Origin of the sequence: Microbacterium sp. AR7-10 (genome assembly GCF_001878835.1) — a bacterium.
GTDB lineage: Bacteria > Actinomycetota > Actinomycetes > Actinomycetales > Microbacteriaceae > Microbacterium > Microbacterium commune.
Genome location: NZ_MJIR01000029.1, coordinates 1 through 45225 on the forward strand (window position 1 = coordinate 1; position 45225 = coordinate 45225).

A 45225-nucleotide genomic window follows, 5' to 3' on the forward strand; every position below is an offset into this window, starting at 1 on the left:
CGTGCGCGCCTGCGTCGACGCCGTCACCGGGCGCGACCGCGAGATCCCCGCACGCGAGCTGCACCGGCTGCGCACCGGCGAGGGTGGCGATGACTCGTACGTCGTGCGCGCCGACGGCTCGAAGTGCTGGCGCTCGTCGATCGAGCAGAACACCCCCGGCGCCCGCCGACTGCACTACTGGGAGCTGCCCGGCGGAGTGATCGAGCTCAGCCGCGTCGTGCACCACGACGACACGAAACCATGAGGAGCCCATGACCGATCCGCACACCGTGCTGCTGCACGTCTCCAGCCGACCCGAAGACGTCGCCCGCTCGATCGGCACCGCGCGCACGCTGCACCGGAGCCGTCCCGATCACCGAATCCGCATCATCGTGAACGGTCCGGCCATCACAGGGGTGACCGCGGATGCCACGCCACTCGACCTCTCGCACCTGCCCGCGACCGCGGTGATCGAGGCGTGCGAGGTGGGCATGCGGGCCCACGACATCGTCGCAGAGCAGCTGCAGCCGGGCGTCACCACGGTTGCGTCGGCCGTGGTCGCGCTGGTCGACGCGCAGTTCGCCGGCGCCGCCTGCGTGCGGATCTGAGCTCAGCCGCGTCGAGCACCACGACGGCAATGACGCCCCCCTGCCTCAACCGGGCTACCTGCTGACCACCGGTCGCCGCATTCGACGATCACCGGTCAAGGTCGACCAGCGGGCGTTCGTCAGCCGTCGGCGAGCTCTCTCCGGGTAGGCGGGTTCGCGCCCACCCGCGTGCAGGTGATGGCCGCAGCTCGGGCGGCGAAGCCGAGGAGCGCGCTCACCTGGTCGGCGGTCAGCTCGGCAGGCAACCGCTCCCCCAGCATCCCGCACGAGTCGCACCACGCGAGCATCGCGGACATGAAGGAGTCGCCGGCACCCACCGTATCGATCACGCTCACGCTCGGCGCCTGCAGGGCGACTTTCACGCCCCTGGCGTACCCGATCGGTCCGCGCCCGCCGCGCGTCACGACGACCAGCCGCGCTCCGGCAGACATCCAGCGCGCCGCCACGGCATCGGCATCCCACCCGGGGTATAGCCACGCGATGTCCTCGTCGCTCGCCTTCACCAGATCGGATGCCGCGACGAACGCCTCGACCCGCGCGCGGCTCTGCTCGTGCGGGATCCCGATGTCGGGGCGGCAGTTCGGATCGAAGCTGACCGTGCCCGACCCGCGCACGGTCTCGGCGGCCGCGAGTACGCCCGCCCATTCCTCATCGCTCGCCGCGGTGAGCGACCCGACATGCAGGTGCGCGAGGTCGTGCTCCGCCAGCGCGGCGACGGGCGCACTCACCCGGTTCGGCACCCGGAAGACGTACTCCGCGCTGCCATCGGGAGCCAAGGTGGCGATCGCATGGTTGCTTCGACCCTCAAGGTTCCCCCGGTTGATCAGCGTCACGCCCTCGCGCTCGATATGCGAGCGCAGGAGAGCGCCGTACTCGTCGTCGCCGACCGCCGTCACGAGGATCGCATCGAGCCCGAGGCGCGCGGCCCCGATCGCGACGTTCATCGGCGAACCGCCCGGTCGCGCGGTGCGCGCGCCCGATGGTTCGACGATCACGTCGACGAGCGATTCGCCGATCACGCCGAGGCGGCCGGCGGTCACCGCCACGGCTCGACGACGGCCTTCAACGCACCGGGCAGACGACCGGCCATCAGCGCGTCCTGCACCTCGTCCAGACCGAATCGGTGCGTCACGAGCACGTCGAGATCCACGCGCCCGCTGGCGACCAGGTCGATCGCGGTCGGCCAGGTGTTCGCATAGCGGAACACGCCGGTGAGCCAGAGCTCGCGATTCTGCAGCAGGTTGACGGGCAGCATCAGATCGTCCGCCCCCAGCCCGACGAGCACGACGCGACCACCGGGCTTCACCGCGGGGATGCCCGCGCGGATGGCCGGCTCGGCACCGGACGCGTCGATGAACGCGTCGAAGTGCGCCTCCGCCGGCCGCGCGCTCGCGTGCTGCACTCTCGTGGCGCCATGCGCGAGGGCGAAGGCCAGGCGCTCCTCCGAGACGTCGCTCATGACGATCTCGGTGGCGCCGAAGGCCCGCGCGACCTGAGCGGTGATGACGCCGATCGGGCCCGCCCCGGCGATGATCACCCGCGAACCGGCCGTGACCCCCGCCTTGCGGCAGGCCCACACGCCCACCGAGAGCGGCTCCATGAGGGCCGCCGCGTCGTCGGACACCGATTCGGGCACGGGGTGCGCGAAGTCGGCCTGGATCGTCACGTACTCGCTGAACGCGCCGTCCACCGGCGGCGTCGCGAAGAACCGCATCTCGGGGCACAGGTTGTATGCGCCGCTCTTGCACTGCTCGCACCGCCGGCAGGGGCGCTGCGGCTCGATCGACACGCGGGATCCGATGCGGGCGGCATCCACTTCTCCGCCGACGGCGACGATCACGCCGGAGGCTTCGTGGCCGAGCACCAGCGGCTGATCGACGACGAACGGGCCGATCCGACCGTGGGTGAAGTAGTGCGTGTCAGAACCGCACACCCCGACGGATGCCACACGCACGAGCACCTCGTCGGCGGCCGGCGCCGGAACCGCGCGTTCGCTCAGCCTGAGCGAATCCTGCGCCAGCAGCTCTGAGGTGCGCATCCGCTCGGGGATCACGTCTCGCGCGTCCATCAGCGCACGTCCTTCGACCAGGTGGCGGTGTGCATCGAGCTCTCCGCCCGCCAGCGCGCGATCGCCTTCTCGAGGCGTGCGCGGGTGGCCGCATGAGCAGGGTCGGCCCACAGGCTGACCTCCTCGCGCGGGTCATCCTGCAGGTCGAAGAGCTGACCCTCGTCGTGATCGACGAATTCGACGAGCTTGTACCGGGCGTCGCGCACCATCGTCATCAGCGCGGTCTCGGTGAGGATGAAGTCGCGTGCGTGCTCGCTGAACACGTACTCGCGCCCCTCCCACGGCTCGCCCTTCAGGGCGGGCACGAGCGAGTCGGCCTCCATCCACACCGGCGGCGTGACGCCGGCGAGTTCGAGGATCGTGGGCGCGAAGTCCATCAGCGAGATGAGACCCTCGTGCACCTGGCCGGCGCGGATGTAGGGCGGGCCCCAGATGATGCCCGGCACGTGCACCGAGCCCTCGTACATGTTCCACTTCTGCGAGTGGCCGTGGTCTCCGAGCGCGTCGCCGTGGTCGGAGGTGAACACGATGACGGTGTTGTCGAGCACGCCGCGCTCATCGAGGGCGGTGATCAGATCGCCGATCTTCTCGTCGATCATCGCGACATTGGCGAAGTAGTGCCGTCGCTGACGCTGCAGCTGCTCGAGAGTGGGATTCTCGAGCATGACGATCGCGTCGTGATCATTGGCCTGGTGGTGCTTGCGCAGCTCTTTGAGGGGAGTGGGCTGGCTGTCCAGGTCCTCCTGCGAACGGGGCACGTCGGGCATGTCCTTCTCGCGGAACGGATCGAGGTGCCGCGGGGTCGGGTCGTAGGGCGGGTGCGGCCCAGGAAACCCGATCTGCAGGAAGAACGGCTCATCGTGATTCGGGTAGGTGCGCAGCCAGTGCTCGGCCAGCCCACCGACGAAGTTGTCGGCGTGCATGTCTTCGGGCAGCTCCCACTCGAACGCGCCGAGGCGCTCGGCGTAGTCCGGCAAGTCGCGGTAGGTGACGCGGCTCGGCTTCTGCAGCCCGCGGATCCAGAACGCCTTGTCCCAGTTGTCGAGGAAGTAGGGCAGGTTCGGGTGCGCCCTGTCCTTGTTCTCGATGACGTGACGCTCTTTGAAGCCGACCGGCGCCTCATAGGGATAGGTGTGCATCTTGCCGATGCTCGTGGTGCGGTAGCCGGCCTCGGCGAGCAGCTCGACCCAGGAGTGCTTCCACGGGTCGTCGTTTCGGAGCACGCCCGAGCTGTGCGGGTACAGGCCGGTGAAGAGGCTGGCACGGCTCGGCGCGCACGAGGGGCTTGCCACGTACGTGTTCGTGAACGCGGCGCCCTCGGTGACGAGGCGGTCGAGGTGCGGGGTGACGGCGTGATCGTGGCCGAGGGCCGCGATCGAGTCGAACCGCTGCTGATCGGTCATGATCAGCACGATGTTGGGACGGGTCATGCGTTCTCCTCCAGAGCGGATGCCGTCTCGGGCGCGCTCGTGGCACGCCGGCGACCGGCATCCTTCAGATCGATCCGGCTGGTCTCACCGGCCAGCACGACGCACACCACGCTGACGACGCACATGACCACGAGGTAGATCACGGCCGGCCAGTAGGTGCCGAACGCCAGGCTGAGAGCCAGGGCGATCGCCGGGGTGGGAGCGCCGCCGAGCAGTGCGGAGCCCTGGTAGACGACGCCCAGGCCCGTGTAGCGCATGCGGGTGCCGAATAGCTCGGCGAAGAAGGCGCCCTGGATGGCGAACATGCTGCCGGTGCCGATGGCGTGCAGAAGGATGATCATCAGCCAGGTGAGCACGACGTTGTCGATCTGCAGCACCGGGAAGTAGAACAGCCCGCCGATACCGCAGATGATGATGCCGGCGATGTAGACGGGGCGGCGGCCGATGCGGTCGGACAGTGCGCCGATGAACGGCAGGATGCACATCTGCACGGCGGCCGAGATGATGAAGCCGGTCAGCATGTGGCTGCTGTCGAGGCCCATGTAGTTCGTGGCGTACGAGATCGCGAAGACGTTGATGATGTTGTACGTGACGGCGTCGGTCATGCGCGCGCCGATGCCGATGAGAAGGCCACGCCAGTTCTCGCGGATGAGCGCGAAGAACGGGATCTTTCGGGTCTCCTCGGAGTCGTCGGTGAACGACTTGGTCTCGGGCAGGTGACGGCGGATGTAGAACGCGAACAGGGTCAGCACGCCCGAGAGCAGGAACGGGATGCGCCATCCCCAGTCGAAGAGCGCCTCGGTGGGAAGCAGCTGCACGAGGCTGAACACTCCGGTCGACACCAGCAGACCGGCCGGCGTGCCCATCTGGTGGAAGCTGCCCATCAGCCCGCGCTTGCCGATCGGGGCGTTCTCGAGAGCGGCCAGCGAACCGCCGCCGAACTCACCCCCGATGCCGACGCCCTGCACCAGACGCAGGAAGATCAGCAGGATGGCTGCCGTGACGCCGATCTGCTCGGCGCTCGGGATCAGCCCGATGCCGAACGTTCCGATGCCGATGAGCAGCACGGTCAGCAGCAGCATCGGCTTGCGGCCGACCTTGTCGCCGAAGTGCCCGAACAGGATCGCACCGATCGGGCGGGTGAGGAACCCGACGGCGAAGGCTGCGAACGACTGGATCAGAGCCAGCTCCGGCGTCGTCTCCGGGAAGAAGACGGCAGGGAAGATCAGTGCGGATGCCGTGCCGTAGAGATAGAAGTCGTACCACTCGATGAAGGCGCCGGCGAAGGCGGCGGTGGTGGCGCGACGAGCGGTCTTGCCCTCATCCCGAGCGGCGACTGTGCCACGGGTGGGTGCGGTCATGAAGTCCTCCAGGGGTTCTCACTTTTGAGCGTACCTGTGCTCACGAATGAGCGTCAGCGTGGTCAGCGTAGGAGCATCTTTCACCTATTTCAATTCTGAGCGGTAGTATTGCGCTCATATGAGCGGGCATGGCTATCTGCCGGGCCGACGGAGGGGGATCGTGACAGCACAGGCGAACGTTCCGGATTTCGATGACGAGTTGATGCTGCGCGTCGCGCGCGCCTACTATCTCGACGATCGCTCCAAGGTGCAGATCGCAGCGGAGACCGGGCTGTCCCGCTGGCAGGTGGCGCGGCTGATCGCGTCTGCCCGAGCGCGCGGGTTCGTGCGAATCGAGGTGGGAGATCCCAGCGAGGAGAACGACGAGCTGGGTCGCCGCTTGGCCGCTCGGCTACGACTCAAGTCAGCGACAGTGATCTCACGCAGCGACGACTCGACGCACATGCCGACCATCGATGGGATCGGGCGAGCGCTGGCGTCGCTGCTGTCAGAGGAGATCCAGGCCGGACAAACCATCGGACTCACGTGGAGCCGAGCCATCGAGGCCATGACCCACCACCTCACCCGCCTCGCTCCGTGTGACGTGGTGCAGATCGCCGGCGCGCTCACCCTGCCAGGTGATCGCCTGGGTTCGGTGGAGGTGATCCGTCAGGTCGCTCGCATCGCCGAGGGCACCGCCCATCCCATGTACGCGCCGTTGTTCGTCGGTGATCTGGACGCGGCGGCCGCTCTGCGACAGCAGCCCGAGATCGCGGAGTGCCTCGCTCGAGTCTCGAACCTCGACGTCGCCGTGCTCTCCATCGGCACCTGGGAGGAGACCGGGTCTGCCCTGTATCCGATCGTCCCGCGGAAGATGGCGAATGCCGCGCGGCAGGCGGGCGCTGTGGGCGAAGTCTCCGGACGCCTGTTCGACGCGGACGGGCGACCGGTAAGCCACGACATCGACGACAGGGTTATCGGCGCCACCATCGACTCACTGCGCGACGTGCCGCACATCATCGCCACCTCTTATGGTGGGCACCGGGCCGCGGCGACGATCGCCGCCGCCAAATCCGGGCTGATCGATGTGCTCATCGCCGACGAGCTGCTCGCCCGCGCGATCCTCGCCGACTGACATTCCTCCACCGCCCGACTGGCGGGTATCCTGTGCTCGTGCGCGAGAAGCGCACAGATGTCGCACCCCTTCCCTACGCTGACCTCATGACCCGGTACCGCCTGCGCGTCGCCCTGGTCGGCAGCGAACCCGAGATCTGGCGCGAGTTCGACGTCGACGGGCGGATGCCCCTTCGCATGCTGCACATCGCCCTGCAGACGATCATGGGCTGGCGCGAATCGCACCTGCACGCGTTCAGCGACACCGATCCCGACCGGCCGTCCCCGAAAGGGCGGCGCTGGGAGTCGCCCGACTTCGCGAGCGACAACGGCGCCCTGTCGGAAGACGCGGCCACCGTCGATCAGGTTCTCTCGAACCTCGACACCCTCTGGTACGAGTACGACTTCGGCGACGGGTGGGTGCACCGCCTCGACGTCGTCGACCGCCAGCCGGATGCCCCGCTGCTCGCACCGGTGGTGCTGCTCGACGGCGCGAACCGCGGCCCGTTCGAAGACGCGGGCGGTATCCACGGCTACGCGGAGAAGCTCGCCACGCTGGCCGATCCGCAGTATCCGGAGCACCGCGAGATCACCGACTGGCTGCGCGCGACCGTCGGCCCGTGGGCCCCGCGCTCGCCCGGCGCGTTCGACCTGGTCGGCGTGCAGAGCGAGCTGAATCTGATGTTCAACCCGCAGGGCTCTGGCCTCTCGCCGTACGACATGTCGGGTCTGGTGAAGAGCGACGAGATGCGCCGCCCGGGCGACGTCACCGACGAGTCGCCGATCGTCGAACTGGCGGCGCAGCTGCCGCCGCCGATCCGCTCCGAGCTGCGCCAGCACCTGCACCTCACCGGGGTGCTCGAGCCACTCGAGCTCGACGACGAGACCGCAGCGCGCATCGTGCGCCCCTTCGCCTGGCTGATGGATACCGTCGGCGCCGACGGCCTCGCGCTCACCGCCGCGGGATGGATGCCACCAGCCACCGTCCTCGCCGGGATGACCGAGCTGGGCCTGCTCGACGACTGGATCGGTGCGGGCAACCGCGAAGACCTCACGCCGCCGATCGCCGAGCTGCGGGACGCCGCCCAGCGCCTGGGGCTGATGCGGGTGCAGAAGGGGCGCCTGCTGCTCAGCGCCGCGGCGAAGAAGGCGCTCGGCGACGCTCGTGCCCAGCTGCAGCTGATCGCCCGTGGCCTGTACCGCAAGCTCAGCGATGCCGAGTCCGATGCTGCCACCCTGCTGTTGCTCGCCGTCGCCGACGGCACACCGCCCGGCGAGCGCTGGCACGCCATCGCGTTCGGGCTCGAGGTGTGCGGCTGGCAGTCATCCACCCGCCGCGCGTTCACCGAGCGCGACATCGCGCACGTCACCTTCCACCCGCAACGGGTGCTCGATCTGATCGGCGACTCGCTGCGCCGGCATCCGGCGAGCGCCGACGACGATCTGCGACTGTTCGCGCGCGCGGCGCTGCGGTGAGAGCCTCGAAGCGCGATCAGGAGCGAACGGAGCGAATCTCAGGACCTACCTGGTGTGTCACGCGACGCCGTTCGGGCGACTGCATGTTCGCTCGACAGCTGGTGACGCCGGGAGGCCGGCGTCACCGATCGGCACCATATCGGCCGGTCCTTCCCGTCACACAGACGCCGACTCCCCGTCGAACGGCAAACGGATCGCCTTGACCTCGAGGAACTCCTCGAAGCCATACATCCCGAACTCGCGCCCGATGCCGGACTGCTTGTAGCCCCCGAATGGGGCCAGCAAGTCCATCCCTCCACCGTTGACGGTCACCATGCCGGCTTCGAGGCGTCCCGCGATGCGGACCGCCTCGTCGAGATCGCCGCCATACACCGCTGCGTGAAGGCCATATTCCGTATCGTTGGCGATCTCGATCGCCTCATCCACGTCGTTGTAGGTCTGAATCGACAGCACGGGGCCGAAGATCTCTTCGCGCCCGATAGTCATCTCGGTCGTGACCCTGGAGAACACTGTCGGCTGCACGTAGTACCCCATGGCGTTCTCCGCAGGGACGTCTACGTCCGCGACGCCGCCCGTCACCAGTTGCGCCCCCTCGCTGATCCCCTTCTCGATGTATGCGCGCACCCGCTCCTGCTGCGCATGCGAGGCGAGCGGTCCAACCTCCACGGACGGATCCGTGGAGGGACCGACCTTCACCTCGCTCATTATCGCGCCGGCAATGCGCTCGACCTCGGGAAGAACGGATTCCGAAACGATCATCCGAGTGAGGCCGTCGCAGCGCTGGCCGTTGTTGAGGAGGAGGTCCTGCACACCGAATCGGACGGCCTCTTCGAGCGGCGCATCCGGAAGGATGACCAGCGGGCTTTTGCCGCCGAGCTCGAGCGCGACCTTAGCGACTTTCTGTGCGGCAAGCTCACCGATGCGTCGGCCGGCTCGCGTCGAGCCGGTGAAAGTCAGCATCCGCACATCCGGGTGCTCGACGATCGCTTCTCCGACGACGGGGCCGTTCCCGAAGACGATGTTGATCACGCCTGCCGGCAGGCCAGCCGCTTCGATCGCCTCCGCAAACACGGCCGCGGTAAGCGGCGCGACCTCGCTCGGCTTGACAACGACCGTGTTGCCAGCCGCGATCGCGAAGGCGGCCTTGACCGTTACCAGATGCAGCGGAAAGTTCCAGGCCGTGATCGCGCCGATCACCCCGAACGGTTCACGGGCGACGTGGTTCTCACCCGCTCGCTCAATGAACGAATACGACTCGAGAATGTCGGCGGCAGTGTTGAAGCTCATGACCGGCGTCATCGACTGGGATCCGTAGGAGATCTCCTGGTTGGCTCCGACCTCGCGCATGATCAGCTCGGCAAGCTCGTCATGGCGGGCGTCGATCTCCTTCGCGACGGTGCGAAGGTGTGAAGCGCGCTCCGCTGGTGACAGCGCCCACCATGCCGGCTGCGCACGCCGCGCCGATTCAACGGCCGCATCGACATCGTGGCGACCGCTGAGCGGAGCAGAACCGATCACCTCCCCGGTGTTCGAATCGAAGACGTCGGCGGTTTCGGAGGTCGTGGGAGATGTCCACGAACCGTGGATGAAGTTCTGGGTCACGTCGCGGCGGGTGAATAGACTCATTTTTGGCCTCTTCCTTCATAGGAGGTGGTGGAGATCGTGGATGCAGGAACGAACTCCGGTGGATCGAATGCGGTCAGGGTCGGCAGTTCGCCGTCGTAGCGCTCGACGTCGACGAGGCACGTGTGTGCGGAGGGGCCTTGAGCAAGCCTGGAAGTTCCGACGTCGAGGGTGAGCACATTCGGGTTGCCGTGCTTGTCAAGTGGCTGCGGCGCAGCCGCATCCACCGGGTCGTACCACGCGCCTGTCGGGAGGGCGACGACACGGGGCTGCATCGAATCATCGATCGACGCCGACGCCAGTGTGGCTCCCCGATCGTTGAACAAGCGCACGATATCCCCGTCTGAGATGTCCCGCTGGGCGGCGTCGTGAGGGTGGATGCGCATGACGGCGCGTCCGGCGCGTTTGTGGCTGCTGCTTTCGGAGCCGTGATCGAACTGACTGTGGAGCTTGCCGTCGGGCTGGGGCGACACGAGGTGCAGCGGAAAGCGCTCTGCTAGAGGCGAGCCGAGCCATTCCACAGGTTCCATCCACCTCGCCCATCCCGGGCAGTCGTCATACCCAAAGCCGGCCACTGTCGCGGAGTAGAGCTCGAGACGCCCGGATGGCGTCTTCAACGGATGGGCAACCGGGTCGGCACGAAGCTCGCTGAAGGCGGACGGAACGCGGCGTGGCATGTCCAGCGCGACGCTGCCCCGCTCACGGAACTCCCCGAGGGTCGGCAGATCGAATCCCATCCCTGCGGCCTTCTCCCGTGACCGCGACCAAAGCTCAGCCACCCAAGCGTCGGCATGCCTGCCCTCGGTGAACTCGGCGCCGCATCCGAGCCGCTCTGCGACAGCGGCGAAGATCTCGTAGTCGGTCACGATCCCCTGTGGGGCTTCCGCGACGCGATCCATCCAACCCAGCCAGCGGTCGCCCATGCCGATGGCGAAGTCAGTGCGCTCCAGCGACGTTGCGACGGGCATGACGATGTCGGCGTGCTTAGCGTGAGCGTTCCAGAAAGGTTCGTGCACGATGATCGTGTCGGGGCGTGCCCAAGCCTGTCGCATCCGATTGAGATCCTGGTGGTGATGGAACGGATTCCCGCCGATCCAATACACCAGGCGGATATCGGGATAGATCGAGCGCTTGCCGTCGTAGTCGAACGATGCGCCGGGGTTGAGGAGCAGATCGCTGATGCGAGCGACAGGGATGTATGTCGAGACGGGATTGCGCCCCTGAGGGAGCGCGGCTGCCGGCGAAAGCCGGTCATTGACATGCGCATTGTGCATGGAGGAGTAGCCGCTGCCGAAACCGCCACCCGGCTTCCCCATCGAACCGCTCATGGCTGCCAAAGTGATCGCAGCCCAGTATGCCTGCTCGCCATGATGCTGGCGCTGCAGCGACCAGGTGACGGTGACCAGAGTGCGGCGGCTGCAGATTCGCTCGGCGAGTTCGAGAATCCGCGTGACGGGCACACCGGTGATCTCGCTGGCCCACGCCGCGTCCTTCACCACGCCGTCGTCCTCACCGCGCAGTTCACGCTGAACGACGTCCCATCCGACGCAGCACCGCTCCAAGAAGTCCACGTCGGCCTTGCCGCGTTGAAGTATCGTATGGGCAAGCGCGAGCATGAGTGCGACGTCTGTGTTCGGGCGCACAGCGATCCAGTCCGCGTTCAGCTCCGCATCGGTGTCGGAGCGAACAGGCGTCACGATGGTGAACCGCACGCCGGCACGTGCAGCCTCGATCTGACTGAGCACGTTTACATGCGAGCCGACTCCACCGGGATTGATCTGCGCGCTGCGCCGAGGTAACCCGCCGAAGGCGATGAGTTCTTCCGTGTGCTCAGCGATCTCCGACCACGCGGGAACGCTGCGCAGAAACCACTCGCGGTCGCCGACGAGGTGCGGGAGCACGACCTCGTCAGCGGCGTGCGAATAGGTGTTGAACGACCGTGTGTACCCGCCGGCGGCGTTGAGGAACCGATGCACCTGCGACTGCGCGTGGTGGAAGCGACCGGCGCTGCCCCATCCGTACGATCCGCCGAATATCGCTTCGTTGCCGTGGTCGCGCCGCACCCTGTCGATCTCGTCGGCGATGAGCGCAACGGCGTCCTCGTGCGATACCTCGACAAACGGCTCGGTGCCGCGCCCGTGCCGTCGTCCCTCCAACCACCCGCGGCGAACCGCCGGGCGGGTGACGCGAGATCGGTGCTGGAGCGAGCCGCGATAGTTCTGACCGATCGGCGACGGGTCGAGATCTTCCGGTACTGGGCGCACGTGGGTCACCTCGTCATCGGTCGACGAGACGATGTAGCTTCCCCAGTGGCTGGCGGTGCGTCCGGTGCGGGTGCTCACAACGTTCCGTTCTCCATCACGCCGTCTATACGGCGCGGCAGATTCAGCGGATTCGCCTCCTGCAGCGCCTGCGGCAGCAACGCGTCAGGGAAGGACTGGAAAGCGAGCGGTCGAAGGAAGCGGCGGATCGCCGCCGCACCCACAGAGGTGTGCAAGCTGCTCGACGAGGCCGGGTACGGCCCGCCATGCTGCTGCGCCCAGTTGACGGCGACACCGGTGGAGACGTCGCCGAAGATCACTCGTCCGGCGCCCCCGTCGGCCACCGCCACCATCGACTCGACGAAGGCGGATTCAGTCTCGTCTGCGAATACGGAGATCGTCAGAGAAGCCGGCAGGGCGCGCATCGCCACGGCCAGGGCATCGGTCGACGAGTAGCGCACGACGAGCGCCGCTGGTCCGAAGCACTCCTCGGTCAGCGTGGGGTCATCGAGCAGATCTTCGATCCGCACGGTGTTCAACGCGGCGGAGGCGAACGAGCCCACCCCGCTTCGCGGCTCCACGAGCGTGGTCACACCGTCGGCGGCCGCGACCGCCTGCACGCGATTGACGAATGTGTCGCGGATCCCGGAGCTGAGCAAAAAGACCCCCTCCGGCTCGGCCAATCCCTCGGAGAGATGCGACAGAACAACGTCGCCCTGATGACCGTCCGGAATGAAAACGAGGCCGGGTTTTGTGCAGAACTGGCCGCCTCCCAGCAGCACCGAGCTCGCGATCCGCTCCGCCAGCGCCGCGGCGCCTCGACGCGCGGCACCGGGAGAGACGACGAGCGGGTTCAGCGAGCCCATCTCGGCGTATACCGGGATCGGCCTGTCGCGCCCGGCTGCGACGTCCATCAGCAGCCGGCCCGCGCCTTCACTGCCGGTGAATCCGACCGCCTGCACTAGCGGGTTTGCGACGATCGCGGTGCCCGCCTCACGTCCGAACACGACAGAGACGGCATCAGGGGCGACACCCGCGTCGGAGCAGCTCGCGCGCAGGATCGCGACGACCGCCGCGTCGAGCGCAGGATGCGCACCGTGAGCCTTGACGATCACGGCGCAGCCCGCAGCAAGCGCAGACGCGGTGTCTCCGCCCGCGGCGGAGAAGGCGAAGGGGAAGTTCGATGCTCCGAACACCGCGACCGGACCGAGCCCGACCAGCATTCTTCGCAGATCGGGAGCGCCGTCGGCAGCGTGATCGATCGTCACTTCCGCGAACGCACCGTCACGAAGCACGGCGGCGAACAGCCGCAGCTGGTTCGTGGTGCGAGTGAGCTCGCCGTCGAGACGGATGTACCCGAGCGCCGACTCACGGTCAGCGAGCTGGACGAGGCGGGCACGCTCCCCGCCGAGGCTGTCCGCCAGCGCATCGAGCAGCGCGGCCCGCTCAGTCGGTGTTAGAGCCTGGAGCTCCCGGGACGCCTCAGCAGCGCGCGCCGAGATGCGCTCAGTCTCATCGATGCTGGTCGTCTCGGCGACGGTTTCGACGACTGCTCCTGTGCGAGGGTCGACCGATGTCACACTGCCCATGCCGGCAACTCCTTTTTCATGTGCTCGAGGATCTTCACGGCGCACCGCAATGCGACCGCGCCGATCGTGCTGGTCGGGTTGACAGCTCCGCCCGTCGGCAGAGAGGAGCCGTCGCAGATGTAAAGGCCCGGCGCGTCCCACGCGCGGTGCTCGCCATCGGTGACCGAGGTTGCCGGGTCGTCCCCCATGCGCGCTGTTCCCATCAGGTGCCAGGCCGGTGGCATGTATTCTCCGGACGAACCGAAGAAGCGGTTCACCTTGACCTCGTGCGCTCCGGCCGCTTTAGCGATCTCGACAGCCTTGTCACACGCGTACTCGAGCAGACGAGCGTCGTTGTCGTCGAGCCGGTAGTGCACGAACGGCGCTGCAACCCCATCCGAGTCGACGAGCTCGGCGTCGAGGGTGACACGGTTGGTGCTGATCGGGAGATCCTCGGTTTGTACGAGAATCGCGAATCCGCGATTGAGGTGTGTCCGCATCCACTCGTGATGCCCGCTACCCCATGGCGCGACGTTGCCTGAGTGCGAGCCATTGGCCTGGTAGCCCGGCCCATTCATTCCCGATGACAGCAACGTGAAACCGTTGACGAAACCCCGTTTCGGGTCGGTCTCGGCGAATTCGGCTGTATACGCGGCCGCGCAAATCACGCCCTTGTGCGGATCGAGGATTTCGGAAGTCCACGCCTCGACGATCGCAAGACCGTGGAACATCAGGTTCCGACCCACCTGATCGGAGCTGTTCGCGAGACCCTGCGGGTGAGACTCGGATGCTGACGCCAGCAGCAGCCGTGGTGTCCCGATGCCGTTGCCGCAGACCACTGTACGCTCGGCGGGCTGAAAGAACCGTTTGCCGGTGTTCGCATCGACGAAAACGGCGCCAGTCACGCGACCGTCGACATCACTTTCGATGCGCACCACGCGCGCGCCCGTCCGCAATTGCGCACCGGCGGCGAGAGCCCGTGGCCAGTACGTGTTGTGCGATCCTGCCAACGCGTCGATGGAGCATCCGCTCTGGCAGTCGCCGCAATAGTTGCATGCAGCGCGTCCTCGATACTCCCTCGAGTTGACGGCCATCGGAAACGGCCACCAGTGCCAACCGAGCGTCTCGCACGCCTTGCCGAACGCCGAGCCGCGCTTCCCGATCGGCAACGGGGGGTTCGGGTACGGGTCGTGGGCAGGAAACGCTGGATCCCCGTCGAGGCCGGAAACGCCCATGGAGCGATCGTTCTCGGCGTAGAACGGTGAGAGATCATCGTAGGAGTACGGCCAATCCTCGCTTCGTCCGTGTTCCTTCCCCTTCACGAAATCGGTCGGGCGGAAGCGCGGCCATGCCGCAGTGTAGATCGCCGTGGAACCACCGACTTCGTTGAACATCAGTGGCTGCACGGCATCCGTGCCGATGGGGTAATCCTCGCCCCATGCCCGCACGTTGGGGGACGTGCTCCACCGGAACTGGCGTTCGAGCTCGTAGTACCGGTCGGCGTGGGGGCGTGACCCGCCGGGGACCCAACGGCCCTGCTCCAGGCAAAGCACGTCGACGCCGGCCTCGGCCAAGGTACAGGTGATCGCCCCGCCGGCCATACCCGCACCGATGACGAGCACGGCAACGGGAGGCAGTTCGATCCGCGCCGCCTCACTCATGATGCCCTCCTCAGAACAGTGCCGACGCGGTTGGCGGGAATCCACACCAGTCGCCTGGTATCGACGCCGGCGACGTCCTTCGTCGTCAGCGGGTCCATCCGGTAGCCCCGCGGCTGCGGCGCCTCGTTGATGTCGTAGCCGAGCCCACGCAGCACGCTCACCACGCGCGGTTGCGCGTAATAGCCGAAGTACACGCAGCGACGCAAGATCTCGAACAGCTCAGGCTCGGATTCGGCGAACTGCGACATACGCGCGACCCGCTCGGCGTCAGTGGTAGAGCTGTGCCATCCCGCTGATTCCAGGGCCGTGACGGCGGCGCGCAGCGCGTTCGTCTCCTGCTCTCGCAGACGCGCGATCAGGTCGGCTCCGAGCTTGAGTTCTGAGGGGGCGGGCCACTCTTCCGTGCCGGGAATCAGAACATCGGCGAGCGCATCGAGCGCAACTGCCAGGTCATCAGTTCTCACCGGCCGGCTCCAGGATCTCGTACGGGCTTTCAGTCGGCCAGGTGGGGAGCAGCGGCACGAGCATGATGCCACCGACGACGGCGAGACGCATGGTGGTCTCGCCGGTGTTGAAGACGCGGTGATCGACGTTGACCCGGTTAAGCACGGCGTCGCCGGTGTTGAGCGGGAAGGTGTCACCCTCTTGCTCGACGTAGCCTGTGCCCTCGATGACGTAATAGACCTCTTCGCAGTTGTGGCGGTGAAGGGGGGAATGGTGTCCGGGGTCGATCTCGACGATCCCGAGACAGAGCGTTGCCGCATCGAAGCCCATCTCGGGATAGATCAGCTTCTTGTCACGCACGCCGGTGCGGCCCACCTCCATGGGTGCGCCCGACCCGAAATCGGCGGGGCTGATCACGATCCGCTCACCCGCGCGGTTGTGGACAGCGGTGGTGGTTGCGTCAGTCATGAGTTCTCCTTGTTCGATGTTTCCTGTTGTGAGTAGGTGATGATCCAGTCGACGGCCGCATCAAGGTGGTCGCGCATGGCCGCTGTCGCGGCCGGCTCGTCGCCGCTGCGAACGGCCTCGAGGATGCGCCGATGGTCGTCGATAGCGCGCTGTCGCTGGCCGGGGACTGCCAGCGAGAGACGACGCTCGACACCGCCCATGTCCTGCAGCTGATCGATGAGCTGCGTGATCGCCGGGTTCTCGATGCAGTAGCCGAGCAGCCGGTGGAACTCAGCATCGGCCGCAACGACTTGGGCCTGCTGGCGCCTTCCGTCGCGGTCCATCTCGAGCAGGGTCGCTTCCAGTGCCAAGAGATGGCCCTCCTCGCGGCGCAGGGCTGCGAGGCCCGCGATGCCTGGTTCGACGGCTCGGCGCAGCTCGAACAGCTCGAGGATGTGCAGGTCGCTCGCTATCCATGAGGAGATGGGCTCGTCCGCCACCGGTTCCGGCAGACGCGCGTACGTCCCCGAGCCCGGCCGGGTCTCGACGTATCCCGTGGACTGAAGCACTCGCAGCGACTCTCTCAAAGAGATGCGGCTGATCCCGAGCTGCTGGCACAGGTCGCGTTCGGCGGGAAGGCGTGCGCCGACGGGGATCTCCCCGCTCTCAATCAGATCGCGGATCTGCTCAACGGCCGCCGTCCACAGCGGCTTCGGCGACAGGGGCTGGTATGGACTCTTGTCGTTGCTCATAGCACCCGATGCTCCTCAATGATGTGCGGCTGCGGGGCCGGGGCCAGGCCTGCTCCCGCGTAGGGTCGAGCGACGCCGTGCTCGATCCGCAACGGTTCAGACAGCAGCTCGCTGCGGATCGGCCACGGGCTGACGTCGCGGAGAATCGGACGAGGGTTGCCGACGACGGCGCACATCGTCGCCATCGCCGCGAATCCGATGTCGGAGGCGTAGTGGTGTGTGCTGTAGCCCTGGTTGTTGGCGCGCGCCGCGCGCGCCCCAGCGATCGCCGCGCCCAGCCCGCCGACGCGCGCGAGGTCGGGCATCAGAACCTCCACCAGACGACTTTCGGCCAGAGCCACAAGCTCAGATTCGCTGTAGCAGTTCTCTCCGGCCGCAAGCGGCATCTCGGCAAGGTCGCGGAGCGCGCGAAGGCCCTCACGGTCGTCGCGAGAGAGGGGCTCTTCGAGCCATCCCAGCCCGAACGGATTCAGCCGCGGTATCATCTCCGACGCCTGAAGCCGCGTCCAGCCCATGTTCACGTCGACGTACAGCCGATCACCCGCGACGGCGGACACGGCGTCGATCAGCGCGACGTCAGCTTCCGGATCGAACCCGGCTCGAATCTTGACGGCTGCGTAGCCACCTTCCAGCAGACCGGTCGCCGTATCGGCAACCTCGGCGGGCGAACCGCCGAACCCGACCGCATAGAGCGGGATGTCAGTGTCCGCCCCTCCGAGGATCTCCCACACCGGCCGGCCTTGGACGCGGCCCCACGCATCCCACAGCGCCATCTCAATCGCGCCGATCGCGGCGCTGATTCCTGTCGCGGACCAGAGAAGCCGAAGGCGGTTGGTGCTGCGGATCAACTCAGAGGCGATCCGAGCGATGTCATCCGTGCTCTCGAGCCTGCTGCCGACGGCCAGCGGCGCGATCCCGCGCACCGTGGCGGCCCGCTCCTCGAGAGACCACAGCGGGAAAGTGACACTCGTCTCGCCCCAACCTTCGGTTCCATCCGAGAGCACGACCCGCACAAGTCCGACGTTGCGCTCCTCGGCCGTGCCCCATGAGAAAACCGCCGGCGACGGCAGCGGCGTGCGCAATCCGACGAATTCGATGTTCTGAATCTTCATTTCTCGTATCCCCCCCCCTTACTTGATTGCCCCGCTGGTGAGGCCACCGACGAGGTAGCGCTGCATGAAAACAGCGGCGATGTACACCGGAATGATGGCCGCCATGGATGCGGCCGCCATCTGGCCGAACTGCACGCCGCGGTCTCCCTGGAACAGTGAGATTGCAACCGGGAGGGTCTGCGCATCGTTCTTCTGCAGCACGGTGAGCGCGAACAGCAGCTCGTTGTAGTTCAGGATCAGAATGATGATCCCGGTGGCGATGAGCCCGGGCATGAGAAGCGGAACGACCACGCTGAACATGGTGCGCATCGGGCCAGCGCCGTCAATCTGCGCCGCTTCTTCGAGCTCGGCCGGGATCCGCTCCACGAACGGTTCGAGGAGTGCCGCGGCGACGGCGACGTTGACCAGGCCATAGATGAGGGCCAACCCGTACGGGCTGTTGATCAGTCCCATCCCCCGAAGCAGGAAGAACAGCGGCACGACCGCAACTACCGGAGGTGCCACGAAGCTCGCCAAGACGTAGAGGGGCAAGAAGCCGCCGCCGGTGCGGAACCGAGCCATCGCGAAGGCAACAAATGTGGCGATGGCCAGGGACAGTGCGCAGCCCAGCACGGCGGCGATGACGGAGTTGAGCACGTACAGCAAGATCGGCATCCGATCCCACATAGCGGACCAGTTCCGCAAAGTGAGCTCGGTTGGGAAGACCTGACCCGTCGCAATCTGCGCCTGCGGCGTGAAGGACAGAGTAAACAGGTAGACGATGGGCACGAGAGTGCCCAACAGCACCATGACCCATAGCGCGCCCCGCCCTGCCTTGGCATACAACTTACGGGAGCCACGACCCGCCTCTCGGCGCCGGGGCAGGTTGCCGCGAGCTGTAGTGATGAGGGCGGTCGTCGGGGTGTCAGTCGTGCGGCGAGCGATCGACCGCAGCGTGCTGCTGCTCATTGTTCCCACCTCGTCCGTTTGCGAATGATCGTCACGGGAATCGTGACAATGGTTACGACGATCACAAACAGCAGCGTCTGAGCCGCGGCGTAGCCGACATTGAACTCGCGCAGCGCTGTTCGGAAGATCAAGAATCCGGAAAGCATCGACGAATCGGCGGGTCCACCCGAGGTGAGGACGTAGACGAGATCGAAGATCTTGAAGGAGATGATCAGTTTGATCAAGAGCACAGACATCAACGCCGGCGTGATCATCGGGAACGTGATGTGACAGAAGCCGCGCCACGGTCCTGCTCCATCGATCTGCGCTGCCTCGTAGACGGATTCAGGTAGAGCCAGCAGACCCGCGTAGATAATCAGCGCCACGAACGGGGTCCACTGCCATGAATCCGCGATAGCCACCATCACGATCGCCCAGAACGGCGAACCGAGCAGTGAGATGGGCTCCTGAACAATCCCCAGCTGCAGCAGAACGGAGTTGAGGAGACCTCCATTGGGCGCGAGCACCAGCTTCCAGACCACCGCAGCCATGACCGGAGGCGTGAGCAGCGGAAGCAGGATCAGCGTACGGATCACGTTCTGCCCTCGGGTGAGCTGTCGCATCAGCAATGCGACGCCCAGCCCGAGTGCCACCTGGAACAGCGCGGTGACAATCGCGAACATGGTCGTGCGGATCAGGCCGCCGGTGAACGTGTCGTCCGCCATCGCGGTCGCGAAGTTCTCACCACCCACGAAGTCCTGGAACGGCTTTCCGAGAGTCGACCGCGACACGCTCGAGGCGAGAAGATATATCAGCGGGTATACCGTGACGACGAGGCCAGCGACGAGCGCGGGTGTCGAAAACAGCCACCCGATGCGACGGTTCGCTCTGCTCACCCCAGGAGCAGTCTTGTCAGTCAAGGACCGACTCCCATTCGCTCTGCACCTGCTTCATCGTCTCAGCGGGGTCACCGTCGGACGAGATCATGGTCGCCAGAGCGTCGGTGAGCGACTGGAAAAGCTCAGGCGCCTGCTTGATGGTCGGCCACGTCAGGACGCCATTGAGCGATGCGGAAGCGGCCTCCTGCACCTGCGGGTTGAATTCCTTGTACTCGTCAGAGCTCAGCGTCGACAGCCGGTTGGCGTCGATGCCTGTGCCGTAAGTGGTGATGAGGCTGAGGTTGGTCTCGGCGCTGGTCGCGAACAGGATGAACTCGCGCGCGAGCTCCGGGTTCTTCGCGGATGACGAGAGCGTCAGCGTGAATCCCGCGTCCAGGGCCGCGAGGCTCTTCTCGGCGTCGCCACCGACGGGGAGCTGCATCACACCCCACTTATCGACGATCTGTGACTGCGACTCATCCTGGGCGAAGGTTCCTAGGTCGGTCCAGAACTCCATGAACCCGACCTTGCCCGACAGGAAAGCTTGGAGTGCCTGATCGAATCCCGTCTCCAATGGCGTAGGCATCGCGTACTCGGAGACATCCTTGAGCGCCTTCGCTGCCCCGATCGCGGCTTCGGTGTCGAGGGCGGGATGCCCATCCTCGTCAAGGAATGAGCCGCCGAAGCCGGCAAGGCGGTTGGCGTACGTCGACATCAGGATGATCGGAGTCTGCTGACCCATCACCGCAGCCCCGTAGACACCCTCGCCCTTCTCAGCCTCGGTGATCTTCTGGACGGCATCGGCGTACTCGTCCCACGTGGTTGGCGGTGTAACGCCGTTCCGCTCGAGGATCTCCTTGTTGTAGAAGAGAACCTCTGTGTCCCCGTCGAAGGGTACGCCGTAGCGAGTCCCGTCGACGAGAGAGTAGGCGTCGAGGATCGAGGGGATGAAGTCTTCAGCGCCTGCTTCTTCGATCAGGTCGTCCACGGGGACGATGACATCGCCGTCAGCAAGGGCGCCGATCTCGGTGTACCACGAGTCGAAAAGATCGAACTCGGCGGCGCCGGACTGAACGTCCAGCGTGGCCTTCTGCTGAAGCTCGTCATATGGAACGAGAGTGACGTTCACCGTCACTCCCGGATTCGCTGCCTCGAACTTCTCCTTGAGGATCTCGGACGCACCGGCGTGGGTCTGGGGGAAGAGCACATTGAGCTCGCCCCCCGCGTCGCCGTCCGTCGTCGCATCTCCCGATGAGCACGCCGCGGTGCCCGCAGCCGTGAGGCCGAGAGCGAGAGCGAAGCCGAGCCCCCGCATGATCGTGCGCTTGTGCATCTGAATCTCCTTTGATTCCACGAAGCCCGCAGCCACTCATTTGGCTAACTGGTCTGTCCAGTTGTCCAGAGTAGAGAGGAGATCGGATCGCGTCAAGCGCCGATATCGGTTTGGCGCGGAAACTCTGCCGAGTCGCCAACGTCGGACGGCCCATCACTAGACTCGTCCGGATGCTCGACACCTCCCCGGCCGCCGATCCGTTCGTCCGCGTTCGCGGCGCCCACGAGAACAACCTGCGCGGCGTCGACGTCGACATGCCACGCGACCGCATCGTCGCCTTCACCGGTGTCTCGGGCTCGGGCAAGTCGTCGCTCGCATTCGGCACGATCTTCACCGAGGCGCAGCGCCGCTACCTCGAATCCGTCGCTCCGTACGCGCGTCGACTGATCCAGCAGGGCCACGACCCGCACGTCGACTCGATCACCGGACTGCCGCCCGCGGTGGCACTGCAGCAGCGGCGCGGCGCACCCAGCTCGCGCTCCAGCGTCGGCACGGTCACCACGCTGTCGAACTCGCTGCGCATGCTGCTCTCGCGCGCCGGCACCTACCCCGACGGCGTCACCGAGCGCCTCGACTCCGACGCCTTCTCGCCCAACACCGCCGCCGGCGCCTGCCCGCGCTGCCACGGCGTGGGCGTCGTGCACGATGTCACCGAGGATTCGCTCGTGCCCGACCCCTCGCTCAGCATCCGCGACGGCGCGATCGCCGCCTGGCCCGGCGCCTGGCAGGGCAAGAACCTGCGCGACATCGCCATCACCCTCGGCTACGACGTCGACCGTCCCTGGCGCGACCTGCCGCGGGCCGACCGCGACTGGCTGCTGTTCACCGACGAGCAGCCGGTCGTGCAGATCATCCCGCAGCGCGACCGCATCGAGAAGCCCTACAACGGCCGCTTCTGGAGCGCGAAGAAGTACGTCTTCCACACCCTCGCCGACTCGCAGAGCGCCATGATGCGGGCCAAGGTGCTGCGCTTCATGCGCTCGGGCCCGTGCCCGCTGTGCCACGGCACCGGGCTACGGCGCGAAGCTCTCGCGGTCACCTTCGCGGGGCGCTCGATCGCCGAGCTGAACGCTCTGCCGATGACCGAGCTGGCCGAGGTGCTGCGCCCCACCACCGAGATCACCGACCCCGGCTCGGCGCTGCCCACCGCGGCCAGCGGCGAGCGCACCGAGGTGGCCGTCGCGATCGCCGCCGACCTGCGCGCCCGCATAGGCGTGCTCTGCGACCTGGGCCTCGGCTACCTCGGCCTCGGTCGGGTGACCACCACCCTGTCCCCCGGAGAGATGCAGCGCCTGCGCCTGGCCACGCAGCTGCGGTCGGGACTGTTCGGCGTCGTCTACGTGCTCGACGAGCCCTCGGCAGGCCTGCACCCGGCCGACGCCGAGCCGCTGCTCGAGGTGCTCGAGCAGCTCAAGCGCTCGGGCAACTCGGTGTTCGTCGTCGAGCACAACATGGACGTCGTCCGCCGCGCCGATTGGGTCGTCGACGTCGGCCCCGCCGCCGGTGAGGGCGGCGGCGAGGTGCTCTACAGCGGCCCCGTCGACGGTCTCGAGAAGGTGGATGCCAGCCTCACCCGCCCCTTCCTCTTCCCCTCCGCGCAGGGCGAGCACGCAGCCCCGCGCGAGCGCCGCGACGCGGCCGGGTGGCTGCGGGTCGACGGCATCCGGCTGCACAACCTCGACGACGTCGACGTCGCCGTCCCGCTGCAGACGCTCGTCGCCGTGACCGGCGTCTCGGGCTCGGGCAAGTCGACCCTCGTCAGCCGGGTGCTGCACGAGGTGGTGCGCGATCACCTGCATCCGGATGCCGAGGCCGCCGACCCCACAGAAGACGAGACCGACTCCGATGAACCGGGGATCGCCGAGGCGACCGCACCGTCCGACATCGACGTGCTCACCGTGCGATCGACCGACGGGCTCGAGCTCGTCGACCGGCTCGTGCGGGTCGACCAGAAGCCCATCGGCCGCACGCCGCGCTCGAACCTCGCCACCTACACCGGGCTGTTCGATGCGGTGCGCACGGCGTTCGCGCGCACCGACCTCGCCCGCGAACGCGGGTACACGGCCGGCCGGTTCTCGTTCAACGTGCCCGGCGGCCGGTGCGAGACCTGCCAGGGCGAGGGCTTCGTCGCCGTCGAGCTGCTCTTCCTGCCCGGCAGCTATGGCCGCTGCCCCACCTGCCACGGCGCCCGGTACAACGACGAGACGCTTGAGGTGCGCTGGCACGGCCACTCGATCGCCGACGTGCTCGCGCTCACCGTCACGCAGGCTGCGGACGTGCTCGCCGAGATCCCCGCGGCGGCGCGCAGCCTGCGCGCGCTGCTCGACGTCGGGCTCGGATACCTGCGCCTCGGCCAGCCTGCCACCGAACTGTCCGGCGGCGAGGCGCAGCGCATCAAGCTCGCCACCGAGCTGCAGCGAGTGCGCCGCGGGCACACGCTCTACCTGCTCGACGAGCCGACGACCGGACTGCACCCCGCCGACGTGCGCCTGCTGCTCGCGCAGCTGCACGCGCTCGTGGACGCGGGTGACACGGTGGTCGTGGTCGAGCACGACATGGACGTCGTCGCCGACGCCGACTGGGTCATCGACCTCGGCCCCTCGGGCGGCGACGCGGGCGGGCGGATCGTCGCGACGGGAACACCGGATGCCGTCGCCGCAGCATCCGGCAGCCGCACCGCTCCCTATCTCGCGACCGCGCTCGCGCGCTGAGCCCGCGCGCCCCGCATCCGGTGACAGGATGCCGGTATGACCCGCACCGTCGTGATCCACGTCACCTCCGACCCCGCCGACGTCGCCCGCTCGATCAACTCGGCGCGCATCCTGCACAAGGATTGCCCCGAGCACCGCATCCGGATCATCGTCAACGGGCCGGCGATCACCGGCGTCACGCGCGGCGCCGACGCCCTCGCGATCGACAGCCTGCCTGAAGGCGCCGCGATCGAGGCGTGCGAGGGCGGCATGCGCGCACACGAGATCACCGAAGACGACCTGCAGCCCGGCATCCGCACCGTCGCCGCCGCGATCGTCGCCCTGACCGATGCGCAGTTCGAGGGCGCGGCGTACATCCGGCTCTGAGCCGGGATCGGCCCGGCGCGGTCACGCGGAGGCGGGCACCACCCCAGCGAGATGACGCGGCAGACGAGCGACGAACTTGTCAGCCATCGCGATCGGGTCCTTGTAGTCGACCAGCTCCGAGATCAGCGGACCGACCGACTGACGCTCGGCACGCTCTCTCCACTCCTCCACGAAGTCGATGACGGCCGGCATTCGATTCGTGTTGCCTGAGAGCCACAGCACTGTCGGTGCGTCGGGCGAATCGCTCTCGTAGAACGCGATGCCCTGGCCTGCACGGCTGATCCGAAGCGCCCCGATCCCCACTCCGCGGAGCGGCTCCGCGGTCGCGTAGCGGACGTTCCGGGAGATGGCGTCCGCATCCCGGCCCGTCAGGCGTGCCGCGAACTGCGAGATGAAGCTCTGCACGCCCGGGTCCTTTCGGTGGATCTGCTTCGGGCCCTCGGACGGAGGGCGAGGAACCGAGGCGAGCGGCGAGAATTCGCTCTGCCAGTTCGCCGTCCGCGCCGCCTCGGCCGGCGGGATGCTGCGGCTGAGCCGGCCTCCGCTGTCGCGCCACCACTGCGCGCCGTCGAGAGTGAAGCGCAGCAGCTGAACCTCGTAGTAGGGACGCTCTTGACCGTTCACCGTGATCGGCAGATGCACGCCGAGCACGTGCGAGGTCAGTGGCGCCCGCGGCCGGTCGTCATCCGGCAGATCGACCCGCAGGTGGCCGCTCGTGTCGACGGCCACTGCTGCGGCCCAATCGCTGCTCGGCTCCGACCCTGGCGTCGGTGACATGGGCTCACCGCGGTCCTCGGCATGAGCGCGGTTGATGGGCAGAAACCATGTGCCGGGAGGGATGACCGCTTCTCGATTGCGCAGTTCGAGAGGGGATTCGCCATTTTTCACGGTGACCACCAGGTCGACATCGCGCACCAATGTCGAACCGTTGTTGATGACCACCACGCCCAGATAACTCCCCTGCTGATCGGAGTGAGCGGTTTCCGCGACCCAGGCAGTCACCTGTTCAGCGCGAGCGCGATCCGCGACCTCGACGTTCGCCTCCCGCTCGGCGACGACATGCCGACGCTGCCCGAGCGCCACTGAGATGGTCACGACCAGCACGAGGGTGTTGAGTATGGGGCCGAGCAGACCCCCGAAGGTGTCGCCGACGGCGCCGAGGGAAACGGTTTCCTCGATGGCCGGGGGCAGCGGCAGACCGGCGAGAGTGTGCAGGCCGATCCACACCAGCACGACCAGCGACCAGACCAGCATCGCCGCGACGGGAGACAGCAGCACCACCAGCCCCCAGAACCACGGGCGACGCCACCAGGCCGAGCCCCCGTCGACCGAACGCCCCCTCACGAGGCGTCCGCGATCGGATAGACCTGGGGATCGCCGGTCTGCTGGAAGTGACGGATGACAGGCAGGTGCGCGATCACGCCGACCCGGCCGGGGCGTCGGTGTCCGAGGTTCCAGTGCACGCGGTAGCGCTTGCCGTCATCGAAGGTGATGGCTCCGATGCGGTCGCGCATGTCGATCTCGGTCCTCTTGTACCGCTTCGCGTCGGATGCGCTGTAGGGGTGATGGTCCGGGTCGTACAGCAGCGCCGTGCCGTCGTACGGATTGGCGGGATCGGGGAGGATCACGGTGCCGACGACCGCACCGAACTTCTCCTCGAACTCGCCGATCGACGTGATCCCGTGCTCGACGACGAAGGCCTGCGCGATCTTCTGCAGCGCCGTCTGCACGAAGCGGGAGGCGAAGAACGTTCCCAGTCCGTGGTCCTCCTGCGGGTCGAGCAGCCAGCCCACCATCTTGCTGTACCGGGTCTCACCCGCGCTCGCGCCGTAGTCGACGATGTCCCAGAAATTGGGCACCGGACGCAGGATCTCGCCGACCAGGCGACTGCTGTCGCCGGTGATGAGATCTGCGAGTACCCGTGCGATGACGGTGTCATCCTGATTGAAGCTGCTCATGCAACCCTCCCGTAGTGCGAAACATGATGAGAAGCGGGCGCAGCGCAGTCGTGCAGATGCACCTCGGTGAGTCGCGCGAGTTCCAGCGCGTAGTGGCGTCCGCAGTAAACCTGAACCTCGGGCTCGAGCGGGTCGTCGTCTTCTCCGACGTGTCCGCCTCGCCCGATGCGGTACTCCGGCGTGGTGGTGCAGACGCTCTCATCCCATGCGCACCCGCGTGGACGGTCTTCACCGTCGCTGTCGTCGATGCCGATGACGTCGTCTTCCACGGTCGAGCGCGTGGCCATCAGTCCTCCTCGATCGCGAGCACGGCACGCAGTCCGGCTTCGGCGCGCCGGATGCCGGCCTCGAGCTCTTCCCGCGTGAGGTTGTGCTCCTCGTCGAGCCATCGCCCCCACCTGTCTTCGAACTCTGCGCGGCGGCGATGGTGCTGCTCGCGCCTTGCGCTCGGCGGCACCGAGATCTCGACCAGCGCCCCGTCGTCGTCGATCTCTATGAGCAGGTTCGAGCTGCCCCATGGCACCGGCAGAGCGACGTCGGTCCCTTCAACCCCGAGCAGAATCCAGTCACCGGGGGTAGGACGCCCGTCGCCGTCGCGACTCAGGGTGCTGTTTCGGTCCACCGCAGACCACGAGAGCACCGCGTCAGCCCACCAGCGGATGAGCGTGCCGCCCGACATCCGGATGGTCGCCGAAGGTACAGGGGGGAGGTGCCCATCACGTTGGGCGAAGGCGACCGCTGAATCCTGATTGGTCGCGACCACGAGCGGCAGGTAGCCGACCGCCCCGTCGCCGTCCATCTTCTGCAGCAGCTGCCCCTCCCGCATCTCACCTCGCACGTAGGGGAAGTCCGTGAGCGAGAGTGCCGTCACCCGCACCTGCGTGCCCGATAGGGCCTCGTCTATCCATACCTGCAGTGCTGACAGGGCGGAGAGCGAGTCGACGGCGACCTCGTGGGCGCCGTACGCCGAGATCCCCATGGACGAGCGCTTGATCATGCTGGAGATCTCATCCTGTCCCCAGCGCCGGGCACTGCGTGCGCTCGCCTCTCGCTGTGCCTCCTCCAGCAGGATCGCGTCGTACCAGTCCTGCAGAGCGGCTTTTCGTCTCAAGGACTTTCGGTAGGGGTGGGGAAGGGCGTTCTCCTCGCCATCCACGCGGATGCTGCCATGCATCGCCGTCGTGCACGGCGCGCTTCGCGTATGCGCGTTCGTATCCCAGATCTCGTATTGGATGTGCTGGGCGCCGGCGACTTTGGATGCGGCTCGCCAGCCGATCCGTCCGTCAGCGCGGAAGAACACGAAGTCGTCCGGTGTCAGGGCACAGCCGTGCCGCGTTCGGGGACGCACGAGGTGCGCGTGAAGTGAAGTCGGGAACACGATCCCAGTCTGGGAAACCCGGGCGTCCGGAATGAGCGAACTGCCGTCCGGGATCGTACGGAGTTCGCGTTTTCAGACGAGCGGTCGGCGACGGGGCACGCATCCGTCTCTGACCCGACGGCGTAACCCAGCCCGCGCGGCACCACAACCCCCTCGATCCCACGGCCCGACGAAGGCATCGTGAGAGCTCACGCCACCCGCGACCGGCGGGCGGCAGGAAGGGGCAGGCGATGACCGACACCACCGATGACCGCGAGAAGGTCGCCGAACTGATCAAGGACTTCCGCTTCGCGATGTTCACGACCCGCAAGGCCGACGGCAAGCTCGTGTCTCGACCGTTCACCGTGCAGGAGGCGGAGTTCGACGGCGATCTGTGGTTCCTGATCTCGAAGAGCTCGTCGCCCGCGGCAGAGCTCGCCGCCGATGCCGACGTGAACGTCTCGATGAGCTCGAACGACGCGTGGGTCTCGCTCTCCGGCACGGCATGGCTGGTCGACGACCGCTCGAAGATCGACGAGCTGTGGAACCCGATGGTCGAAGCCTGGTTCCCTGACGGATCCGACGACCCCGACGTGGGCCTCGTGCGCTTCACGGCGGAGTCGGCCGAGTACTGGGACACCCCGGGTGGGCGAATCGCGACGGTGTTCAGCTTCGTGAAGTCGAAGCTCACGGGAGAGCAGTACGACGGCGGCGAAAGCGGCAAAGTCGAGCTCTGACCTCGGTCCGACTTCGGCTCTTGCCGGTGTCGGTGNNCACCGACACCGGCAAAGGAGCCGACCATGAGCGACAGCACTTCCTCTTCCTCCTCCGACCTGTTCGGATCGAGCAGCGGGCCCGAGGGCCGCTCGATCGGCGACTGGACCGACCTCGGCCGCGAGATGTGGTCGTTCCTGACGGGTCGCGGCGCCGTCGTCAACTACGCGTTCGACGACATGACCGTCGAGGTGCCGCGCGACATCGGCCCCGACGCCCCGCGCGCGACCTGGAAGATCAACGGCACGCTTCGGGTGACGACGAGCGACAACACCCTCACCTCCGACACCGGCACGTACACCGACCGGGATTCCGGCCCCTCCGCGGGCTGAAGCCTCCGTGGGGCACGGGCCATGATCACCGTCGACGCCGACCTCACGGTCGCCCTGCTCGGAACCGATGACGAACCGCCCTTCTCGGTGAAGGTCACCGCGCAGGGCAAGCGCGTGAACGTCTTCGTCAGTGACCCCGAGCGTCTTCCGAGCGTGCACCGCGCCCAGCTGCACGAGGTCGACGCCCTCGCCAAGCAGCTCGCCGCGCAGGGGCTCACCGTGCGCATCGAGGGCCCCCAGGGGCCACTGATCGAGGTGGGCGACGTGCGACGCAGCATGCTCGCGCGTCTCGTCACCGGCTCATCGCACATGCGACTCGGCTCGCTGAGCGCGCTGAACAGTGTGCGCCGCATCCAGTCCACCCGCGCGCTGCCGCCCATCCCGAACGTCGCTCAGGTGCTGCTGCCCCTGGCACCCACCTTCCAGCGCAACCGACCGCGACGCATCACCACCACTCACTACGCGTGGGGTGCCGGGCATCCCCGATTGATCTTCACTGTGGATGCCGAGCAGTGGGACGGCGTGGCACCCAAGGTCTTCGACCTCACCGGCGACCGGGTCACCATCGGCTCATCGCCGAGTTGCGACCTCGTGCTGCCCGGCCTCGAAACGGTGCACGCCGAGATCCGTCACGAGCAGGGCGACGAGTACGTGCTGTACGCCAAGGGTGCGGTCGGCGGCGGCGCGTATCGGGAGCGCATCGGCGATGAGGAGCAGGGACGCATCCTGCGCACCGGCGCGCTGATCACGATGGGCCGGTGGCGGCTGGCGTTCTTCCGCGAGGAGTACGCCGACCACGGTCGCCCCTACGGCGGACGCCAGGGCGGCGAGTACGCCTACCAGCGACCGCAACCACCGCGCGAGCAGCTGATGCGCGATCGCGGCTCGGCCGCGGGGCAGCCGGTGCGCACCGAGCCCGGCGCCGACCCGGAGCAGTCCGGCGGCGAGGGCGTCGTAGCCGTCGAGTGACCCACGGCGGAGGGCGACGGGACGCGCCGGTAGACTGGACGCGCCCCGCCTCCCTCTTCTTCTGGAGCCCGCGTGACCACTCCTGCCTCTCGTCAGCATGTTCCCGACTCGGTCGAGAACGCCATCGCGACTCCTGAGAAGGAGCAGCCCTACGCCGCGCTCGGGCTGAAGCCCGAGGAGTACGAGCAGATCAAGACCATCCTCGGTCGCCGCCCCACGTCGGGCGAGCTGGCGATGTACTCGGTGATGTGGTCGGAGCATTGCTCGTACAAGTCGTCGAAGAACTACCTGCGCCGCTTCGGGCAGAAGGTCTCTGACGAGATGAGGGAAAGGCTCATGGTCGGCATGGGCCAGAACGCCGGCGTCGTCGACGTGGGCGAGGGATGGGCCGTCACCTTCAAGGCCGAGTCGCACAACCACCCCTCGTTCATCGAGCCGTTCCAGGGCGCCGCTACCGGCGTCGGCGGCATCGTGCGCGACATCATCTCGATGGGCGCCCGCCCGGTCGCGGTGATGGATGCCCTGCGCTTCGGCGCCATCGACCACCCCGACACCCCGCGCGTCGTGCACGGCGTCACCAGCGGCATCAGCTTCTACGGCAACTGCCTCGGCCTGCCGAACATCGGCGGTGAGACCGTCTTCGACGCCGTTTACCAGGCCAACCCGCTCGTCAACGCCCTCGCGGTCGGCGTGCTGCGTCACGAAGACCTCAAGCTCGCCAACGCCACCGGCGTCGGCAACAAGGTCGTGCTGTTCGGTGCCCGCACCGGCGGGGACGGCATCGGTGGCGCGTCGATCCTGGCATCCGACTCGTTCGACGAGGCCGGCCCGACCAAGCGACCCGCCGTGCAGGTCGGCGACCCGTTCGCCGAGAAGGTGCTCATCGAGTGCTGCCTCGAGCTGTACCAGCTCGAGCTGGTCGAGGCGATTCAGGACCTGGGTGCCGCCGGCATCTCGTGCGCGACCAGCGAGCTGGCCGCCAACGGCAACAGCGGCATGCACGTCTCGCTCGACAACGTTCTGCTGCGCGACCCGTCGCTCACCGCCGAAGAGATCCTGATGAGCGAGTCGCAGGAGCGCATGATGGCCATCGTCGCGCCCGAGAAGCTCGACGCGTTCCTCGAGGTGGTCGGCAAGTGGGAGGTCGAGACCAGCGTGCTCGGCGAGGTCACCGGCGACGGCCGCCTGATCATCGACTGGCAGGGCGAGCGCATCGTCGACGTCGACCCATCGACCGTCGCCGTCGACGGCCCCGTCTACGACCGTCCGGTCGCGTACCCGACGTGGATCGACGCGCTGCAGGCGGATGCCGCAGAAGACCTGCCGCGATCGAACGAGCCCGAGGTGCTGCGCACGCAGTTCCTGCAGCTGCTCGGCTCGCCGAACCTCGCCGACACCAGCTGGATCACCAACCAGTACGACTACTACGTGGGCGGCAACACCGCGCTCGCCTTCCCCGACGACGCGGGCATGGTGCGCGTCGACGAGGAGTCGGGTCTCGGCTTCGCCGTCTCGACCGACGCCAACGGCCGCTACTGCCAGCTCGACCCGTACGCGGGCGCGCAGCTCGCCCTCGCCGAGGCGTACCGCAACGTCGCCGTCACCGGCGCCACCCCGACGGCGATCACCGACTGCCTCAACTTCGGCTCGCCCGAGAACCCCGAGGTGATGTGGCAGTTCGGGCAGACCGTCGACGGTCTGGCCGACGGATGCTACGAGCTGGGCACCCCGGTCACCGGCGGCAACGTGTCGTTCTACAACCAGACCGGAGACGTGCCCATCCACCCGACCCCGCTGGTCGGCGTGCTCGGCATCATCGATGACGTCTCGCGTCGCATCCCGTCGGGCTGGCAGGATGCCGGCGACAACATCTACCTGCTCGGTGTGACCTCCACCGAGCTGTCGGGCTCGGCCTGGGCCGACGTCGTGCACGACCACCTCGGCGGCCTGCCGCCGAAGGTCGACCTCGCCGGCGAGCGTCGTCTCGCAGGGCTCCTCGGAGCTGCCCGCGAGGAGTGGCTGATCTCGTCGGCGCACGACCTGTCTGAGGGCGGACTCGGCCAGGCCCTCGCCGAGGGCGTCATGCGCTTCGGCGTCGGCGCACGCGTCTGGCTCACCGAGCTGATGGAGCGCGACGGGGTGGATGCTGCGACTGCGCTCTTCTCGGAGTCGGCCGGCCGCGTGATCGTGACCGTGCCGCGCGAAGAGGACGTGAAGTTCCGTGGCCTGTGTGAGGGGCGCGACTACCCCGTGCTGCGCATCGGCGTCACCGACACCGAGCCGACCCTCGAGGTGCAGGACGTCTTCACCGTCTCGGTCGACGAGTTGCGCGAGACCTCGCGCGGCACGCTGCCCGCGGTGTTCGGACCGACCGTGACCGAGCCTTCCGCATGACTCAGGCCGACGAGGACTACGGCGATCTCGCCGAGCGCCGCAGCCGCCGCATCCGGATCGTCGCCTGGGTGACCATCGTCGCGCTCATCGTGGGCGGCGGCGGGGTGACCGTGCTCTCCCTGCTGTTCGGCTGACGCGGGCGGGGTTCTCCGGGTGGGCCGTGGCATCCATGAAGGTCTCGCCAAGCCGGTCTTGGCTATCCTTTCCCGCTGATGCGCGACGAAGGCGGCGCCCTCCATTTCGAGGACGCCGCGCATCTCGCCGAGCGACTGGCCAGATGCCCTGCGCCCGTCCATAGAAACCCGGGGGATCTCACTCCCCTGTCATGCGTCGCCCGCTACCGTTTGTGGCGACGTCCGATCCGCCTCGGTGCTCTTTGTGCGGCCGATCCCGAAGTACACCCCTCCCGCCAGCAGCACGCCGACCGGCCAGGTAAAGGCGGTTGTTGCAGCCAGTGGCGGAAGAAGCGTCATGCAGACTGTCACGACTCCGGCGACCAATAGCGCGACTACCGCCCGAGGGTTGTATCCCTTCGAGTACCAGTAAGCCCCGGTCGACGAATCGTCGAAGAGCGCCTGTGTGTTCAAGGACTTGCCGCGTAGCAGGTAGTAGTCGACCATGAGGATCCCGTATAGCGGGCCCATCAGGGCGCCGACACCACCGACCATCTGATTGACGATGACCGGGTTGGCGAACAAGTTCCATGGTGTGATCAGAATCGAGACAACGGCGATGACGACGCCGGCCGAGCGGAACGTGAACCTACGTGGCCAGACCTGAAGGATGTCGTACACCGGCGCCACGAAATTGTAGATGACGTTGATTCCCGCGGTGGCGATGGCTATCGCGACCAGCGCGATGAGAAGGGCCGCGACGTTGTCGAGGTCGTAGAGGAGCTCCAGCGGATCGCTCACAGCCGAGCCGTGCACCTTGACGGCAGCGAGAGCGATGACGATCGAGACAATCCCGAAAGCTGTCGCGTTGATGAGCAGGCCCAGCATGTTGCCACGGCGTACCATCGCAGCTGTCGGTGCGTTGCGCGAGAAGTCGGCAAAGTTGAGGGTGGGGCCGCCGAAATACGCCACGAGAATGAACGCCGCAGCCACCATCCCGACAAAGCCGCCACCGGTCTCGACTGTGCGGAAATTGAAGTCGATCGACCATTCCGCTCTTGCCAGCATCCAAACGGCGAGCGCGATCATCGCGATCCAGATCACCGGTCCCGCGAAGTCCGACAACTTGCGCACCGTCTCCATGCCGTTCGCAAGAGCGAGGGCTTGCGCGAGCGACAGTGCGAGGAAGCAGATCCATCCGAGGGCGGACAACCCGAGAAAGGACGTCTCTGTCAGCGAAAGGGTCGCCGGGAACACTTTGACCAACAAAATCATCACGGCCTGGGAGGCGAGGTATGTCTGTACTCCGTACCAGAACACGCCAACCACGCCGCGAAGGACGGCCGGGATGTTTGCGCCGCGTACGCCGAAGCTGGCGCGGGCGAACACCGGAAACGGGACTCGTTCACGTTGTCCTGCCACGCCACTGAGATTATTGGCGAAGTAGATGATGGTCACACCGATGACGAACGCGATCATCACCTGCCAGCCGACGAGACCTGTGGCGAAGAGGCCGATGGCCACAGAATACCCAGCGAGGCTGTGCCAGCCGGACATCCACCAGGCAAAGAGGTTCCAGGTCTTCCAGGTGCCGGAGGCCGACTCCGGTGCGAGGTCGACGTTGTAGAGCGTCGACGTCGAATCTGTAATGGTGCGGGACATCATTGTCTCCTTCAGTATCGGTAGGGATAGCGAACGGCTCGGGTGCCGTCAGATGTGTGGTCGGCTCAGAGGCCGTCGCGATGCAGGTACTCGCCGCGGCCGGCAGTCCCCACGAACCGCCCCTTGTCGGCGACCAGCCGCCCGCGCGCGAAGACCTTCGTGATCTTTCCGGGAAGCGACCAGCCTTCGTAGAGCGTGTAGTCCATGTTCTGGTACTGCGTGTCGGCCGTGATCAGGGTGGTACCGTCGGGGTCGAGCAGCACCACGTCCGCATCGGCACCGATGCCGAGGTGGCCCTTGCGCGGAAAGAGGCCGAACTGCTTCGCGGGAATCGTCGAGGTCAGTTCGACGAACCTCTCGATCGTGAGCTTGCCGGTGGCGACTCCCTTTCCGTACACGACCGACATGCGGTGCTCGACTCCCGGCCCGCCATTGGGGATCGCACGGAAATCATCGCCCGAGAGTCGCTTCTTGTCCTCGAAGCAGAACGGGCAGTGATCGGAGCTGACGACGCTGAGCACGCCGGAGTTCAGTCCACGCCACAGCGCCTCGCGATGTTCGAACGTGCGCAGCGGCGGTGTCAGCACTGCCTTGGCCGGTTGGAAACCCGGCTGATCGTAGATGTCGCGATCCAGCGTCAGGTAGTGCGTGCAGGTTTCCGCCGAGACTGGCCAGCCCGCCATGCGGGCCTCGCCCACCGCATCGACGGCGCCCTCCGTTGACAGATGTACGAAGTACAGTGGTGCATCAGCCATTCTCGAGATACGAATGGCGCGTTCGACCGCTTCGACTTCGGTCGCGGGCGGCCGGGCGATCTCGTGATACCCGGGACCGGTCTTGCCCTGCGCGACGAGGTCCGCGGCGATCCGATCGATGACGTCGCCGTTCTCCGCATGCACGCATACCTGGCTGCCGACCCGACTCGCACCGCGCAGCACATCGTAGAGCTGCCCGTCGTGCAGCATCAGAGTGCCACGGTAGGCCATGAACACTTTCAGACTGCTTACACCCTCGGCCCTGACCTCGGTGAGTTCGTCGATCGCGCCGTCGTACAGGTCGGTGATGCACATGTGCATCCCGTAGTCGATGGCTGCCTTTCCTTTCGCCTTCTCCCTGTGCAGCTGGAGCGAGTCAGTCAGAGTGCTCCCGGGGATCTGCATGGCGAAGTCGACGATGGTCGTGGTACCGCCCACTGCGGCAGCGACCGTGCCCGTGGCAAAGTCATCGGCCGTCGTAGTGCCCATGAGAGGCGCATCCAGGTGGGTGTGCACGTCGACCCCACCGGGCAGCACCATGAGACCGGTGCAGTCGATGACCTCAACATTCTCGGTCGACATCTGGCTGAAGTCACCGATAGCGACGATCTTCCCATCAGACATCAGCAGATCCGCTCGCGTGCGACCCCCGCCGTCGACGAGAGTCCCTGCTCGAAGGAGCGTGCGGTTCATCATGATCTCCTCAAGCCTCGCGGTCGAAGCCGGGGACGGGCACGGGTTCCCCCCGGCCGACCCGGTCGACGATGATCGAATAGTTCTCCGGTCGCCGGTGCGCCGCGAAATCGAAAACGCTCTCTCGGTACATCTCTGCCATTCCCAGGTCGATATGCGTTACGACGACCTCGTCCTCGTCGCCGATGGTCTTCGCGACGATCTCCCCTGACGGGGCAGCGATTGCGGACCCACCGATCATGTATACGCCGTCTTCCGTACCGCTCTTGCCCGCAGCTGCCACCCACACCGAGTTCTGGTACGCACCCGCCTGCAATGACAGCAGATGGGTCGACATCTTCGCGTGCGGCTCCTCCGACCAACCCGGCACATCCAGCGGCGTGTTATAGCCGAGCACCACCAGGTCGGCGCCCTGTAGGCTTAATGCGCGGTAAACCTCGGGCCAGCGCCTGTCGTTGCAGAGTGCCATCCCGATCTTGATGCCCTGAGATTCGAAGACGCCGAAGCCCAGGTCGCCGACCTCGAAGTACCGCTTCTCCAGGTGCTGATGCGTCAAGTTCGACCGGTTATCAGCGTGACCCGGCAGATGAATCTTCCGGTACTTACCGGTAATGCGGCCCTGACCATCCACAAGGATCGACGTGTTGAAGCGTCGCCCTTCCGGCGTGAGTTCGGCGTAGCCGAGGTAAAACCCGACGCCCAGCTCACGAGCCGCAGCAAACAGCGGAGCCGTTTCGCCACTGGGCATTTCACGTTCGAAGTAGTGGTCGGACGCTTGCAGAGACTCGGTCCAGTATCGCGGGAAGAAGGTCGTGAGCGTCAGCTCGGGAAACACCACCAACTCGGCACCACGCTGGTGGGCCACACGCATCATCGAGATCAGTCTTGCGACAACCTCGACGCGCGTCTCCTCGGGTTGGATTCCACCGACCTGTGCCACTGCCAGGCCGAACGTCCGCTTCGACATCCGCGTCTCCTCATGTTCACTCGCTGCTCTGCGATACCGATCACCTTAGGAGAGCCGAGCCGGCGGATTCCTGTTACATTCAACAAACCGCCACAGCTAACTTGTCGCATGCAACAAGGAGAGGGTCATGTCGGATCTTCGTCTCGACCTTCGCGTATCGCTCGGGCGCATCAGTGACGCTCTGCATCGCTATGTCGACGTCATGGTCGGGGCGCGCGATGACACCGTGCCCGCCGACGTGGGTACCGTACGCATCGAATCCCGCAGTCTCTCCGATCGCGCGGCGCTCGACGGTGTGGTCGCGACAGCACGCGCGCACGGGTGTGACCTCCTGATCCTCACGCACACCGCGACGGCGATCGTCTGGCCGCCCGCCTGTGACATCTCCGTGCTCGTGCTGCGGCCGGGGACCGACCCGGAATGGGTGCGCGCTCGTCTCGCGCAGATCGGAGAAGACGCGGGAGAGCGCCGCTCCGCAGACGAGATGGGCCGGATGAGCATCGTTGCGATCGCGGACAGAGCTGCAGCAGACGTCGGCGGGCACATCATCGTCGAGGATGACACCTTTCAGTTGCTCGCGTACTCCCGAATGACCCCCGGCGTCGATCCGGCACGCCGCGAGGCGGTTCTTCAGCGGCAACTCCCCGGCCCGTACCAGCAAATCTTTAACGGCCAGGGTGTGCTTGCACGACTGATCGCTGGCACTCCGATAATTCAGACGGAGAGCGTCGATGCTGCTGGCCTCGGGCAGCGATTGATCGCTGGAATTCGGCATCACGGCCGTCTACTTGGCAGCATCTGGCTCGCACGTGACGCCCCGGTCTTCTGCGAACGAGATGCCGAGGTGCTGCGCGCTGCAGCCGCAGAGATGAGCCCTCTGTTGGGCGCGCTAATGCGTAGGCGTGACGACGAAAGAGTGCGTCGCGACGAAGCCGTCGCAGACCTACTGTCCGGCAAAGAGCCTGCGGACCCCCGTACCGCGCTCGGCTACGGCGCTCCGGACTTTACGCGCCCGGGTCACGCGATCGCGCTGAAAGAGGTCAACCTACCGCGAAGCCGGCAGGCAATGGATGCCGATGCCATCCGTGTCCTCGCGGATGTCACAGCGAGGTCCCGTCGCGCAGCCACGCTCTCGACCACTGCAGACGGGGTCGCTTTCATGCTGCATCTGGGTTGCGACTCCCCCGCCGCGGAATGCTCGTCCGCAGGCTCGGCAACGCTCGCCAAGTCGCTCTCTGAGAGCTTCTCCGGCATGGGCGCGACCATTGCCGTCGCGGTCGGGAGGCACTGGTCGGACACTTCCGGGATCGAGCAGTCGGCGAACGACGCCGACAGAATGGTGAGAAAAATGGCTCGAGACGGTCGTACGGGCCTTGCGACGCTCGCGGATCTTTGGGCACCGTTGACGCTCGCAGAAGCGCTGCCCGAACAGGTTCCGCGAGCGGCTCTGCCAGAGACAGTCCGGCAGCTCTTCGCGAAGACGTCACGCGCTCGGGAGCAGCGGCGAGTGCTCGCCGTCCTGCTCGACGACTGGGGCAATCCCAGCGCGGCAGCGGCACGCCTCGGCATTCACACGAATACGGTGCGCTATCGACTCCGGCGGTTCGAGGATCAGCTGAAGGTGGACCTCAACGAACCGGACGCGCGATTGGTGCTCTGGATGCTGCTGCGCACCGAGCATCACTTGTGACGCGGTTTCGGGCGACCACGAGAGCAAGCAGTGTTCGCCCGCGCAGAGTGGGCGTGGGCTGCTCACGCCGGTGGACGGCGCCTGCGTGGACGTGGTTGCCTCCGGGAGGTGGGCCTGGGGCATCCCTGGGTCGCGCGACGCCGACCTATCAACTTCCTCCTGCAACCTCGACACCTCAGAGAGCATCGGGTGCACGCCGACCGAAGGAGTAGGCATGAGCGACAGCACACCCGACCGCGATCCCAACGACCAGGAGTTGCTCTCAAACGGCATGGACGACAGCACCGGCGGCCCCAACAATCTCATGGACACGCCGCCCGCGCAGGTCGACGACAAGGCCGTGCGGGAGCACCGCGCCGAGGGCACCGACGAGCGGAACGCCGGGGATTAGCATACGGGGGCTGTGTGACGACGCCCGCACTGGAGCGCATTCGCGAGTCCTATTTGGTCGCCTCGAGTACTCCGAGACGACCGGATGGAACCAGTCAGTTCTGCGCCAGCATACTTCCCGATACTGGCGCCTGCGCGGCATCCGCAAGGATGACCGACCGGCGCCTCACGCGGTGTCGGACTGCCCGCGGTCGCTCGACTCCGACTTGCGACCGCCGGCCTCGAGAACGTCACCGGCGGGAAGCTCCTTGTGCCCGCCGAACTGCAGACGCATCGCCGAGAGCACCTGGTTCGCAAAGTGGTCTTCGCCGCGCGAGGCGAAGCGCTCGAACAGTGCGGACGAGAGCACGGGCACGGGCACGCCGACGTCCACGGCGGCCTTGACCGTCCAGCGTCCCTCGCCCGAGTCTGAGACGCGGCCGGCGAGGTCGTGCAGGGTGGGGTTCTCGTTCAGTGCGGTCGCGGTGAGGTCGAGCAGCCACGACGAGATCACTGACCCGCGGCGCCACAGCTCGGTGACCTTCGCGGTATCGATGGGGAACTGGTAGAACTCGGGCTCTTCGAGTGGCGCGACCTCGGCGGAGTGCTCGGCCTCGCGCACTCCCGCGTCGGCGTTCTCGAGCAGGTTCAGACCCTCGGCGATCGCGGCCATGATGCCGTACTCGATGCCGTTGTGCACCATCTTCACGAAGTGCCCGGCCCCGGCGGGACCGCAGTGCAGGTAACCCTGTTCTTCCGGCGCGAGGTCGCCGGTGCGTCCGGGCGTGCGTTCGATCTCGCCGACACCCGGGGCGATGGTCTTCAGCAGCGGCTCGATGTGCTGCACTGCGGCATCCGATCCGCCGACCATGAGGCAGTACCCGCGCTCGAGGCCGAACACGCCGCCGCTCGTGCCGGCGTCGACGTACTCGATGCCGCGCTCGCGCATCGCGGCCGCGCGGCGCACGTCGTCGCGGTAGTTGGAGTTGCCACCGTCGATGACGATGTCGCCCTCATCGAGCAGGTCGGCGACCTGCTCGAGAATTGAGCCGGTGAGCCCGGCCGGGACCATCAACCAGATCACGCGGGGGGTCTGCAGCTTCGACACGAAGTTCTGCAGGTCGCTCGCCCCGGTCGCACCATCGGCGACGATCGCCTGGACCGCGTCCTGGTTCACGTCAAACCCGACGCATTCGTGTCCGTCCCGCATCAGTCGGCGCACGATGTTCGCGCCCATGCGTCCGAGTCCGATCATTCCCAGCTGCATCATGTCTCCCGTCGATTGGCATTCCCATGGTCACGCACATGCGTGATCGCGGGCAAGGCCCCTGCGGCGAGCGCGCGCATGTGGCATTGTTCGCCTTCGAGGTGCGGGCGCATGCGGGGTCGGCGGGCCGACCGCACGCCGCTGCACCGGCGGCAACGTCGCTGGCAGTCGGGCTAGGGTGGCGAGATGGCCGGGATCAGTCGGGAGTCGCTCGCCGCCCAGCGGCAGGATGCGGCGGCGCGCGCCGAGCATGCGGCATCCGCCCTGGCCGAACTCGTGCACGACCGACAGGGATCGAACGACGACGACGAACACGACCCCGAGGGCGTGACACTGTCGTCGGAATGGTCGCGGCTGTCGGCGCTGGCCGAGGCGGCGGCCGACGAGGTGCGGCAGTACGACGACGCGCTGGAGCGATGGGATGCCGGTGACTACGGCATCTGCGCGAACTGTGGGCAGCCCATCCCCGAGGCGCGACTCGAGGTGCGCCCGTTCGCGCGGATGTGCGTGCCGTGCGCCGAGAAGCTCGGGTGACACGGCGGCCGCGCGTGACCGTGCCGCCTGACAGCCCGCGAGCCGGGACGGGCCGGGGGCTGGACGAACCGGGAGTCGGGACGAACCGGGAGTCGGGACGAAACGGGGGCCGGGACGAAACGGGGGCCGACACTCCAGATGTCGGACGGATCCCGCGAGAACGTCCGACATCTGGCGTGTCGGCCCCCAGAACGGAACGTCGACGCAACGCAACGCGTCGACGCCGCGTCAGGCGAGGGTGAGGAACAGCTTCTCGAGCTCCGCCATGCTGGGGGCGCCGTCCTCGGCATCCTCACCGTCGATCACGCAGTGCTTCAGCGCTGTGCTGATCACCGCGAAGCCGGCGCGGTCGATGGCCTTGCCGACGGCCGCGAGCTGGATCACGACGTCACGGCAGTCGGCATCCGCCTCCATCGCGTCGATCACCGCGGTCAGCTGCCCGCGGGCGCGCTTGAGCCGGTTCACGACCTTGCGGATCTCGTCATCGGGTGCGGCGCTCATACGGACTCCTTTTCGAGAGAGCGGTCGGCGGCGAGCATCCGGGTGCCCGCCTGCCACGTGAGATATCCGCCGGCGAGGTTGCGCGCCTGGCGTCCGTGCTGGCGCAGCAGACGCACGGCGGTGTGCCCGCGCTGACCCACCTGGCAGTGCACGATCAGCTCGCCGTCGGGCAGCTCGTGGAGCCGGTCGCGCAGCTCGTCGACCGAGACGTTCACGCTGCCGGGGATCGCTCCGGCCTCGTGCTCGCCGACGCTGCGCACATCGAGCACGGTCGCGCCGGAGGCCACCGCGGCGGAGAGCTCGTGCCACTGGATGGCGTGGGTCAGCCCCGTCGCGGCGTTATCGGCGATGTAGCCGAGCATGTTCACCGGGTCTTTCGCCGAGGCGAACTGCGGTGCGTAGGCGAGCTCGAGCCGGCTCAGCTGCGACGCTGTGAGCCCCGCCTGCATGGCCGTCGCGATCACGTCGACGCGCTTGTCGGCGCCGCGGCGTCCGATCACCTGCGCGCCCAGGATGAGGTCCGTGCCCGGGTCGACGAGCAGCTTCATCGTCAACCGCTCGGCGCCCGGGTAGTAGCCGGCGTGGTCGGAGGGGTGCGCATGGATGACGCGGTGGGCGCGACCGGCATCCCGCAGCCTCTTCTCGCTCCACCCCGTCATCGCGACGGTGAGATCGAAGACCCCGACGATGGCCGTGCCGAGCGCGGGCAGCGCGTCGGCCGGATCCGAATCGAGCAGCCCGGCAGCGGCCGCGATGGCGTCGGCGGCGGTGCGGCCGTGCCGGTTCGCGAGGCCGGCCATGGTGACGAGTGTGGGCTCGGCAGACACGGCATCCACCTTTTCGACACCGTCGCCGACGGCGAAGATGCACGGGTCGCTGGTGCGCTGCAGCGCGTCGACGGCGATCCCGCCGGTAGTGCCTGTGGCGAGCCCGGCGGAGACGGCGAGGGATGCCGCGGGGCGCACACCCCTGGCGTCGATGACGATGTCGGCGGCGACGGTGGTGCCGTCGTCGAGGTGGACGCCTTCGGCATCCAGCGACTCCACCGATGCACGCAGCCGCAGATCGACGCCGCGCGCACGCAGCTCGTCGACGACGAGCGCGGCCATCTCGATGTCGAGCGGACTGAGCGGATGCGGGCCGTGCTGGACGAGTGTGACGGCGAGGCCGCGGTGCACGAGGTTCTCGACCGCCTCGATGCCGATGAATCCGCCGCCGACGACGACGGCGCGGCCCGCGTCGGGAAGATCCGCCAGGGCATCGGTGATGCGGTCGACGTCGTCGATCGTGCGCAGGGTCGACACGACGGGGGCGCGGGGCGTCTGCTCGAACACGTCACGCGAGGCGGCGCCGGTCGCGAGCACGACGTGGTCGTAGGGCTCGTCGACGACCGTGCCGGTGCGCACATCCCGGATGGTGACGGTGTGGGCATCCCGATCGATCGCCACGGCCTCGGAACCGGTGCGCACATCGAGGGCGAACCGCGCCCGCAGAGACTCTGGTGTCTGCAGCAGCAGCGACTCGCGCTCGGTGATCACGCCGCCGACGTAGTACGGCAGCCCGCAGTTGGCGAAGCTGACGTAGTCGCCCTGTTCGACGACGATGATCTCGGCGTGCTCGTCGAGCCGCCGCAGGCGAGTGGCCGCCGACATGCCGCCGGCGACGCCGCCGATGATGATCACGCGCACGGTCAGCTCCGCCCGAACAGCTTCGCGAAGAAACCCGTGCGGGGCTCGTTCTCGTGTCCGCGGCAGCGGTCACTCGACGGCACGCCGGCCATCACCATGTCGACGTGCTGGCCGCAGCCGGCCCACGTCGTCTTGCCACAGGTTCGGCAGGTCACTGCTCGGCACATCTTCGCTCTCCTCGGTTCGGGTACGGATCGATCGTACCCGATACCCCCGGGGGTATAACTGGATGCCGGCTGAGAGCCCTCTCGCGCACGCGGTGCGCGGAAGTAGGCTGGGCCCATCATGGATGAGTTCTTCCGGGGCATGTGGGACTTCGCCGGCAACTACTGGTGGCTGGTGTTTCCGCTGATGGGCGTCGCCGGCGGCATCGGCAAGTCGTGGGAGCGCGCATCGAAGCGTCGTCACGAGCGGCGACTCGAGACGCTGCGCCTGAAGGGTGAGCTCAAGGCCGCCCAGCTCGCCGCCCGCGGGGGAACCGCGCAGCCGGCGAGGGCTCAGGCCCGCGAGACCGCGGCCGCAGAGCGCGCGTCGACCGTCCAGCTGCTCGAGCGCCTCTTCGCCGAGCACGACGAGATCACCGCGCGCTGGCTCGACTACGAGCTCGATGTCGCCAAGCTCATCGCGTTCCCGGCGATGAGCGACGGGCGACAGCCGCTGACCGCCGCATTCCTGCGGGCGAAGAAGATCGCCGACACGCTGCGCCCCGCGTCTGCGGATGCCAAGCTCAGCGAGGCCGAGATCGCGGAGTACGTCGACGCGGTGGGCGACTACGCGGTCGCCTTCGACATCGCCGAGCGCGATGCCCGCCGACTGCGTGACGCGAACTTCAGTGAGGACGAGCGCAAGCGCCTCGATCGCGCGCAACACATGCTCACCGTCGCCCTCGACGACGCAGCCACGCAGGCCGAGCGCAACCTCGCCTACAAGCGCGTGCGCGAAGAGCTCGACGGGCTCATCCTGCTCTCCGACGAGGCCGTCGACGTGCTCGAGCAGAAGGTGGCCGGTCAGATCGGCACGGCACGGGCATCCGGTTCTTCCCTCGCTCCCGAACCGGAACCCGAGCGCATGCCGCTGCGGAGGGACGAGCCGTGAGAGTCGACAACGTCACCGGGCCGATCGCCTGGCATGCCGAGGGACCCGTCTGGGCAGCCGCGTGGGGCGGGTTGCGATGGGTCGACGGCGCCGCCGGCGACCTGCTCACGCTGCGCGACGACGGCGTGACACGGCAGCATGTCGACGACGAGTATCTGGCCTTCGTGCGTCCGCGCCGGTCGGGCGGCTTCGTCGCCGTCGGAGCGCGAACCCTGTATCTGGCCGACGAGGCCGACGGCGAGACCCGAGCGGTCGCGCGGCTCGGTGACGATCCCGGCGTGCGGATGAACGACGGATGCTGCGACCCCGACGGCCGGCTGCTCGCCGGCTCGATGGCGTACGACGCGGCGCCAGGTCGGGGGTCGCTGGCGCGGATCGATGCCGACCTGTCGGTCAGCGTCGTGCTGCCGAAGGTGAGCATCTCGAACGGCATCGCCTTCACGTCCGAAGGCTCGCGTGCGTACTACGCCGACACCGCGACCGGCCGCGTCGACGTGTTCGACGTCTCGGACGGCGACCTCGTGAACCGCCGGCCGTTCGTGTCGATCCCGTCCGACGCCGGCGCGCCCGACGGACTCTGCGTCGCCGCCGACGGCAGCGTGTGGGTGGCCCTGTGGGGCGGGTCGGCCGTGCACGGATACGACAGCTCGGGCGCGCTCATCGAGAGCATCCCGCTGCCGGTGTCGCAGGTGAGCGCGTGCACGTTCGGCGGGCGCGCGCTGAGCACCCTGTTCATCACCACGTCGGCGCAGGGGCTCGATCCCGGCCACGGCACCGAGGCGGGATCGCTGTTCGCCGTCGACCTCGGCATCCGGGGCCAGCCCACGCTTCCTTTCGCGGGCTGAGCCGATCGCGCGGCCCCTCCCGGGCGTAGAGTCGGGCCATGAAGAGCACGCTTCGGGTGGGGATCGTCGGGGCGGGCGGCATCGCCCCGGTGCACATCGAGGGCTGGATGGCGCTGGGCGCCGATGTCGCGATCCTGCGCAGGACGGATGCCGGTGCGCTGGCTGATCGCTACGGCATCCGGATCATCGGCGGGCTCGACGAGCTGATCGATGCGGTGGACGTGGTCGACATCATCAGCCCCACTTCCACGCATCTCGAGATCGCCCGTGCCGCCTTCGCGCGCGGCAGGCACGTCGTGTGCGAGAAGCCCCTCGCGGCGAGCGCCGCCGACGCGCGGGCGCTCATCGACGCAGCCGATGACGCCGGCGTGCGGCTGTTTCCCGCGCACGTCGTGCGGTACTTCGAGGGGTATCGCGACCTGCACGAGCGCATCGGATCGGTCGGCACCCTTGCCGAGCTGACCTTCCGGCGCACGGTCGGTGCGCCTGATTCGGCCTGGTTCTATGCCGAGGATGCCGGTGGCGGCGTGATCCGCGATCTGATGATCCACGACATCGACCAAGCGCTGTGGCTGGCCGGATCGGTCGCCGAGGTGTCGGCCACCCAGGACCCGCCCGCGGTCGGCGATCGTGTCTCGCCGCCGGTCTCGGCGCATGTCACCCTCACCCACTCGAACGGTGCGATCAGCCACCTGCGGGCCGACTGGCTCGAGCCGGGCACGCCGTTCCGGTCGATGGTCGAGGTGGCCGGCTCCGACGGCATCCTGCGCGTCGACACCGACGTCGACCCGACCGGCGTCGACCCGTATCGCGCTCAGCTGGCCGACTTCGCCGAAGCGATCCGCACCGGGGGCGACGCGCGGGTCACCGCTGCCGACGGGCTGGCGGCGGTCTCCGTGGTGGATGCCGCGTACGCATCCCTCGCCGGGAAGCGCCCGATCACGTTCTGACCTCTCGCGATACGTTCCGGGGGCCGACACGCCAGATGTCGGACGGATGCCGTGAAAGCGTCCGACATGTGGAGTGTCGGCCCCCGATGTGTATGCCGGCTCCCGGCGTGCCCCGCCCCCTGTGCGTGACCTGTCTCTTATACACATCTAAAAAAAAAAATAATCCCCGCCCCCTCCTCTTCGCCATTCGGTGCTGTCTACGTCGTTGGTGAACA

Annotated in this window: 41 protein-coding genes and 1 pseudogene; 17 read left to right on the forward strand and 25 right to left on the reverse strand. The window is 67.3% G+C overall.

Annotated elements, in window-relative coordinates:
- Positions 1 to 244 (forward strand): annotated as a pseudogene (locus BFN01_RS15315) (hypothetical protein); the annotation flags it as partial.
- 7 nt (positions 245 to 251) lie between these two features.
- Positions 252 to 587 (forward strand): hypothetical protein, encoded by a 336-nt coding sequence (locus BFN01_RS01455; protein ID WP_071640773.1) that lies wholly within the window; start codon positions 252 to 254, stop codon positions 585 to 587.
- 119 nt (positions 588 to 706) lie between these two features.
- Here BFN01_RS01455 and BFN01_RS01460 read toward each other — a convergent pair whose 3' ends face one another.
- The 4 genes from BFN01_RS01460 to BFN01_RS01475 are packed head-to-tail and all read right to left on the reverse strand — an operon-like array spanning position 707 to position 5446.
- On the reverse strand, positions 707 to 1627 hold the full coding sequence (locus BFN01_RS01460; RefSeq protein ID WP_071640855.1) for a carbohydrate kinase: 921 nt from the start codon (positions 1625 to 1627) through the stop codon (positions 707 to 709).
- A complete protein-coding gene (locus tag BFN01_RS01465) occupies positions 1624 to 2655 on the reverse strand; it encodes an NAD(P)-dependent alcohol dehydrogenase (protein WP_256220995.1) in 1032 nt (343 codons plus the stop codon). Before BFN01_RS01465 ends, BFN01_RS01460 begins: the two co-directional genes overlap by 4 nt.
- Positions 2655 to 4085: a sulfatase gene (locus BFN01_RS01470; protein WP_071640775.1), complete on the reverse strand. Its 1431-nt coding sequence runs from the start codon at positions 4083 to 4085 to the stop codon at positions 2655 to 2657. The genes BFN01_RS01465 and BFN01_RS01470 overlap by 1 nt, the downstream gene beginning before the upstream one ends.
- Complete coding sequence (locus BFN01_RS01475) at positions 4082 to 5446, reverse strand: MFS transporter (RefSeq protein ID WP_071640776.1); 1365 nt, start codon at positions 5444 to 5446, stop codon at positions 4082 to 4084. The genes BFN01_RS01470 and BFN01_RS01475 overlap by 4 nt, the downstream gene beginning before the upstream one ends.
- A 160-nt stretch (positions 5447 to 5606) precedes the next feature.
- Here BFN01_RS01475 and BFN01_RS01480 point away from each other — a divergent pair, with 160 nt between their 5' ends.
- Both BFN01_RS01480 and BFN01_RS01485 read left to right on the forward strand, forming a co-directional pair.
- Complete coding sequence (locus BFN01_RS01480; protein WP_177243774.1) at positions 5607 to 6560, forward strand: sugar-binding transcriptional regulator; 954 nt, start codon at positions 5607 to 5609, stop codon at positions 6558 to 6560.
- 86 nt (positions 6561 to 6646) lie between these two features.
- Entirely contained in the window at positions 6647 to 8014 is a 1368-nt protein-coding gene (locus BFN01_RS01485) for a plasmid pRiA4b ORF-3 family protein (RefSeq protein ID WP_143187122.1), read from the forward strand.
- Between the two features lie 156 nt (positions 8015 to 8170).
- Here BFN01_RS01485 and BFN01_RS01490 read toward each other — a convergent pair whose 3' ends face one another.
- The 11 genes from BFN01_RS01490 to BFN01_RS01540 are packed head-to-tail and all read right to left on the reverse strand — an operon-like array spanning position 8171 to position 21020.
- Positions 8171 to 9640, reverse strand: coding sequence for an aldehyde dehydrogenase family protein (locus BFN01_RS01490; protein ID WP_071640780.1), 1470 nt, complete (start codon positions 9638 to 9640; stop codon positions 8171 to 8173).
- Positions 9637 to 11979 carry a molybdopterin-dependent oxidoreductase gene (locus tag BFN01_RS01495; protein WP_071640782.1) on the reverse strand — a complete coding sequence of 781 codons (2343 nt, stop codon included), beginning with the start codon at positions 11977 to 11979 and terminating at the stop codon, positions 9637 to 9639. Before BFN01_RS01495 ends, BFN01_RS01490 begins: the two co-directional genes overlap by 4 nt.
- Positions 11976 to 13487: an aldehyde dehydrogenase family protein gene (locus BFN01_RS01500; protein ID WP_071640784.1), complete on the reverse strand. Its 1512-nt coding sequence runs from the start codon at positions 13485 to 13487 to the stop codon at positions 11976 to 11978. The genes BFN01_RS01495 and BFN01_RS01500 overlap by 4 nt, the downstream gene beginning before the upstream one ends.
- Positions 13475 to 15127, reverse strand: coding sequence for a GMC family oxidoreductase (locus BFN01_RS01505; RefSeq protein WP_071640786.1), 1653 nt, complete (start codon positions 15125 to 15127; stop codon positions 13475 to 13477). Before BFN01_RS01505 ends, BFN01_RS01500 begins: the two co-directional genes overlap by 13 nt.
- Positions 15124 to 15591, reverse strand: coding sequence for a hypothetical protein (locus BFN01_RS01510; RefSeq protein ID WP_071640788.1), 468 nt, complete (start codon positions 15589 to 15591; stop codon positions 15124 to 15126). The genes BFN01_RS01505 and BFN01_RS01510 overlap by 4 nt, the downstream gene beginning before the upstream one ends.
- Positions 15581 to 16039, reverse strand: coding sequence for a cupin domain-containing protein (locus BFN01_RS01515; RefSeq protein WP_071640790.1), 459 nt, complete (start codon positions 16037 to 16039; stop codon positions 15581 to 15583). Before BFN01_RS01515 ends, BFN01_RS01510 begins: the two co-directional genes overlap by 11 nt.
- The gene (locus BFN01_RS01520) at positions 16036 to 16770 is read right to left on the reverse strand and encodes a FadR/GntR family transcriptional regulator (protein ID WP_071640792.1); all 735 of its coding nucleotides are present in this window, start codon (positions 16768 to 16770) and stop codon (positions 16036 to 16038) included. The genes BFN01_RS01515 and BFN01_RS01520 overlap by 4 nt, the downstream gene beginning before the upstream one ends.
- The gene (locus BFN01_RS01525) at positions 16767 to 17882 is read right to left on the reverse strand and encodes a mandelate racemase/muconate lactonizing enzyme family protein (protein ID WP_071640794.1); all 1116 of its coding nucleotides are present in this window, start codon (positions 17880 to 17882) and stop codon (positions 16767 to 16769) included. Before BFN01_RS01525 ends, BFN01_RS01520 begins: the two co-directional genes overlap by 4 nt.
- An 18-nt stretch (positions 17883 to 17900) precedes the next feature.
- Positions 17901 to 18830: a carbohydrate ABC transporter permease gene (locus BFN01_RS01530; RefSeq protein WP_083428576.1), complete on the reverse strand. Its 930-nt coding sequence runs from the start codon at positions 18828 to 18830 to the stop codon at positions 17901 to 17903.
- The gene (locus BFN01_RS01535) at positions 18827 to 19729 is read right to left on the reverse strand and encodes a carbohydrate ABC transporter permease (RefSeq protein ID WP_071640796.1); all 903 of its coding nucleotides are present in this window, start codon (positions 19727 to 19729) and stop codon (positions 18827 to 18829) included. The genes BFN01_RS01530 and BFN01_RS01535 overlap by 4 nt, the downstream gene beginning before the upstream one ends.
- Entirely contained in the window at positions 19722 to 21020 is a 1299-nt protein-coding gene (locus tag BFN01_RS01540) for an ABC transporter substrate-binding protein (protein ID WP_071640798.1), read from the reverse strand. The genes BFN01_RS01535 and BFN01_RS01540 overlap by 8 nt, the downstream gene beginning before the upstream one ends.
- Positions 21021 to 21190: 170 nt before the next feature.
- Here BFN01_RS01540 and BFN01_RS01545 point away from each other — a divergent pair, with 170 nt between their 5' ends.
- Both BFN01_RS01545 and BFN01_RS01550 read left to right on the forward strand, forming a co-directional pair.
- Complete coding sequence (locus tag BFN01_RS01545) at positions 21191 to 23731, forward strand: excinuclease ABC subunit UvrA (protein ID WP_071640800.1); 2541 nt, start codon at positions 21191 to 21193, stop codon at positions 23729 to 23731.
- Positions 23732 to 23767: 36 nt separating this feature from the next.
- On the forward strand, positions 23768 to 24097 hold the full coding sequence (locus tag BFN01_RS01550) for a hypothetical protein (RefSeq protein ID WP_071640802.1): 330 nt from the start codon (positions 23768 to 23770) through the stop codon (positions 24095 to 24097).
- Between the two features lie 21 nt (positions 24098 to 24118).
- Here the strand turns inward: BFN01_RS01550 and BFN01_RS01555 are convergent, their stop codons facing one another.
- The 4 genes from BFN01_RS01555 to BFN01_RS01570 are packed head-to-tail and all read right to left on the reverse strand — an operon-like array spanning position 24119 to position 27166.
- Positions 24119 to 25441: a hypothetical protein gene (locus BFN01_RS01555; RefSeq protein WP_071640804.1), complete on the reverse strand. Its 1323-nt coding sequence runs from the start codon at positions 25439 to 25441 to the stop codon at positions 24119 to 24121.
- Entirely contained in the window at positions 25438 to 26055 is a 618-nt protein-coding gene (locus BFN01_RS01560; protein WP_071640806.1) for a PD-(D/E)XK nuclease family protein, read from the reverse strand. The genes BFN01_RS01555 and BFN01_RS01560 overlap by 4 nt, the downstream gene beginning before the upstream one ends.
- Positions 26052 to 26342 (reverse strand): hypothetical protein, encoded by a 291-nt coding sequence (locus tag BFN01_RS01565; protein ID WP_071640808.1) that lies wholly within the window; start codon positions 26340 to 26342, stop codon positions 26052 to 26054. The genes BFN01_RS01560 and BFN01_RS01565 overlap by 4 nt, the downstream gene beginning before the upstream one ends.
- On the reverse strand, positions 26342 to 27166 hold the full coding sequence (locus BFN01_RS01570; protein WP_071640810.1) for a hypothetical protein: 825 nt from the start codon (positions 27164 to 27166) through the stop codon (positions 26342 to 26344). The genes BFN01_RS01565 and BFN01_RS01570 overlap by 1 nt, the downstream gene beginning before the upstream one ends.
- A 497-nt stretch (positions 27167 to 27663) precedes the next feature.
- Here BFN01_RS01570 and BFN01_RS01575 point away from each other — a divergent pair, with 497 nt between their 5' ends.
- From BFN01_RS01575 to BFN01_RS15320, 5 genes are all read left to right on the forward strand, one after another.
- Positions 27664 to 28149 carry a pyridoxamine 5'-phosphate oxidase family protein gene (locus tag BFN01_RS01575; protein ID WP_071640812.1) on the forward strand — a complete coding sequence of 162 codons (486 nt, stop codon included), beginning with the start codon at positions 27664 to 27666 and terminating at the stop codon, positions 28147 to 28149.
- Between the two features lie 63 nt (positions 28150 to 28212).
- Complete coding sequence (locus BFN01_RS01580) at positions 28213 to 28518, forward strand: hypothetical protein (RefSeq protein WP_071640814.1); 306 nt, start codon at positions 28213 to 28215, stop codon at positions 28516 to 28518.
- A gap of 21 nt (positions 28519 to 28539) precedes the next feature.
- Positions 28540 to 29487, forward strand: coding sequence for an FHA domain-containing protein (locus BFN01_RS01585; RefSeq protein WP_071640818.1), 948 nt, complete (start codon positions 28540 to 28542; stop codon positions 29485 to 29487).
- Positions 29488 to 29559: 72 nt separating this feature from the next.
- Positions 29560 to 31881, forward strand: a complete 2322-nt coding sequence (gene purL / locus BFN01_RS01590) for a phosphoribosylformylglycinamidine synthase subunit PurL (protein WP_071640831.1) — start codon at positions 29560 to 29562, stop codon at positions 31879 to 31881.
- Entirely contained in the window at positions 31878 to 32015 is a 138-nt protein-coding gene (locus BFN01_RS15320) for a hypothetical protein (protein WP_177243775.1), read from the forward strand. Before purL ends, BFN01_RS15320 begins: the two co-directional genes overlap by 4 nt.
- 189 nt (positions 32016 to 32204) lie before the next feature.
- Here the strand turns inward: BFN01_RS15320 and BFN01_RS01595 are convergent, their stop codons facing one another.
- The 3 genes from BFN01_RS01595 to BFN01_RS01605 form a co-directional block, all read right to left on the reverse strand.
- Positions 32205 to 33656, reverse strand: a complete 1452-nt coding sequence (locus tag BFN01_RS01595) for an NCS1 family nucleobase:cation symporter-1 (RefSeq protein ID WP_218161786.1) — start codon at positions 33654 to 33656, stop codon at positions 32205 to 32207.
- Between the two features lie 65 nt (positions 33657 to 33721).
- On the reverse strand, positions 33722 to 35104 hold the full coding sequence (gene hydA / locus BFN01_RS01600; protein ID WP_083428578.1) for a dihydropyrimidinase: 1383 nt from the start codon (positions 35102 to 35104) through the stop codon (positions 33722 to 33724).
- Between the two features lie 10 nt (positions 35105 to 35114).
- Positions 35115 to 36071, reverse strand: coding sequence for an N-carbamoyl-D-amino-acid hydrolase (locus BFN01_RS01605; protein WP_071640837.1), 957 nt, complete (start codon positions 36069 to 36071; stop codon positions 35115 to 35117).
- A 127-nt stretch (positions 36072 to 36198) separates the two neighbouring features.
- Between BFN01_RS01605 and BFN01_RS01610 the strand changes: the two genes are divergently transcribed.
- Entirely contained in the window at positions 36199 to 37761 is a 1563-nt protein-coding gene (locus BFN01_RS01610) for a CdaR family transcriptional regulator (protein WP_071640839.1), read from the forward strand.
- 214 nt (positions 37762 to 37975) lie between these two features.
- Positions 37976 to 38152, forward strand: a complete 177-nt coding sequence (locus BFN01_RS15325; RefSeq protein ID WP_177243776.1) for a hypothetical protein — start codon at positions 37976 to 37978, stop codon at positions 38150 to 38152.
- A 165-nt stretch (positions 38153 to 38317) separates the two neighbouring features.
- Here the strand turns inward: BFN01_RS15325 and gnd are convergent, their stop codons facing one another.
- Positions 38318 to 39400: a phosphogluconate dehydrogenase (NAD(+)-dependent, decarboxylating) gene (gene gnd, locus BFN01_RS01615; RefSeq protein ID WP_256220996.1), complete on the reverse strand. Its 1083-nt coding sequence runs from the start codon at positions 39398 to 39400 to the stop codon at positions 38318 to 38320.
- A gap of 183 nt (positions 39401 to 39583) precedes the next feature.
- Here gnd and BFN01_RS01620 point away from each other — a divergent pair, with 183 nt between their 5' ends.
- Positions 39584 to 39931, forward strand: coding sequence for a TraR/DksA family transcriptional regulator (locus BFN01_RS01620; RefSeq protein ID WP_071640841.1), 348 nt, complete (start codon positions 39584 to 39586; stop codon positions 39929 to 39931).
- A 228-nt stretch (positions 39932 to 40159) separates the two neighbouring features.
- Here the strand turns inward: BFN01_RS01620 and BFN01_RS01625 are convergent, their stop codons facing one another.
- The gene (locus BFN01_RS01625) at positions 40160 to 40432 is read right to left on the reverse strand and encodes a metal-sensitive transcriptional regulator (RefSeq protein WP_071640843.1); all 273 of its coding nucleotides are present in this window, start codon (positions 40430 to 40432) and stop codon (positions 40160 to 40162) included.
- Positions 40429 to 42120, reverse strand: coding sequence for an FAD-dependent oxidoreductase (locus tag BFN01_RS01630; protein WP_071640846.1), 1692 nt, complete (start codon positions 42118 to 42120; stop codon positions 40429 to 40431). Before BFN01_RS01630 ends, BFN01_RS01625 begins: the two co-directional genes overlap by 4 nt.
- Before the next feature lie 285 nt (positions 42121 to 42405).
- On the opposite strand from BFN01_RS01630, the gene BFN01_RS01635 reads away from it, so the two are divergent.
- Genes BFN01_RS01635 through BFN01_RS01645 form a run of 3 tightly spaced genes read left to right on the forward strand, consistent with a single transcriptional unit; the run spans position 42406 to position 45010 of the window.
- Positions 42406 to 43215 (forward strand): hypothetical protein, encoded by an 810-nt coding sequence (locus tag BFN01_RS01635; RefSeq protein ID WP_071640849.1) that lies wholly within the window; start codon positions 42406 to 42408, stop codon positions 43213 to 43215.
- Positions 43212 to 44060: an SMP-30/gluconolactonase/LRE family protein gene (locus BFN01_RS01640; protein ID WP_071640851.1), complete on the forward strand. Its 849-nt coding sequence runs from the start codon at positions 43212 to 43214 to the stop codon at positions 44058 to 44060. Before BFN01_RS01635 ends, BFN01_RS01640 begins: the two co-directional genes overlap by 4 nt.
- Before the next feature lie 38 nt (positions 44061 to 44098).
- Positions 44099 to 45010: a Gfo/Idh/MocA family protein gene (locus BFN01_RS01645; RefSeq protein WP_071640853.1), complete on the forward strand. Its 912-nt coding sequence runs from the start codon at positions 44099 to 44101 to the stop codon at positions 45008 to 45010.
- Positions 45011 to 45225: the final 215 nt, after the last annotated feature.

Bases quoted from the DNA above. Each gene is read 5' to 3' on its own strand.
- BFN01_RS01635 (WP_071640849.1), top strand. From the start codon at position 42,406: ATGGATGAGTTCTTCCGGGGCATGTGGGACTTCGCCGGCAACTACTGG.
- BFN01_RS01540 (WP_071640798.1), bottom strand. From the start codon at position 21,020: ATGCACAAGCGCACGATCATGCGGGGGCTCGGCTTCGCTCTCGCTCTC.
- BFN01_RS01550 (WP_071640802.1), top strand. From the start codon at position 23,768: ATGACCCGCACCGTCGTGATCCACGTCACCTCCGACCCCGCCGACGTC.
- BFN01_RS01525 (WP_071640794.1), bottom strand. From the start codon at position 17,882: ATGAAGATTCAGAACATCGAATTCGTCGGATTGCGCACGCCGCTGCCG.
- BFN01_RS01485 (WP_143187122.1), top strand. From the start codon at position 6,647: ATGACCCGGTACCGCCTGCGCGTCGCCCTGGTCGGCAGCGAACCCGAG.
- BFN01_RS01595 (WP_218161786.1), bottom strand. From the start codon at position 33,656: ATGTCCCGCACCATTACAGATTCGACGTCGACGCTCTACAACGTCGAC.
- BFN01_RS01620 (WP_071640841.1), top strand. From the start codon at position 39,584: ATGGCCGGGATCAGTCGGGAGTCGCTCGCCGCCCAGCGGCAGGATGCG.
- BFN01_RS01645 (WP_071640853.1), top strand. From the start codon at position 44,099: ATGAAGAGCACGCTTCGGGTGGGGATCGTCGGGGCGGGCGGCATCGCC.
- BFN01_RS01465 (WP_256220995.1), bottom strand. From the start codon at position 2,655: ATGGACGCGCGAGACGTGATCCCCGAGCGGATGCGCACCTCAGAGCTG.
- BFN01_RS01625 (WP_071640843.1), bottom strand. From the start codon at position 40,432: ATGAGCGCCGCACCCGATGACGAGATCCGCAAGGTCGTGAACCGGCTC.
- BFN01_RS01475 (WP_071640776.1), bottom strand. From the start codon at position 5,446: ATGACCGCACCCACCCGTGGCACAGTCGCCGCTCGGGATGAGGGCAAG.
- hydA (WP_083428578.1), bottom strand. From the start codon at position 35,104: ATGAACCGCACGCTCCTTCGAGCAGGGACTCTCGTCGACGGCGGGGGT.
- BFN01_RS01585 (WP_071640818.1), top strand. From the start codon at position 28,540: ATGATCACCGTCGACGCCGACCTCACGGTCGCCCTGCTCGGAACCGAT.
- BFN01_RS15320 (WP_177243775.1), top strand. From the start codon at position 31,878: ATGACTCAGGCCGACGAGGACTACGGCGATCTCGCCGAGCGCCGCAGC.
- BFN01_RS01500 (WP_071640784.1), bottom strand. From the start codon at position 13,487: ATGGGCAGTGTGACATCGGTCGACCCTCGCACAGGAGCAGTCGTCGAA.
- BFN01_RS01520 (WP_071640792.1), bottom strand. From the start codon at position 16,770: ATGAGCAACGACAAGAGTCCATACCAGCCCCTGTCGCCGAAGCCGCTG.
- BFN01_RS01490 (WP_071640780.1), bottom strand. From the start codon at position 9,640: ATGAGTCTATTCACCCGCCGCGACGTGACCCAGAACTTCATCCACGGT.
- BFN01_RS01470 (WP_071640775.1), bottom strand. From the start codon at position 4,085: ATGACCCGTCCCAACATCGTGCTGATCATGACCGATCAGCAGCGGTTC.
- BFN01_RS01505 (WP_071640786.1), bottom strand. From the start codon at position 15,127: ATGAGTGAGGCGGCGCGGATCGAACTGCCTCCCGTTGCCGTGCTCGTC.
- BFN01_RS15325 (WP_177243776.1), top strand. From the start codon at position 37,976: ATGAGCGACAGCACACCCGACCGCGATCCCAACGACCAGGAGTTGCTC.
- BFN01_RS01610 (WP_071640839.1), top strand. From the start codon at position 36,199: ATGTCGGATCTTCGTCTCGACCTTCGCGTATCGCTCGGGCGCATCAGT.
- BFN01_RS01575 (WP_071640812.1), top strand. From the start codon at position 27,664: ATGACCGACACCACCGATGACCGCGAGAAGGTCGCCGAACTGATCAAG.
- BFN01_RS01565 (WP_071640808.1), bottom strand. From the start codon at position 26,342: ATGGCCACGCGCTCGACCGTGGAAGACGACGTCATCGGCATCGACGAC.
- BFN01_RS01455 (WP_071640773.1), top strand. From the start codon at position 252: ATGACCGATCCGCACACCGTGCTGCTGCACGTCTCCAGCCGACCCGAA.
- BFN01_RS01605 (WP_071640837.1), bottom strand. From the start codon at position 36,071: ATGTCGAAGCGGACGTTCGGCCTGGCAGTGGCACAGGTCGGTGGAATC.
- BFN01_RS01530 (WP_083428576.1), bottom strand. From the start codon at position 18,830: ATGAGCAGCAGCACGCTGCGGTCGATCGCTCGCCGCACGACTGACACC.
- gnd (WP_256220996.1), bottom strand. From the start codon at position 39,400: ATGATGCAGCTGGGAATGATCGGACTCGGACGCATGGGCGCGAACATC.
- BFN01_RS01545 (WP_071640800.1), top strand. From the start codon at position 21,191: ATGCTCGACACCTCCCCGGCCGCCGATCCGTTCGTCCGCGTTCGCGGC.
- BFN01_RS01560 (WP_071640806.1), bottom strand. From the start codon at position 26,055: ATGAGCAGCTTCAATCAGGATGACACCGTCATCGCACGGGTACTCGCA.
- BFN01_RS01515 (WP_071640790.1), bottom strand. From the start codon at position 16,039: ATGACTGACGCAACCACCACCGCTGTCCACAACCGCGCGGGTGAGCGG.
- BFN01_RS01580 (WP_071640814.1), top strand. From the start codon at position 28,213: ATGAGCGACAGCACTTCCTCTTCCTCCTCCGACCTGTTCGGATCGAGC.